This is a genomic window from Actinacidiphila sp. bgisy160, from assembly GCF_965342435.1.
In the GTDB taxonomy this organism is placed as follows: Bacteria; Actinomycetota; Actinomycetes; order Streptomycetales; family Streptomycetaceae; genus Actinacidiphila.
Genome location: NZ_CBDRCM010000017.1, coordinates 1 through 57,671, shown reverse-complemented (window position 1 = coordinate 57,671; position 57,671 = coordinate 1). Strand labels below are relative to the sequence as shown.

The window sequence follows — 57,671 nt, the reverse complement described above, 5'->3', positions numbered from 1 at the left end:
ATTGCCGCTCGGTGTCGGTCAGTGCGGGACCCCGTTGCGCCAGCCATTGCTCCGCCACCGCCAGCGGCTCGCCCTCCAGCAGTTGCCCGCGATCCACGTCGTGCCGCAAGTCCGCACGCCAGGCAAGGAACCTGCGGTCCTGCCGTACGCGCTCCTCGAGCCGCTTCCAGGCGCCGATCAGTGCTTCATGGGCGAGTTCGGCGCTGACCGGTTCCCCGCTGCCGCCGCGCAGGACGAGCAGCCGTCGCTGGGCGAGCGCGGTCGCGATCCTCCAGCGTTCCTCGCCCGCCTCCTCCTGTCGCAGGGCGTTGCGCATCGGGACGTCGCCGCCCGGCAGGAAGCGGACGAGATCGGTGAGCAGCCGCATGGCCTCGGCCTCGTCCGCCTCGCGGACGCAGCTGCGCCAGGCGGTCTCGGCGTACTTCCCCAGGGCGCCTCGCACGCCTCCCACTTCGCGGTAGGTGTCGAACCTGAGCCGGCCGCCGGCCTGTCCGTCCCACAGCTGTGCCATGACGAACCCCAGCAGCGGCAGCGCGCCGGGGCCGTCCCCCGCGTCGTCCAGCATGCGCTCCACGAGCCCGTCGTCGTAGGTGACGGACGGTGTCAGCTCGAGGGGGCCGAGGATCACCTGCGCCAGCTGGTCGCGGGACATGGGGGCGAGCGGATACACGCTGCCGCGGCCGAGTGCCGGGCCGAGGCGGGAATGGCTGAGGGCGGCGTCCATGAAGTCGGACCTGAGCGTGATCAGCACCCGCAGGCCGTCGGACCGGCGCTCGGGGAACAGCAGCCGGACGGCCTCCGCGACCGCTTCGTCCGGTTCCGCGAGGAGTTCCTCGCCCTGGTCGAGCACGACGAGCAGCCGTTGCTCCGCTTTCGCGCTGGTGGTGCGCAGGACGTCGATGAGTCCGCGGTCCGCGAGGAGGTCCTCCACCGCCCGGACCTCCCGTGCCCTCGCGGCGCCGATCAGGGCGGGATGGACGACGGTCACGAGTTCGGAGGCGATCGCCGCTCGCAGGGAGGTGTCCTCACCGGCGCGGACCACGACGACGGCGTGGCCCCGTTCCCGCATCCGCGGGACCACGCCCGCGCGTGCCAGGGAGGACTTTCCGCAGCCGGAGGGGCCGACGAGGGTGACACACGGGTCGGGCCCGGTGAGGAGCGCGGTGACCTTGGCGATGTCGCTCCGGCGGCCGAAGTGGACGTCCGAGTCGGCCTCCTGGAAGGTCGACAGGCCGCGGTAGGGGGAGGCGGGGCGCACCACGGGCGCCAGGTCGGGCAGCTCGCCGACGAGGGTGCGGGTGGGTATCAGGAAGCTCTGCTGGACCCCGCCGGGCTGGATCACGACGACCATTCCCGCGACGGCGCGCAGTTGCTCGTCCCAGACCGGGCTGCCGCTGAACCCTTCCTCGACGGGCACGCCGTGCGGATCGGCCTGCGAGAGCTGGAGCCAGCCTTCGGCGGTGGCGCCGCGCAGCCGCCCGTAGTGCCAGACGCCGCCCGGGGAGCGCCAGGGGAAGCCGGGCACGCGTACGTCGTGTCCCCAGACGCGTTCGGTGTCGGCCATGTGCACCGGGTGGGCGCCGGGTATCGGCGCGCGCAGCCGCAGGACCGCGATGTCGCCGGTCTGGTCGGGGCGTACGGGCACCCAGTGCTCGAGCTCGGCGGTGCCGACGCCCGATGCGAAGGGCAGGTCGACGTGGAGTCCGGTGCCGGGCGTCACGTCGTCCTCGCGGGGCCGGCGCAGAGCGTCGCTGACCACGTGCGCGCAGGTCAGCACGAGATCGGGTGCGACGAGGAAACCGCCGCCCACGGGTTCCCCGTCGGGGCCTTTGACGCGGACCACGGCGGCCGCGAGTGCCTCCTCGGGGCTGCGGGACGCGGCGCCCGTCGCCGTCACCTCGGCCGTCACCGCAACCTCCGGTCCCCCGTGACCCCCTTTGGGTCAACTCCGTTACGGAGTATGCCCGTTGACGTCTGGCCGGTCACCCCGGTTCCAGGTCAGGGTGACCGAGAAGTTGGCCGCCGTGGCGGTGCTGGCGATCACGACATCCGCCTCGGCGGACAGGGAGACGCCGAATTCGAGGGTCACCTCGTCCGGGGCGTGCGCCATCCCGCGGACGCGGCTCACGAAGCTCTCGGCCACGGGCCGCACGGTGTCGAGCATCTGCCCGAGGGACCGTTCGGCGCGCGCCACGGCGCGGCCGCCGCGACCGACCCGTACAGGACCGTCGTCCAGGTCGCGCACCTGGACCCGGATGACGTCGTCGCTGCCGTCGCCCAACGGCACTTCCACGATGCGCACAGGGCGTTCGGTCATGGCGGTCCTCTTTCGCTCCGGGGCGGCGTGCGGCGATCTTAACGACCTCAACCGGACTTGGGGCAGGGGGAGTTGAAGGTGCGCGGATACGTGCGGCGGCCGGGCCGGGACGGCCTGTGGACCTCGATGTCCCGCCGAGGAGGCACGGAGGAACTTTCTTCACGCCTTTCTTCACGCCTTTTTTCATGTCTTGACAGAACGCGAACAAGGCTGTTTCGATCTGCTCGCGTCCCGAGGAGGGAGAGGGGGCGGATCCGTCCGAGGGATCGGGACCATGTACGACCCGCGCATCCCACCAGAAAGGAAGGACACCGTGAGACGTTCCCTCATCGGGGCAGCCGCAGCTCTCACCTTGGTCGTTCTCGCCGGCACGGAGTCCGCGGCCCCGGCCGCCGTACCGCACCACCACGGCTCGTCGGTGGCGGGCACCTACTCCACAGGGGCCGGCCACGCGTGGCAGCCGGCGCCGGGCACGAGCCCGGACGCCCCCGCCGACACGACCGTCGTCGTCGACCCGAGCAGCCCGCGTCAGAAGTACTCGGGCATCGGGTTCTCCCTGGACGAGACGAGCGTGTCCAACCTCTGGAAGCTCACCCCCGCCAAGCGCGAGGAGGCCGTCCGGCTGCTCGTCGACCCGAAGACCGGGGCGGGCCTGAACCGCTTCCGTCTCACGATCGGCAGCCCCGACCTCATCGAGCACCTGCCGTTCTGGTCGGAGGACGACCTTCCGGCCGACGTGACCGACGACTTCCAGCTGAAGCACTTCTCCATCCAGCGCGACATCGACCTGCACATCGTCGACACCATCAAGCTGATCCAGCGCTACAACCCGAAGGCGACGTTCTTCGCGTCCGCGTGGAGCGCTCCGGCGTGGATGAAGACCAACAACCGGTTCACGGGCGAGGTCGCGCTCAAGCCCGGGAGCACGACGGACTACTACCAGGTCGGCAAGCTCCGGGACGACTGCATCGACGTCTTCGCCCGCTACTACGTCAAGTTCGTGCAGGCGTACGCCGGTCACGGCATCCGCGTCGACGCCCTGACCCTGCTGAACGAGCCCGGCATGGACGTGGTCTACCCGGCGATGGACATCGATGTCGCCCAGCAGCAGAAGCTCGCCCTCGCGATCAAGAGGGCCCTGCACAAGGCCGGCCTGAACACGCAGCTATACGTCCACGACTTCAACTTCTGGGACTGGCGCGACCCGAACAGCACCGCGACCAAGAACTACTACCGCATCTTCAACGACGCCCCGGACGGCTCCGTGACCGGCCGGCAGGTCCTGAACGCCACCGACGCCGTCGCCTTCCACCCCTACTGGGGCGACCCGAAGGTCATGCGCGACGCGTTCGAGCAGACCGGCAAGCCGGTCCACATGACCGAGACCAGTGACCTGTCCGCGGCGACCATCCTCAACTACTTCCGCCTCGACGCGAGCTCCTACGTCCTGTGGGCACAGGCCACCGACCAGGACGGCGGCACGCTCCACTGGACGCCCGCACGGGACAACAACGTCGACTGGGACGAGGTCGCCGCGACCACCAAGTGGCCCGATCGGCTGGTCAAGGTGAACACCACGACCAGGGACTTCACCGTCCGCGACGAGCTCTACGCGATGGGGCAGTTCGCCAAGTACCTCACGCCGGGCGACGTACGGTTGGAGTCGAGCGCCACGCAGGGCGGCGTGAGCAACGTCGTGTACCGGCACGGCGCCGACAGGTTCGTCGCGGTCCTCGGCAACGCCAACAGCGCGGACAGCACAGTGCGGGTCGTCCTCGGCGGCAAGTCGTTCGTGGTGAAGGTCCCGGCGAACTCCTACGCCACCTACCGTTGGCAGCAGCGCATACCCCGGCACCCGCACAACAGGGCCCCCGTGGTGGCCCCGGTACCCGACGTGGTGGCCGACCAGTACGGCACGGTGCAGGTCCCGCTCGAGGCGACCGACCGCGACGGTGACCGGCTCGCCTTCTACGCGACCGACCTCCCGGACGGCGTCACCGTCGACCCCACCACGGGAACGGTGACGCTCAAGCCGACGGCGGCCGGCCAGAGCGACGTGACGGTGACCGCCACCGACGGCACGGCGCACGCCCAGGTGACCCTGCACGTGACGGTGCAGCCGCACAGCGCACCGGTCGGGGTGAGGGTCGAAGCGGAGTCGTACTCCGCCCAGCACGGCTGGACGGCGGGCGGAGCCAACTTCATCGAGTCCAACCCCGCAGCGAGCGGAGGCGCGAACGTGGGCTGGACGGCGGCGGGCAACTGGCTCGACTACGCGGTCGACGTGCCGAAGGCCGGAACGTACGACCTGGAGCTCCGCGTCGCCACGGGCACGGGCGCGGCGGTCCCGGACGCACTCTCCTTCCGTGACGCGAGCGGCACGACACTGGCCACGGCCTCCGTCCCGGACACGGGCGGCTGGGCCTCCTACCAGTCCGTGCACGTACCCGTCAGCCTCGTCGCGGGAGACCAAGTGGTCAGGCTCTACTGCGAGACGGGCGGCTTCAACATCGACTACCTCCGCCTGTCGTAGCGCTCCCGGCGCTCTGCCGTCACTCCCCGGCGACGGGCGGGGAGTGACGGCAGGCCACCGCCGGACCGCGCAGCGCCGGTGGGGGCGTGGCTACACCTGACAGTTGAGGAAAGGCCCAGGTCGGGGATGGATTCCCGACCTGGGTCTTGTGCCGTCCAGAGCAGTGCAGCCGTCCGTCCGTATCCGTCCGCAGCGTCCTCGTCGTCCTTCGCGGTCAGCCGGTTACGGCGCTGGGGGCTGCTCGGCCTTCCCGTTCACCGCGTCTGGCGGTGCGGTGAACGGGCCGACCTGCCATGGCTGGTACTCGCCATCAGGCCATGCAGCGGGCGAACGCCTGCACAGTGCCTGAGGTCTTCGACTCGTTTTGGAATGTGATCTGCCACTGCGTGGCGCTCATCGGACGGTTGTCCGTCACGTCGATGCTGGCGGAGGACACCTTCCAGCCACCGCTGATGGCATTGGTGCCCGCAGGGCAGGTGACAGTGACGATCTTGCTTTGGTTGGCCTCGATCGACCCGACCGGACTGTTCACGGTGTCGGGGGACGACGCGGTCACTTCCACAGCCAGCGCAGGGGACGCCAGGCTAAGAGCCAGCGCGGGGGCGGCGGCCAGGGCGAGGAGCTTGGTGCGGGTCATGGTTCGACCTCCCTTGAGTGGCTCGCGCATTCGGACGAATCGAACGCACGAGCCCAGGCTGGGCGGGGCGGAAGGGAACCGCCATTCGATACCCCCCATTGGAGTGATGGAATGCGTAGCGTTGTTTATTGATCGTGGTCGAGTGAGACTGACGACCGCCGAAGGCCCTGCACATCGGCGCAGGCCGCGAAGCCCGCGGCTTCGACGACGACCCCGGGATGGGGATCGAAGTGGCCGTCCATGAGACCCGCGGTTCGACCTCCTGGCGTCCCTCGCGCCGTACGGCATCCATGCAGTGGGATGGAGCCGAGGCGCCGCGGTGTACAGCGCCGGACCCATGGGGCGAAGTACCCCAAGGTCGCCAGGGTGGCCGTTGGCTGTGTTCGCTGCGGTTCGCCCAGTTCGAAGTAGGAATACAGGCGGGCCCTGGATCACGCGCGGGACGACGTGTACGCAGGGGTTTGCTGCCCGCAATGTGGCTGGGAAGTGGGTGGCGAGATCCCGTGGTAGGCGAGTCTCACTGTCAGTCGCCCGTTGGTCACGTCCGGCGCCGAGCCGCTCCCCGATGACGAGGAATTCGCCGTCGTCCAGCCTCAGGGCGTCGGGGCAGTTGTTGGAGGCGGTCGACCCGCGCTCGGCGGGCGTCGATCCGATACGGCGCGGGGGACTCCTTGCAGTGACAGCATCGGTGCTATGGGCACCGAGACGGATTGGGTGTACCGGGTCTTCGAGCCGCACGGCTCGGAGGGATGGCGCCCTTATGGCAGGGATTCCGAGCGGTGGCGGGGCACGATCACCGCAGACGATTCGAGCGAGGGCCCCCGATACGCCGTCGCCCTCGTCGTCGCCGACCTGATGACCGAGTGGAAGGTGAGCGGCCTTTCCAGGGCGAGGCACGTGCGCGTCCTCCTTTGGCGTGACGAGGAGGGCGACCAGGCGGACGCGGACATCATCGTGGAGGTCCGGCCGGACATCCACGGTGAGTGACCGGCGGGTGTCCGATTCACCCGCAGCCGAGTCTGCGCCCGGTTCAGCGATCCCTGCCGGGTGGTGAGCTCCTTGCGGGGCGGGCGTCTGGTCGGCACGGCGGAGGTGCCGCACGGGTCGGTGATGACCTGGAGATTCACGCCGTGGCGGCGGTGCTTGCCGGAGTAGTCAGCGCGGCTGTCACCGGCCCGGTCGCACTCGGCGAAGGTGCCGTCCACCAGCACATACTCCGCATCGGCTGCGCGCGGGGCATGGGCTAGGCAGGGAGCACGGCGGGCAAGGAGACTGGTGACGGATCGGACGTAGGCGTGGGCGGTGCCGACGCCGATCCGGAACCCGGCAGCGATCTGCGCGAGGGTTTCGTGTTTGCGCAGGTACACCAGCACGACCAGGGCTCGCTGGGAGGGCCGGAGCTTGCAGCGAGGGCGGGCCGGGTGTCGCAGTCGAAGGTGATCGCGTGGAGCTTCCTGCAGAATTTACCCAAAACCTATTGACTCGCTACATACATTGTGCATCGTGGTTTATAGGCCATAACACCGAAAGAGTTGCAAAGTCGATGAGGACGTCTAGTCGGCGGAGTGACTTGGACAGGATGTGGTTCAGGCCCCCGGCAAGCCGGCGCGATACCGAGGCGACAGTGACGACTGAAGCTTCAGGACACGCGCAGATCTACCGGGGACTGTTTTGCCCTCGGAGCCTTCGCACGGGCCGAGCGCCAGTGCGAAGGCTCTGGCACGTCCGCTCTCCCGGCGGAATCGAAGAGCGGCAGACGTAGCCCTTTCCTGCAGGCGAAACCTGTGCATTGGACGTCTGCCTCCTCGATCAAGGCACTCCCGCCCCGCACAGCGCGGCGGCGGCGGCCCGACGCCTCGGGCCGCCGCTCCTCATGGGGACGTAAGCGGCGGGCATGGCCAGGCCCACGGTGAGCCGTATCCGCTCCTGAGGCACTGACCTCTTACGACAGAGCCGGGCCCGTGCGCCGGTCGTCCCCGGCATTCGCCGGGGGGACGCGTGGCCCGGCGGGGCCGGGGCCACGCTCCTCATGGGTGGGCTTCATTCGCTTCGACGGGCATCCGAGATCAGGGGTTGAGCCCCCGGAAGGATGTCAATCCCTCCAAATGCCACTGCGGCCTGACGAACCTGCTCACGGCGATCGCGTGGCCTGCCGGAAGCATGCCAAATTCGCTCCACACTCCGGCAACGTCCGCTGACGGTCTCTTGCGTCGTTGGCCTTGAGGGGGAGCCGGTAGCCCTGCGCGTCCAGCCAGCCGCAGCGGGCGGCCGAGGTCCGGGCGACCGCCTTCGGGAACGCGACCGGGACGTAGACATCCGGGGTGCCGTAGCGGGGGCCGCAGCCGGAGACGCTGACCTTCACCGGTGCCGAGGTCCGCTTCCTGCCCGGTTTCAGGGGTTCGTTCGCGAGGTCCCGGGCGAAGTCGTGGATGTGCGGGGAGGGGGTGTCCGCGCCGGCCTGGGTGGTGGAGCGCAGCGCCGGCCCGGTCCCGGCGGAGTCCAGGTGGATCCATTTCGCGACCGAGGGCACGCCGTTGGCGTCGGCGGTGAAGAGCATGTACCAGCCGGGCGGGGCGAGGTTGGGGTTGGTGGTGACGTTGAGGTCGATGGTGTCGGCGTTGACGGTCAGTGGCAGTTCGACGAGGCGCTGGTTGGGGTCGGAGGAGTGGGTGATGCGGGGCGGATCAGTTGCCCGGAGCAATCGTGCTTCCTCGTGGCACGGCTCTGCGACATGCTGTCGAACGCGCTGCGGGTCGCTGAGTCGCGCGGCATGCGTCTGACAACCGGAGACGCCGATGAGTAGGCGCGAAGCTCCGCTGATGACCCTGCGCGCATCGCGCAACGGCGGGCAGGCGTGGGGCCCCGCTTCCACAGCGGGGACAATCTTGAAGCCCTTTCAGTCTTCTGTGTGGCCACCGTGCGAGTGCCGCCGATGCATGCCGGGGCTGCGCCGCTCATGGCGATTTGCCCGGACGTAGTGGGGGCCCGTAGCGGCCTGCGGATTCCCCAATACAGCGAGCGGCTCGGACAGGGCTGCGGGGCCGGTCCGTCCCACATCGTCCACACGTCTAACCCGCCGCCACGCCCTCTGAAGGGGCGCCCGCCCGATCCCCGAATTTTTGCACGACGGACCTGCCCTCCGGCCGCGTAGAGCAAACGACGGATTCATGCACGGAGGGGACTGCACGATGACAGTGCGTGCGCTCATCGGAACACTGAGGGGTGCCAGGGGTACGGCGATCGCGGCGGCGGCGATTGCCGTGCTGACCGCGTCACAAGCGCCAAGGGCGGTCACGGCCCAAGCCGAAGAGCCCGCACGGAAGGCGGCACCCGCCGAGCACGGCCTCAGCGTTTCCGGCGACACCCCGTACCGCACCGAACTTCCACCGCTGCGGACGCGGAAGAAGGGCATGGCACAGGGAGTGACTGACGGCAATGTGCCTGCGAGTGTGTTCGCCGCGTACCGGCGTGCCGAGGAGGATCTGGCGCGTACCGCGCCGCGCTGCCACCTGCGCTGGCAGTTGTTGGCCGCGATTGGCCAGGTGGAGTCAGGGCAGGCACGGGGCGGCTGGGTGACTCGGGACGGTACCACCGTGACGCCCATCCTCGGCCCGCGGCTGACCGGCGGCGCCTTCGCTGTCGTGGCGGATACCGACGGCGGCGCGTACGACGGGGACGCGGTGTACGACCGCGCGGTCGGTCCGATGCAGTTCATCCCGTCCACCTGGGCCCGCTGGGGAGCGGACGGTAACGGCGACGGACGGACGGATCCGAACAATGTTTACGACGCGGCGCTCGCAGCCGGCCGCTACCTGTGCTCGGGCGACCGGGACCTGTCGAACCCGGCCGACCTGGACCGGGCGATACTGGGCTACAACCACTCGGACGCCTATCTGCGCGCCGTCAAGGCGTGGTACGTGTACTACCTGACCGGACACCGCGTGGTGCCGGACGCGTCCGCCGGATCCCGGCCGGTCCGGCCGAAGCCGTCCGGCCCGAAGAGGCAGAAGCTTGCGCCGCCGAAGCCGTCGGGCGACCGGAAGCCGAGCACTGGTCCTTCGCGCATGCCGTCGACGTCGCCCACCGCACCCTCTCCCAGGCCTTCCCTCGCGACCGGGGTCCCGAAGGCGTCCGCGACGCCGATGGTTCCCGTCCCCGAACTGACGCTCTCGCTGCCCGGGGGCGGCGTGCTGCCCGAGGTTGGCCGCTGACCACTGGCAAGGGCCGGAACGCCATGGGTGTCCGCCTCTCCACAACCGCCACTACTCGGCGGTAATCTCGCCACGTCGGAAGCATGTACCGGCGGGTGAGTGCGAAGGGGCGGGCCCTCATGGCGACGGATATGCCTGCGGACACAGCGGCCGCCGACGAGCGCTGGCAGCGCCTGTGGAGCCATCGTGAGCAGTTGCTCAAGGTGGCCCGGCGGCGATCGGTGAGCCGGGAGGACGCCGAGGACGCCGTTCATGAGGCGATGTTGCGAGCCGCGGAGCGCCCGGACCTCGACGACGAGCGGCTCGGCGCCTGGTTGACGACGGTGACGATGCGGCTGTGCGTTGACCGGCACCGGCAGGTCAACCGCGAGGCCGAGGTGGGCAGCCGTCCCGCACTCATGACACCGGGCCCGGTACCCGTCGAGGAGGCGGTGTGCGACCGGGCTGAGGCGAAGTGGCTGGCGGTGCGCAGCGGCGAATTGCCCGCCCGGCAGGCGGAGGCGCTTCGGCTGAGGTCCGAGGACCTGGACGTGAGCCAGGTCGCGGTGCGGATGGGGCTCAGCTACCGGACCGTCGAGTCGCTGCTGGCCCGGGCCCGGCGGACTTTGCGCGCCTCGTTGGCCGGAACGCTCGGGCTGGTGCTGTTCCTGGTCGGGCGCGGACGGTTGCGCGGGGGCGGCAATGCGCAGGCGGTCGCGTTCACCACGACGGCGGCAACCCTGGTGGTGGCGGGGTTCGTGCTGCCGTTCGCGCTCGACGCGGGCGGAAACGGGACTGGTCCGGCGCCGCGGCCGGCCGTGTCCGGCGACCCGCGGCTCCTGCACGGCGAGGTCACGGGCCGGGGGCACGCCCCCGCAACGCCCACCCCGTCGTCGTCGGCGCGCGGGTCTTGGGGCCGGACGCCCTCACCCACCGGGGGATCGTTTCTGCCGGTGCCGGTGCCGGTGCCATCCCTGGCGGACGTGTCCGCGTTTCCGCCCTCGGCGCCGCAGGTCCCTCAGGTGCCCGAGGTTCCGAAGGTGCCGGGGCTGCCGACGGCCGTGACGGGCCTGCCGACCGTCGTGCCGGGTCTGCCGACGGGGTTGGTCGCCTCGTCACTCCCGTCGCTCCCGTCGCTTCCCCCGACCTCGGTCGTACCTCCGCTGTCTGTCTCCAGCCCGGGGACGCCTTCGCTCACGTCGTCGCCGAAGCTGCCGTAGCGCCCCGCACACACGTCCGCGAAAAAATTCCTGGTTCGCCGCGACGGACGCACCTCTCTTCCCCGTAGAGCAGTTGTCGGGACTGCTCCACGGGCGAAGGATGGAACCGGATGGGTGTCGAGATCTGTGTGGAAGGGCTGACCAAGTCCTTCGGCCACCAGGTCATCTGGCAGGACGTCTCGCTGACGCTGCCTGCCGGGGAGGTCTCGGTGATGCTCGGCCCCTCGGGGACGGGCAAGTCGGTGTTCCTCAAGACGCTCGTGGGGCTGCTGAAGCCGGAGCGGGGATCGGTGAAGGTCGCGGGCCGGGACATCACCCGCCTGCGCGAGCGCGACCTGTACGAGGTGCGGAAGCTGTTCGGCGTGCTGTTCCAGGACGGCGCGCTGTTCGGCTCGATGAACCTCTACGACAACATCGCCTTTCCCCTACGCGAGCACACCCGCACGTCCGAGAGCGAGATCAAGCGGATCGTTCTCGAAAAGATGGACATGGTCGGGTTGATCGGCGCTGAGGGGAAGCTGCCCGGCGAGATCTCCGGCGGTATGCGCAAGCGGGCCGGGCTGGCCCGTGCCCTGGTCCTCGACCCGCAGATCATCCTGTTCGACGAACCGGACTCGGGCCTGGACCCGGTCCGCGTGGCCTACCTCAATCAGCTCATCGTCGACCTCAACGCACAGATCGACGCGACCTTCCTCATCGTCACCCACGACATCGCCTCGGCCCGTCAGGTGCCGGACAACATCGGGCTGCTGTTCCGGCGCGAGCTGGTGACGTTCGGGCCCCGCGAAGAGCTGCTGGCCAGTGACGAGCCCGTCGTACGGCAGTTCCTGAACGGCCGGATGCAGGGGCCGATCGGCATGGCGGAGGAGAAGGACGCGGCCCAGGTCGAGCAGGAGCTGGCCCAGATCGATGAGGGTGTTCGGGCCGATGTGCCGACCCCGCGCCTGCTGCCCAGCCCCGGCATCACCCGCCCGCCCCGCTGGGATGCGATCGCGAGGCGCGAGGCCGAGCTGCACGAGAGGGGGGTGAGGGACACATGAGACTCTCCCCGACGGGTGCGCTGCGGCACTCGGGCAGCCTCTTCGCGATGGCGCTGGACGTCGTCCGATCCCTGCCCCGACGGCCCTTCCAGGCGAGGGAGTTCATTCAGCAGGCTTGGTTCGTCGCGAGCGTCACGATCCTGCCGACGGCTTTGGTCTCGATTCCGTTCGGGGCGGTCATCGCGCTGCAGATCGGCAGTCTGACCCGTCAGTTGGGCGCGCAGTCCTTCTCTGGTGCTGCGTCCGTGCTCGCCGTGCTGCGGGAGGCATCGCCGATCGTCACCGCGCTGCTGATCGCGGGCGCGGGCGGCACGGCGATCTGCGCGGACCTCGGGGCGCGCAAGATCCGGGACGAGATCGACGCGATGCAGGTGCTCGGCATCGACCCGATCCACCGGCTCGTCGTACCGCGGGTGCTGGCGTCGATGGTGGTAGCCGTACTGCTCAACGGCCTCGTCTCGGTGGTCGGTGTTGCGGGCGGCTATTTCTTCAACGTCGTTCTCCAGCACGGCACGCCCGGCGCATACCTGGCGTCCTTCACCACCCTCGCTCAGCTGCCCGACCTGTGGGCGGCGGAGATCAAGGCGCTGGTGTTCGGGGCCATCGCCGCGATCGTCGCCTCGTACAAGGGGCTGACGGCGCAGGGCGGGCCGAAGGGCGTGGGCGATGCCGTCAACCAGTCCGTGGTGATCACTTTCATGTTGCTGTTCGTGACCAACTTCGTGATGACGGCCGTGTACTTCCAGGTCGTCCCGCAGAGGGGTTAGCCGATGAGACCGCGAAACCTCCTCGATCGCCCCCTGCGCTCACTCGAAGAGCTGGGTGCCCAGCTGTCCTTCTACGGGCGCTCCTTGGCTTGGACGGGCCGCACCCTGCGACGCTACAAGAAGGAGGTTTTGCGGCTCCTTGCCGAGGTGAGCTTCGGGCGCGGCGCGCTCGCCGTCGTCGGCGGCACGGTCGGTGTGATCGCGTTCCTTTCCTTCTTCACCGGCACCGAGGTCGGCCTTCAGGGCTATGCGGCCCTCAACCAGCTCGGCACTTCGAACTTCGTGGCGTTCTTGTCGGCGTACTTCAACACTCGGGAGATCGCCCCGCTGGTGGCCGGACTCGCCCTGTCCGCGACGGTCGGGGCGGGGTTCACCGCGCAGCTGGGTGCGATGCGGATCAGCGAGGAGACCGACGCGCTGGAGGTGATGGGCGTCCCGTCGCTGCCGTTCCTTGTGACGACGCGGATGATCGCCGGCTTCGTCGCGGTGATCCCGCTGTACGTGATCGGGCTGCTGTCCTCGTACCTGGCCGCCCGCACCATCACCACTGGCTACTACGGGCAGTCGACCGGCACGTATGACCACTACTTCCACCAGTACCTGCCGCCCGTCGATGTGTTCTGGTCCTTCGGCAAGGTGATCGTCTTCGCTCTGCTGATCATCCTGGTGCACTGCTACTACGGCTACCACGCGAGTGGCGGACCGGCCGGTGTCGGCGTCGCGGTGGGCCGTGCGGTGCGGACCTCGATCGTCGCCATCAACGTCCTGGACTTCTTCCTGAGCCTGGCGATCTGGGGCGCCAACACGACGGTACGGGTGGCGGGGTGAGAGCGGTGCGCATGCAGAGAATGCGGTTCAGGCTCTACGGAATTGCCTTCCTCGCCGTGCTCGCGCTGCTGCTGTCGCTCGCGGTGGCCGTCTACCAGCAGGCGTTCACCTCGGTGGTGCCCATCACCCTGGAGGCCGACACCCTCGGCAACCAGCTCGATGCACGCGCCGACGTCAAGCTGCGCGGGCTGCTGGTCGGCGAGGTGCGCGAGGTGCATGCCGACGGCACCAAGGCGACCCTGGACATCGCGCTGAACCCGCAGTACGTGTCGTACATCCCCTCGAACGTGCACGCGCGGCTGCTTCCCAAGACGCTGTTCGGCGAGAAGTACGTCGACCTGGTCGCTCCTGCCGGCGCTGCGCGCTCGTCGGCTCGGCCCATCCGTGCGGGTGACGTCATCACCCAGGACCGAACGAAGGTCGGCATCGAGGTGCAGCAGTTGATGAACGACCTGCTGCCGCTGCTGCGCACGGTCCGGCCGGGTGAGCTCAACGCCACGCTGTCGGCGTTCGCCACTGCGCTGGAGGGCCGCGGCGACCGGATCGGAGGCAATCTCACCCAGGTCGAGGGCTATCTGCGCCGCCTCAACCCGCACATGCCCTCCCTGAAGGAGGACATCACACGGTTCGCGGACGTCGCCGCGGTGTACGGCGACGCCGCGCCCGACCTGATGCGGATCCTGCGCAACACCGTCACCACCAGCCGGACGATCGTCGAGAAGAGGGAGCAGTTGGTGTTGGCTCTGCGCGCGACCGCCTCCGTGGCGGGCACAGCGAACGACTTCCTGTCCGAGAACGGCGACCGGCTGATCACCCTGGGCCGGGTCTCCCGCCCCGCACTGGAGCTGTTCGCCCGGTACTCCCCCGAGTACCCGTGCCTGTTCCAGGGCCTGGTCCGGCAGGAGAAGGCCTCCGAGGAGGCGTTCCGGGGCGGCGAGATGCGGATCACCCTTGAGGTCGTCCGGCCGCAGGAGGCGTACCGGCCCGGCGAGGAGCCGGCGTACGGCGCCCGGTCCGGCCCGAACTGCCGCGGTCTGCCGCATCCGCAGGTGCCCGGGCCGAAGCCCCATCTCGACGACGGCACGTCGGCCGGAGGTTCCGGCGGCGCACTCCCCGAAGGTGCCGAGGTGTCCGCCACCCGGGCCGAGCAGCGGGCCGTGGGCTCGCTCGTGGCGCCCGTCATGGGCGTCCCCGCGGACGAGGTGCCGCCCGTGGCGACCCTACTGTTCGGGCCGCTGGCGCGCGGAACGGCGGTGAGTGTCGCATGAGCGGATCCGGAGCGCGGCAGACCGCCGCCCCGCTGATCAAGTTCAGCCTCTTCGCGCTGGTCACGATCGCGGCGACGGCGCTCCTCGCGGCCACCATCGTCAACGTCTCCTTCACCCGCAAGGACACCTATCACGCCGTGTTCACCGACGTCACCGGGCTGGAGAACGGCGACGACATCCGGGTGGCCGGAGTACGGGTGGGAGAGGTCGAGGGCATCCGGATCAAGGACCGGACGCTGGCGGAGGTCACGTTCACCGTCAGCGCGGACCGGCCGCTGCTCGCCGGGACCCACGCGGTCGTCCGCTACCGCAACCTGGTCGGGCAGCGGTACGTCGCACTCACCGAGGGCACCGGCGACGGCACCGCCCGGCTGCGGCCGGGCGGCACCATCCCGCTGTCCCGGACCGAGCCGGCGCTGGACCTCAACGCCCTGCTGAACGGCTTCAAGCCGCTGTTCGCGGCGCTCAGCCCGAACGACGTCAACCAGCTGGCCACCGAGATCGTCCAGACCCTCCAGGGCGAGGGCGGCACGGTGAACAGTCTGCTCGCGCACACGGCCTCGCTCACCAGCACCCTCGCCGACCGCGACAAGCTGATCGGATCGGTGATCGACAACCTCAACACCGTCCTGGCGACCCTCGACGAGCGCGGCTCCCGCTTCTCCGGGCTGCTGACGCAGCTGCGCCGAGTGGTTTCGGGGCTTTCCGCCGACCGCAAGCCCATCGGGGAGTCGCTGGTGAGCATCGGCGACCTCACGGACGTCACGTCGGGGCTGCTCAAGGACGCGCGTCCACCGCTGAAGGACGACATCGCCCGGCTCGGCGATCTCACCGGGACGCTGAACAGGAACGAGCACACCGTCGAGGGCGTCCTGAAACGGCTGCCGAGCAAGCTCGAGAAGCTGACGGGGACGGCCTCGTACGGCTCGTGGTTCAACTTCTACCTCTGCGACTTCGACGGCCGGATCGTGCTGCCGAAGACCAAGCAGGTGATCACCCCGGAGCTGCACGTGGCACGGGCGAGGTGTGGCGGATGAGCCTCCGCATCAGGCGGCGCGATGGCCGCCGCCCCGAGCCGCTGGTGAGGTTCCCGGTCCTGCCACCGAAGCCGAAGCTGCCGAAGCTGCCCAGGCTGCTGCCGAAGCCCGAACCACGCCAGGGACCACTCGCGAAGGTGCGCGTGCTGCCGCCGAAGCTGCCCAGGATCCGGCTCACGCGCCCGCGCCTGAAACCCTTCCGCGAGCACAACCCGGTCGTCGTCGGCGCCGTAGGCCTCACCATCCTCGCGCTGCTCACCGTCGCCGCCTTCAACGCCGACAGCCTGCCGCTGATCGGCGGCGGCGACACCTATAGCGCGGCCTTCTCCGAGGCCGGCGGGCTCAAGCCGGACGACGAGGTACGGATCGCCGGGGTCAAGGTCGGCAAGGTCGAGGACGTCGACCTGGACGGCGACCACGTCAAGGTGACCTTCAAAGTGAAGGGCCGGCCGGCGTTCGGCACCGACACGGGGGCGTCGATCCGTGTCAAGACGATCCTCGGCGCGAAGTACCTTGCCCTCTACCCGAAGGGGCCCGGCCAGTTGAAGCCGGGCAGCGAGATCCCGCTTCGGCGGACCGTGTCGGCGTACGACGTCGTCCAGGCCTTCAGCGACCTGACGACCACCACCGAGGAGGTCGACACGGGCCGGCTCGCGAAGGCACTGGACACGATCGCCGACACCTTCCAGGACTCCCCCGAGGAAGTGCGGGCGTCGATCAAGGGATTGTCGCGGATATCCCGGACCGTCGCCGCCCGCGACAAGGCGCTGCGAGAGCTGCTCGACCACGCGAACGGCGTCACCAAGGTGCTGGCCGATCACACGAAGGACGTCTCCGCACTGGTGAAGAACGGCGACGCCCTGTTCAAAGAGATCGACAAGCGGCGCTGGGCGATCCACAAGCTGCTCAAGAGCTCCGCGCTGCTGGGCATCGAGCTGTCAGGCCTGGTCGACGACAACAGCAAGGGGATCGGGCCCGCACTGAAGAACCTCAACACCTTCCTGAGGATGCTCGAACGCAACCAGGCGAGCCTCGACCGCAGCGTCCGGCTGCTCGCCCCCTACGTCCGGCTCTTCACCAACACCCTCGGCAACGGCCGCTGGTTCGACTCCTACATCCAGAACATGGTCGCCGCCCCGGTCACGCCACGGACGGGAGGCACCCGATGACCCGCAGACTCCTGGCCCTGTTCACCGCGCTCGCGATCGTCGTCGGCCTCGCCGTCGTCCTCTGGCCGGGACCCGGCCCCGTCCGCGTCACGGCGTACTTCCCGCGGACCGTCGGCATCTACCCCGGCTCCGACGTCCGCGTCCTCGGTGTCCGCATCGGCGAGGTCAGGAAGATCACGCCGGAGGGCGGCCGGGTACGGGTCGAGCTGGAATACGACAGGGGCCGCAAGGTCCCCGCCGACGCACAGGCCGCCATCGTCAACTCCTCGGTGGTCAGCGACCGTTACGTGCAGCTGCTGCCGGTGTACCGCAAGGGCGCGGTGCTGCGGGACGGAGCCGTCATCCCCGAGTCCCGTACGGCTGTTCCCGTCGAGCTGGACCGGATCTTCGACAGCCTGCACACCACCGCCGAGGCGCTCGGCCCGAACGGTGCCAACAACAAGGGTTCGCTGTCCCGGCTGCTCGGGGTGAGCGCGGACAACCTCCAGGGGCAGGGCGCGAGCCTCAACCAGACGGTGCAGGACCTGTCCCAGGCGGTCACCACGCTGTCCGACGGGCGGCGCGACCTGTTCGGGACCGTGCGGAACCTTCAGGTGTTCACGGCCGCGCTGGCGGCGGACGACGCCAGCGTGCGGTCGTTCAACACCGACCTCGCCGACGTGGCCGGGCAGCTCGCCGCGGAGCGTGAGGATCTCGCGGCCGCGCTGAAGTACCTGGCTGCCGCACTCGGCGACGTGTCCGGCTTCGTGAAGGGAAACAAGAAGGCGCTGACCTCGGACGTGCGGGGCCTGGCCGAGGTCACCAAGGTCCTCGTCAGCCAACGAGACGCTCTGGAGGAGATTTTGACCGTCGCGCCCACGGGCCTGTCGAACCTGCAGAACGCCTACAACCCCTCCGCCGGCACCCTCGACACCCGCAACAACGCGCAAACCCCCCAGGACCCGTCGTCCCTTCTCTGCTCGATCCTGAAGACGACCGGCGACGACCATGACAACTGCGAGGGGCTGAAGAAGCTCTTCGCCTCCTTGCCCGAGGTTCCGCCGGTCCCGGCGTCGACGGGCTCGGTCGACAAGACCCTCGGCGGCATTCTGGGGGCACCGGCATGAGCGTGCGGCGCAAGGGGCGGGTGGCCGCCTGGACGGCGGTCTGCTCGCTGCTGCTGACCGGCTGCGAGTTCAACGGCTGGTATGACGTCCCGCTGCCCGGCGGCGCGGCCTCGGACGGTCACGCCTACCACGTCACCGTCGAGTTCCGGGACGTCCTGGACCTCGTGCCGCAGTCGTCGGTCAAGGTCAACAACGTCACCGTCGGCGCGGTCGAGAAGGTGGAACTGGACGGCTGGCACGCCCGCGTACGGCTCAGGATCGCCGACTCGGTGAAGCTGCCCGGCAACGCGGTCGCCGATCTGAGGCAGACCAGCATGCTCGGCGAGAAGTACGTCGCCCTGTCCGCACCGGCCGGCACACGCCCCGTCGGACGTCTCCGCGACGGCGACCGCATCCCGCTGTCCCGCAGCGGCCGCAACCCGGAGGTCGAGGAGGTGCTGTCGGCGCTGTCCGCGCTGCTCAACGGCGGCGGGGTGGCGCAGCTCAAGACGATCACCATCGAGTTGAACCAAGCCCTCAGCGGCCGCGAGGACCGGGTCCGGTCCCTGCTGAAGCAGCTCGACATCTTCCTCTCCGGCCTCGACGGCCAGCGGGCGGACATCGTGCGCGCGCTGAATGGCGTCGACCGGCTCGCGCAGCGGCTGAAGAAGGAGAAGAAAATGATCGCCTTGGCCGTCGACACCATGCCGCCCGCCCTAAAGGCCCTCGCAGACCAGCGCGAGGACCTGACGAAGATGCTCACCGCCTTGTCCAGGCTCGGCAAGACCGGCACCAGGGTGGTGAACGCCTCCCACGACGACACCGTCGCCAACCTGAAGAAGCTCCAGCCCATTCTGCAGGAGCTGAACAAAGCAGGCGACGACCTGCCCAACTCCCTAGAGCTCCTCACCACGTACCCGTTCCCGCGCAACGCGACGGACGCCGTCAAGGGCGATTACGTCAACCTGAAGATCACCGCCGACCTCGACCTGGCGGACCTCTACGGCAACGTCACCGGTAAGCCGGGCAAGGGCGGGAAGTCCCCGGCCCCCGGGACACCGCATCTTCCCGGCCACCCCACTCCCATCCCTCTCCCGTCCGTCCCTTCCCTGCCGGGCATCCCGTCCGTACCCCCTGTGCCCCCTGTGCCCTCCGCGCCCGCCGTGCCCTCGACGCCCTCCCACGGCAGCACCCTGCTCTGTCCGCCGGTGTGCACCTCCGCCTACGGCAGCGGGGACGACGCGCGTCGCTTCCCGCCCGGGGTCGATCCCGCGCTCGCCGAGCTGATGCTGAAGGGGATACTGCCGTGATCACACGTACGGTCAAGGCCCAGCTGCTGGCCTTCGCGACCATCACCGCCCTGGGGGCGGCGTACGTCGGCGCCCAGTACACGGGCCTGGTGGACGACATCTTGCACCGCGGGTACACCGTTCGCGCCGACTTCGCCGAGTCAGGGGGCGTCTTCCCGGGTGCCGAGGTCACCTACCGGGGGGTGCCGGTGGGCCGCGTGGGCGATCTGCAGCTGACCGGATCCGGGGTCTCGGTGGCGCTGAGGATCGAGGACGGCGCCCCGAGGATCCCGGCCGACACGCTCGCGGTGGTCGCCGCCCGATCGGCGGTGGGTGAGCAGTACGTCGACCTCCAGCCGCGGCGGTCGGGCGGCCCGTACCTCAGGGACGGCAGCCCGATCCCGCGCAGCCGCACCCGGACCCCACTGCCGGTCACCGACCTGGTCCTCAGCCTCGACCGGCTGGTCAACTCGGTCGGCAAGGACGATCTGCGGGTCACCGTCGACGAGCTGGGCAAGGCGTTCTCCGGCACAGGACCGAACCTGAGCCGGCTGGTGGACTCCGGTGACGCGCTGGTTGAGGCGGCATCGCAGTCGCTCCCCCAGACGGTCTCGCTGATCGAGGACTCGCGGAAGGTACTCAGGACACAGGCCGACCAAGGCTCGGCCATCACGTCGTTCTCCCGCGATCTCGCCACGCTCACGGAGCAGTTGAAGTCGAGCGACGGCGACCTTCGCCGGCTGATCGGCAGCACCGCGCCCGCCGCGCGGCAGGTCGATTCGCTGCTGAAGTCCACGCGGCCGCACGTGCCGATCCTGCTGGCCAACCTCATCAGCGGCGGCCAGATCACCGTGGCCCGGTTGCCCGGCGTCGAACAGACCCTGGTCACGCTCCCGCTCACTGTCGCGGGCAGCTACACGGTCATCCCCGGCGACGGCACCACCCACTTCGGGCTGACCGTGAACGCCGATGACCCTCCCGCTTGCACCCGGGGCTACAACACCCAGCGGCGCGACCCAGCCGACACCGGCACGCGCCATGCGAACACCGACGCGCGCTGCACGCTACCGCGCGGCAGCAAGTCCTCGGTGCGCGGAGCGCAGAACGCGCCCGGCGCCACGACCGGCCCGCACAGCGGTGACCAGGCCGCGTTCGTGGCCCCGTACGACCCGGAGACCGGCACCGTGACCGGCCCGGACGGAACGCTCCTCGAGATCGGCTCGACGGGCGGGGAACAGGCCGTGTTCGGAAAGGAGTCGTGGCAATGGCTGCTCGTGGGACCGATGGTGTGAGAGGCGGCATGAGGCTGCTGTCTGCGGGGCTCGTCGCTGCGACCGTGCTCACGACCGTGCTGTGTGCCTGGCTGGGCTGGAAGCTGTCCGACCAGCGCGCGGCGGAACAGCGCCGTCAGGACATCTTGGCTGCGGCCCGCCAGTCGGCGCTGAGCTTCACCTCGCTCGACTACCGGCACTACGACCGGGACAGCGCCAATGTGCTGGCTAACGCCACCGGCGAGTTCAAGAAGGAGTTCGCCTCGCAGACCGAACAACTGACGAGGCTGGTTGCACAGAACAAGTCGGTGTCCGACGGACAGGTCCTGGAAGCGGGCATCGTGCGGTACGACGGGCGCTCGGCCCGGGTCCTGGTCGTGGCCGACAGCAAGGTGACCAACACCGCCGCGCCCGAGGGCCAGGCGCGCACCTACCGGCTCCAGCTCGACCTCGCGTATGTAGCAGGTCGCTGGTTGACCTCCGACGTCGTGTTCGTGGGCTGACCCGGCCGTCAGGCCATCAAAGAGGAGAGACACCGTGGCGAACCCGACCTTCCGCAGCACCCGCGGCACCGGCTCACCGGCCCGCCGCACCATGACCGCGGCCACCCGCGCCGCGGCCAAGCGCGCCGGGCGGCCTGCGCCTCGCGAGTGCGGTGCCCACCAGGAAGAGCAGACCCGCTCCGGGCGCACCCTGCTCATCGATCCGCCGCCGAACGGCTGGGAGGACCCGCCGGAGCCCGAGTCACCCCAGTCGTTCGAGGGGAAGACGGAGGGCGGTGCGTCCCCGCGCAACGCCGGGCGGGGCGTGCTCACCGCGGTGCTGGGCATCGTCCTCGTGGCGGCCCTGGTCGCGGCCGCCGTACTCGGGTGGGAGTACCAGCAGGGGCGGCAGGCGGAGCAGGCCCGCGACGAGGCCCTCGCGGCCGCGCGGAATGCGGCGCCGGTCGTGCTGTCGTACGACTACCGGCACCTGGACCGGGACTTCTCCCGTGCCCGCATCCTGCTGACCGGGCGCTTCCGCGACCAGTACGGCAAGACCACGAAGACGGTGGTCGCGCCGACCGCGACGAAGTACCACGGTGTGGTGAAGGCGACCGTGGCCACACCACCCGACGGCGGCGCCCCCGCCGTGTCCGTCGTGTCGGCCACACCCGACCGGGCCGTCGTCCTGCTCTTCGTCAACCAGGTCACCCGAAGCACTCGGCTCCCGGAGCCGCGGCTGGACCTGAACAGGGTGCGCATGACGCTCACCCGCACCACCGACGGCTGGAAGGTGAGCGGCGTCGACGCCCTCTGACCAGGCCTCCGTAAGTGCCCTCGCGCGGTCGCGCGGGGGCACCGCTTCGTGGGGAACGGGGCGTCGGCCGGGCCGGGACGGCGGGCTTCACCGCGGTCGAGCGGTGGTGGCCCGGGGCGACTCCTCGCCCCGGGCCGATGTGGCCTCACCGACTCCGGCTGCCCCCTTCGTCCGGCCTTTTCGAAAAAGGTTCGTTGCTCGCGACGGACGCCGCCTGCCTCCCCGTAGAGCAGTCGAAGGCCTCACCCGTACCGCCACACACCACCCCCCTTCGTCCACTCGCGAACCCACGAGGTACCTGTGGCTCTCCTCTCCGCACGTCGTCCTCACCACCACCCGCGGTCGCGGGGGCGTCTCGCCGCCGGGTTGCTGGCGCTCGTCGCCGGAACCCTGCCGAGTGCGTCGGCCGGCGCCGCCACCCCGCCCACCGGATCGATCAGCGACACCGCACCCACAACCACGTGGAGCGCCGGGCCCTTCGCCGTCCCGAACGTCTCCGGCACTGCCGGGACGGTGAGCTGCGGGAATGTGCAACCCTGCGACGACTACGCCCTGAGGGTGTCGGTGCCCGCGGGCTACGACGCCGGTCACAGCCTGCGCATCGACGTCAGATGGCCGGGCTCCGCCGCCGACTTCGACCTTTACGTCCTCGATGCGGACGGCCGGGAGGTGGCCGCCTCGGCCTCTTCCGGCGACCCCGAGACCGTGCTGCTTCCGGCGGTGTCGGCGTCGTACCCCGTGCGCGTGGTGCCGTACGCGCCGCTCGGCGACGGCTTCACCGGCACCGCGAGCCTGATCGCCGCTCCGGCCGATCCACCGCCGAGTACGGCCACGCCGCCGACGTACGCCAACTCCTAGGCACCCGACGGCATCGCGGATGCGCACAACGCCGGTGAACCCTCGATCGGCGTCGACCATGCGAGCGGCGCCGCGATGTACCAGGCGTACACGTCGACACTCAAGGTCACCTACGACAGTGCCGGTGCCGCCACGTGGCAGGACAAGAGCGCGAGCGCGGCCAACGGCTGCCCCCAGGGCAGCACCACCAGCCTCGACCCGATCCTGTTCACCGACCCGGTCACCCACCGCACCTTCGAGTCGCAGCTCGCCGGCAAGACCGCCCTGACCTGCTACACCGACGACGACGGTGAGAGGTGGACGCCGACGGGCGGCTCGGGCGTCAACTCCGGTGTGGACCACCAGACCATAGGTGGCGGCCCCTTCGCCGCGGGCGGTCCGGGCGCCGTCACGTCGTACCCGAACGCCGTCTACTACTGTTCCCAGGACATCGCCGACGCCTCGTGCGCGGTCAGTCGGGACGGCTGTCTGACGTACGGGCCCGCCGTTCCGATGTACTCGCTGCTGGACTGCGGCGGCCTGCACGGGCATGTGAAGGTCGCCCCCGGACGCCACGGTGTACGTGCCCAACAAGGGCTGCGGTGGCAATCAGGCCGTGGCCGTCTCCGAGGACAACGGGCTGACGTGGACCGTCCGCAAGAACCCGTCCAGCACCCCCGGTGACTCGGACCCGAGCGTGGGAGTCGGGGCCGGCGGGACCGTCTACATGGGCTACCAGAACAGCGACGGCACGCCGCGCATCGCCGTCAGCCACGACAAGGGCAAGACGTGGCTGTACGACCAGAACGTCGGCGCGGCCCTCGGCGTCAAGAACGTCGTCTTTCCGGCCGTGACCGCGGGCGACGACAACCGCGCCGCGTTCGCCTTCCTGGGCACCACCACTGGCGGCAACTACCAGGACGCGGCCGGCTTCACGGGCGTCTGGCACCTGTACGTGGCCACCACCTACGACGGCGGCCGGTCCTGGGTCACCGTCGACGCCACCCCCACCGACCCGGTTCAGAAGGGGTCGATCTGCACGGGCGGCACCACGTGTGGCAACGACCGCAATCTCCTGGACTTCATCGACGTCACCACCGACGCCCAGGGCCGCGTGCTCGCCGCCTACGCCGACGGCTGCACCGGCACGTGCGCGACCGGAGGTGCGCAGAACTACGACGCGCTGGCGTCCATCGCCCGCCAGTCCTCCGGCGACACGCTGTACGGGGCGTACGACGCCATGATCCTCGGCACGCGCAAGAAGCCCTGAGGAGCCACCGGATGAAGCCATCGCCCCCGGCTGCCGTACTGGCAGGAGCCGTCCTCAGCCTGGCCGCGGTCACCGGATGCTCAGCGGCGAACAAGCACGCCGAGCCACCGCGGGCGACACCGTACGCGGCGAAGCATGCGACCGATCCGCCGGCCGGGAATGCGGTCGGCGTCGCGCCCGGCGGCTGCCCCACTGCCGCGTCACTGCCGCTCCCCAAGGAATTCCCGGAGAACCTGCCCGTGCCCGACGGCGCGGTCGTGACCTCGGTGGAGCATCGCACCGGCGGCCGGCTCGTCGTCGCCACCGTCGTCCGGGGCGGGTTCGACAGCACCCTGGCGTTCCTGCACAAGCGGCTCCCAAAGGCCGGCTACATCCCCAAGGAGGGCGAAGTGGAGGAGGACAACGCCGAGTCGAACTTCTCCTCCACGAGCGTCCGGGGCCGCTGGACCCTGCGGAAGATGTCCGACTGCGAGGGAGGGGTGTACCTGACGTACCTGACGTCTGCTGTCTCCTGAAGCCCGCCCTGGCCAAGCCCTCTCCTGACCGGTGAAACTGCAAGGGGCCACCTTTCGCGGCGAGCGGTACCACGTGCGCCGTTGCCCGAGGGGTGGCCTCCCGGACTGAAAAACCCCCTGGTGAACGCATGCACCGCGAGTCTGATCGGCCGCCCTGAAGCAGCAGTCGGCCGGGGCCGTATACGGGGGCGGGTTGTCGCTGGTGCGGTGGAGAATGGGTCTTCGCAGGTCGTCGTGTCCGACTGCAGGCTGGGAGCGGAAGCCCTGACCAGGAACTCGGGACCCGGCCCTGCCTTGTTCCTCCCGGTGTCCACCTCGCGTGTCCGCCCCCGTGGCCCTGGGACCGGGGGCGTTCCCAACCGAGGAGATCGGGAGCACTTCTCCTCGTCCATCGGTCCCGACCGGTGGCGACGGATCGCGGGTGCGGTGGGTCCCGGGGGCAGCCGGATCAGGACCGAGGGAGGTCCAGGGAGTCGAAGCGGCGCATGAGGGCGGGCTTGGCCAGGTGGGCGGCCCGCAGTTCCCCGGCCCGCCGGTCGAAGTCGGCGGTGCCACCGGTGCGGGCCTCCAGGGCGCGCAGGTCCGCCAGAAGTGCGACGGCGGCGTCGTAGGCGCTGGCGTTCTTCTGGGCAATCAGGTCGTCGACCTCACGCCACGCCTGTTCGGTTCTCTGGGCGAGCTTGGCCAAGCGCGCTTCCTGTGCTTCGGCGGTGGCGCGTGCGCGGGCCTGCTCGGCAGCGGCCCGGGCGTCCTGCTCTCGCTGCCTGCTGTCGGTACGACGGCGGTAGGCCCTGTCGAGGAGTTGGGCCGCGGTGCGCCGGCCGATTACGTCACGAGGGCCCGGGATGGTGGTCGCTGCCCGATAGCGGGCCAGGAGTCGGGGCCCTGGGGACACGGTGGTCAGCGCGGCCTCGACGAGCAGGGCGTCCTTGTCGGCGGCGGGAAGACCGGCGACGAAGGCAGCCGGGGCCGTCCGATCCAGGACGTCCGCGGTGGCGGGCCGGCTGTCCTCGGCGGCGACCGCCAGCAGGTCCGCGTCAACGCCAAGGAAGTCCGCCAGGGCCTGCTGCGGGCCGGTGAGCGAGGCCAGCCCCGGGGGGACGGGCGGCTCGACCTCGCGGGCGTAGTTCTCCTCGTCGTCCTCCGCGAGCTCCCAGGCGGTGAGCCCGGCAAGCCACGCCACGTACAGCGGCCGCAGGTCTCCCGCCGCGAGTTCAGCGCGCAGCCCCACGAATGCGGAGAGCGTGTAGGACGTCTCGAATTCCCACTCGCAGCCGTCCTCCGAGGACACGGAGAAGTCCAGCAGCGTGTGTCCGGACCGGGTCCAGACGCCGAGCGCATCCTCCATCGCGTACGCGGTGGCCTCTTTGGCCGGGAGCGACCCGGCGGGCAGACGCAGGACGAGGCGACGGCTGCCCCAGTTCGCGTAGTAGAGATGAGCGTCGTAAAACTGCTCGACCAGCTTCGTCGTATCGCCGCGGAAGTCGCCCCAGTGGTATTCGTTGACGAAGCGGGTCAGGGTGATGTCGGCGCGGGTGGACAGCGCGCGTACCTGCCTGACCTGGTTTTCGTCCAACGGGCGGTCAAGCGCGAGGAACTCGTAGTACTGGTACTCGCTCACGACTTGGCAGCCTACCGGCCTTACACACATGGGGGGTCAGCCGCGGAGCCATCCGAACAGCCCATTGCCGCGCCGCTCGCGCTCCCACTCCGCCTCCGCTTCAGCTCGCTCGGCCGCGACGCGCTCCCGCTGCGTACGACAGCGAGGACAATCATCGCCGCGGGCCAAGTCAGGGGCATCGTCAGGGTCGACATCGCCGCCGCAGGTCGGGCAGGGCCACAGCGAGGCCTCCCATTGCCGGTACTCGTCCTCCCGCCGACGTGCTTCCTCCTCCTCAGCGGCCCGCTGGGCGACGCTACGTTGTTCCTCTCGACGGCCGTAGGCATGCACGTCGTCGGGGTTCCGCAGGGCATCGGTGAGTGTCTGGGCTGAGTCATGTCCGAAGCGCCACCAGATCGCCCCGCACGGGCCGTGCTGCTGCAGCCGGTCCAGTGCGGTGGCCAGGACGGGCACCGTGCCGTCGTAGTCCCGGTACCCGTCCCGCTCTCCGGTGTTCCCTATCGGGCGGCCGGGACGCCACGTGCCCTGCCAGTGCTCCTCGGATAAGCGTGTGACCTCATCTATCCGTGCTTGCCGGGCCTTGAGACCGACCTGCTTGGTGAACACGAACGCCACTGGTGGGAAACCGTCGCGACCGGAAGCCTGCCAGAGGGTCGACCACAGGGGGACGTGCTGCCCGTCCTGGTCCTTCACGGTGCGCTGGAAAGAACCGGCGGTAGCGAACGATCTTGTCGGCCACCTTGGCGGGTGGTTCAGTGCCGTTGTCCACCTCCACGAACAGCACCGGCAGCCCGGCTTCCGGCGCGCTCAGGACCCCGTCGGCGCGCAGGCTGCCTCTACCCGGCGCGGTGAACGTGCCGGTGACGGGGAGGGCGACCTCGGTGTGCCACCCGTGAAGTGTGCCAAGCCCCGGGGGCCTGGCAGGCAGCGGCTACATCGGCCCGGCGGCGGGCGGTGTGCCGCGGCGGGCAACCGGCTTGGTCGGCTCCGGCGGTGATTGCAGGAACGCGTCGATGGTCTCGGTCACCTTCACCGCGTGTGGCGCGCCGGCCCTGGCCGCCTCCCGAGCGGTACCGCCCATCTCACCGAGCGGCCGGTCCAGCTCGGTCGCGGCCACCGCCAATCCGGCCGTGGTGAGATTCCACAACTGCTTGCTGACCGGCCGCCCCGACGGGTTCGTGCCGGTCACCTTGCCGACCGATTCCAACAGCCCAGCGTCGCGCAGGTCCTTGCACGCGTTGCGGACGGTCTGTACGTCCGCGGTGCCCGGCAGGACCAACTGCCGCAGTTGCGCGACAGTAGCGACCTTCACCCCGCCGAGCGCCAGCAGCACCAGACTCCGCGTCCGCGCCGTGGACCCGAACCGCCACCGCGTCATGCCCGTCGTCACGCTCGCCCTCCCCACCGCTCCCGGCACCGCACCAACCCACCGGCGGACCCGCCGTCCGCGCCGCCACGGCGGCAGCCGGTGATCCGGGGCTGGGGCGGGCACCCGGGGCCCCACCTCGCGACCCCTGCACGACTACTCCACCACCCCCCACTGACACACAACACCAGGAACAGCAGGAGCAAAGGGGTTGTCGAGGCACCGAACACCGGCCAATGTGTGCGCTGACCTGCGGCAACACTGCACACAACGCGAAAGGTCACCGTAGGGCAAGGGTGTAGGGAGGACTGTAGGGAACGCTGTTGGGGCGCTTGTACCCACCGACCGCAAGTGCGGGTCACGAGCCGGAGAGGCCCACAGGCCGTGCACCGCGTCCTAGCCGCCCCACCACTCACCGTCCGACTTCCCCCGACAGCCCGCGCGCCACGAAACGCACTCCGGCCATCGGGCTTGCTTGAAGCACGACGGAGAGTGGCCAGCCCGAGTGGAAACTCACCGACTACTGCGGCCGCACTCACCGACCAGGGCTGACGCGGCGGTCGGTGAGTGGTGTCGGGCTAACACACCGAGCGCCCCGCTGGTTCGCGACGCTCGGCGACGAGCAGGCGCGCGAACTTGGCCTCAGCCGACCGTCAGACATCGTGAGGACGCGGGCTACTCGAAAACCGAGCCGGCGCAAGCAGTCCGTCTCTTCCCGCTGTCCCGTCCAAGTGCACGGATCGACGCCGACAGCCTTCCGCTCGTGCCCCGTTACCTCGTTCACCACGAGTGCGCCCAGGAAGCACGGCGGCAGCGCAACCGGCGAAGGGCACTGATACTCGCCACGATGGGGCAGGACTACGTGCCGGAGCGCACGGCATGACTGACGCCATGGCGGGGCTCCGCCTGCTGCCGTGGGATGGTCCCAACGGGAAGCCCGCGTACACCCCCGACGACAATCCCAAGGGAATGATCGCGCGACTCGCCGACCGCATGGAACGCGAACAACTCACCGCAGCGTCAGACCTGCTTGAGATTGCCCGCCAGATGCTCGCCGTTGCTGAGCCGCTGACCCCGGACCAATCGCGCTTCGTAGTGGCACGTCTCTGCGACGCGCTGTCGAACACGCTGCGGGTCGCCGAGTCGCGCGGCATGCGCCTGACGACCGCAGGCGCCGATGAGTAGGCCCGAAGCTCCGCTGATGACCATGCGAATATCGCGCGACGGCGGGCAGACGTGGGGGCGCCCCCTTCGCTTCCACAGAAGCGACAACCTGAAGCCCCTTCAGTCTGCCCTGTGGCCACCGTGCGAGTGCCGCCGATGTATGCCGGGGCTGCACCGCAAATAGCGGCCCGCCCGGACGCAGCCACCAACTCGGCAAGCTGGCAGACGCCCTGCCGGTTCCACCCCGGCAGGGCGATCTGGCTATCACTCATCGGCACCAATGCTCGGGTGGTCGGCATCTTCAGCGTCGCCTGTGCCGAGGGCCAGGTCAGTCGCCTGGCCCGACCCTCCTCCCCTCCTTGCTGGTGTTTTATTCCAAGCGGCGCGGTCGCCGGTCAGCTGACGTGGACGGTCCAAGTCGGGGAGGACGACGCGACCAGAGTGGCCGTGGCGGGGCGGTAGGCACGCAGCATGTAGGTGCCGGCGTGGGCAAAGGTAACCTTGCCGGTCGCAGTACCGTTCGTGGCGAGCTTGGCGGTGGTCAGGGTTGACCAGGTGCCGTTGCTCTTGCGGATCTGGTACCGGATCCACGTTCCGGCCGCGTACGGCGCGGAGCTCGCGGTGTAGGCGACTGACCTGCCGTGGCGGGTCTTGGTGACCGGGTTCTTCACGGACAGGGTGGCCTTGACGTGGCCGGTGACCGTGCTGCTGGTCGAGGAAGCCCAGGCCAGGTTCTTGGCCGAAGTTACCGCGCGCCAGGCACCGTTGCGCTTCGCGGTGGTGGTGAAGTGCGCTGTGCCCTTGCTGTCTGCGGTCACCTTCGCGATGGTCGTCCAGGTGCTACTGCCCGCGGGGCGGAACTGCAGGGAGACCTGGGCTCCGGCGGCCGGCTTGGATCCGGTCTGGGTGACGGTGGCGGTGAGGGCCTGCTTGCTGCCGTACGTGGTCAGTGCGGGGCCGCTCAGCTTCGTGGTTGTCGCGGCCAGGACACGCAGCGGCTGGGTGGTGACGGAGGAGTCCCCGAACTGCGACACCATCGTCAGGGAGGCCTCGTGCAGCCCTGGGGTTCCCGCGGTCCACGTTCCCGACGGCTGCGCAGGGTAGGTGCCGGTGCCGATCGTCTTGCCGTCGACGGTCAGCGTCCAGGTCTGGGCGCGGCTGACGCCGTCGGCAGCGTGCGTGGTGGCGGCCACCTTCCAGGTCTTGCCAGCCACGGGGAAGGCGTCGAAGCCGGCGGTCCAGGTCGGGTCGATGCCGGAGACGACGGTGATCGGGACGTCTGTCGTGCCGTGCGCGCCGCGGTTGTCGGTGACGTCGAAGGTCAGGGTGTGCTTGCCGTACGGGAGCGGCTTGTCACCGAGCCGGGCGTAAAAGTAATCCGCGTACCCGACCAGGACGAAGTCGGATACGGGCGTTGTGTCCAGGAGCGCGCCGTCCAGCAAGACCCTGGTGCTGACCGGGTACGCGTAGTTGAGGTTGCGGGGCCACGGCTGCGTGAGACTGGCGGGGTACTTGTAGGTCAAGAAGACCGTGGACGGTGTGTTCCGGGTCACTGCCTTGACTGCGGGTGTGACGATGAAGCCGTGGTCGACGAGCGTGGTGGCCCGCACGGGACTGCCGGCACGGCCCTGGTTGTCGAACGCGACGACGTACGCGTAGGACCAGAGCGCCGACTGGACCTTGCTGGTGTCGACGGTTCCGGTCCACGTCCCGTCGCCGTCCGCGTCGGCCAGGTCGGATGCTGCCGGCCAGACCGGGTTGTCGGAGAAGTACTCCAGGCGGGAGACGCCGTCACCGGTGTCCGTGGCGACGGCCCGCAGGTCCAGGCGCTGATCTGCGGTGAGACCGACCGGCTTGAAGTTGGTCCACGCGTCGTCGCCAGGGAGGTCCGGGAGCGTCACGACGGGCCGGTCGTTGTCGACGCGCACGTCCGCGGTGGCGGCCGTGATCGTGGGTCGGGCGGTAAAGACCTCGACGCGGATCTCGTTGTCGCCGTCCTCGACGAGCGGCGCAGCGATCGTGTCGGTGCCGCCGAACGTCTTGGTCGCGGCCGTGTCCACAGCGGCGTGGAGGGTGCACGACGGCAGGCAGTCGCCGGCTGCCAGATCGATCCTCTGGCTGACCTGCCCGGTCCCCTGCGTGTTGGTGTGCCCGGCGATGCTCACCACGGCGGCGTAGGGCTCGAAGTCCGGATCGGCGTGCACGGTGAAGGTGACGCCGGCGGTGCCGGTGACGGTCTGGCCCGGGGTGACCGTGCCGGAGGAGTCGTGGTCCGAGGTGAGACTGTCGATGCTGACCTCGGTGCCACTGCCGGCGGTGTCCGCGGCAGCTGGCGAGACCAGGGCGACCGCTGCCAGGCAGGCGGAGCCGGCGAGAGCGGTGAGGGAGCGTATGGGCCGGGGCACGGTGTGGTGATCCTTAGACTCGATCGCGGCAAACTCGCAGGTCGCGGGATTGCGGGCAGCCGAACGGATGCTCGGGAGCTGGAGCGTATATCACTCTGTTCCAGCTTCCGAGACCAGGCGACTGGATCGACGTGATCGCTACGTGGGCGGGTTCACCCGGCCCTGTAGGGGACCCGGCTGACGCTTTCCGTCACTGGGATTCCTTACCGAGATAATTAGGTGACCCCGGACAGATAACGATCTTGCGGTTCCACAGGTTGGTCAATGAGGTCGCCCGCAGCCCCTGTTCTCCCGCGCGCGACGGGCCTGCTGCTCGGCGAGGACTGTGAAGCGATGAACGACTACATAAGACAGGAACCCAACCAATCTGGCCCGAGTTCTCGCTTCTATAACCTGCGCCGCCCGCCAGGCGCAGTGCCATCTGCCCATCGAGTGTCCTGGCGGTCGCCGCGGGACGTCGCACAGACGTGCCCTGCCGCCACATGTCCAGGCGTCGTTCCAGGTGACCGTCGGGCCTCAGCAGAGCGCGCGTCGCCTACTGCAGAGAAGCGCGGGTTGGTGCTGGCTCGTGGCCGAGCATGACGGGGGCTAACTCAAGCGGTGTCGAGGTCTGCCATCGGGCCAGCCTAAGCCTCGCGCATCCGCACCGAGCCGTCATCCGTGACCTCAAAGACACTGATCCGCAGCAGGCTCCGCACCGGGAGCGGCACCCGCAAGGCGTGGAACATGGAGGAGGACGGGACGACGAGGGCGTAGCGGGTGTCCGAGGACTGGTCTGTCATCCGGCGCAGTAGCTGTCCGTACGCGATGTCGGCATCGGTGCCGGGTTCCTTTGTACGTCCCTTTGCCTCGCCAATCAGTCGTTGATTGCCTCGTACGGCCTCGATGTCGGTGTAGGGGTCGGTGGGTGCGACGGGGGTCCACCCTTCCGCCACCAGCCAACGTCGGAAGGCGTCGACGACCCGGTCTTCGTCGCTCGTCCAGCTGGCTCGTGACGTGGATTCGGTAACCGCACTCGGTGCAGCGGCGAGAAGGCCGCGAACTGAATCCAGGTCGGCAACGCGGTTCCTCCGGTGCAATCGGCCCCGGCTGTTGGCGTCCAGGTCTGCTGGCCGGATCACCAGCAGGCACAGGCCGTGAGCGGGGATCTCCGCGTCGCGTCGCGCGTCGTACAGTGCCCGCTGCTCACCTCGATCGACTCCGCTCACCGTGGGATGCCCGGGTTTGTCGAAGAACGGCATGGCCTTATCGTGCTGCAACTCGCGGTACTCCACGACGAGCCGCTGTTCTGGCCAGTAGCTGTCGACTGGCAGCCGGGTCTTCCGGCCTGCGGACCCGGCGTCGCCGAGCAGCCACTCAAACCGGTGCTGACGAAGGCCCTGCTCACCGAGGACCTCGTCACACAAATCGAGCACGTACGCCTCGTCGCTGCTCTCTCTCCCACCCATGCATCGAGATGCTGCCACAGGCCACCGACAAAGGCCGCCGCACGATCAACTCGTCGGTCGTGAATGCATTCGATCAAGATCTAATGACCACCTGCCGTCGTTTCCCGCCCCCGGCCGCGGCCGGCAGGCTTGTCGCGGCCGGGGTGGTGCGCGTCGGGGCCCATATGTTCGGAACCACCGACCGAGTGCTGTGGGGCGGGCTCATTCTCCGTACTCCCTCAGCAGCTTGTTCAGATGCCGGATCTTGTCGACGTCCGACTTCGGCAGGGGATCACTGCTGTTGAAGTGCATGACGTTGTTGCGGATCCGGCGAATCTCCTCCAGCCGGGCTATGAACACCTTGCGGTCGAGCGGCCATCCGAGCTGTTCCCACAGTCCCGGGTTCTCCAGCACCCGCTGGTAGTCGCCGACGGTCATGTCACCGAAAGAGGAGATGCGTTCACACGCCGGGTCGCACAGGCTGGTGACCTCAGGCAGGGTGAAGGCCCCCGCAATGACCTGTCGCAGCCGACGGTCCATTTCGCCGATCAGTAGGAAATGCCCGGCAAGTTGGCCGTAAGCCTGGGCGACATCGGCGGCGGTGACGATCCCGGCAATCGCGTTGTGTTGGTCCCTGATGAGTACGAAGTCGTTCTCGGCCAGCGTGGGGAGGACGTCGATCAGGTCGTGGTCGTAGCGGACGTCGCGTGCGTCCACGATCGCTTGGGAGAGGTGGGCGCCGGGGTCGGCGTGGCGGGCGCGCGCTATGGACTTCCACGAGACGGATCCCCGCAGGTTGTGTGGACCGGCGAGGACGGGCAACTGGGAGAAGTCGTGGAGGACCATCAGCGTGATGGCCTCCTCGAACGTGGCCGTTGGCTTGACACTGACGATGCCGGCGAGGGCGGACGGCAGGGTTCCGACGGTCAAGCCCGTCTCACGCGAACCCAGCTCTTCGGACACTCCGGCCAGCGCCGCGGCTGTCACTGGCAGTCCGGCGAGGGGCATGTCCTCTGCCTGCTCTTCCGCAGCCTTGACCAGCTGGACTGTTGCGGTCAGGGACACCTTGTCGAATTCGGGCGAGGTGATCAGGCTGTGGTTAGCGAGATCGGCCTGGATCTGATCGTTGACGACACCACGGCCCGTCACGCCCCACCAGGCAAGCAGCTCCAGCACAGAGAGGGACAGCGGACGACCTGCCTCTGCCGATTCACGTGCTTCCTTCAGCCGTGCGTGCCGGTCCCTAGGGGACAAGGATGTCTGCGGTTGCTCCTTCTCCGGTGCTGTGGGATCGGCCTCCTCAGCTGCTCGGTCGAGCAATTCCTGACGCAACTGTGTGAGGTATCTGCCGTCCTCGACCTGCCACGCCTCCCAGCCGTCGAACGTTCCGTTCCCGACGGCGACCATGGCGGCCTTGGAAGGGGAGCGGAACTCCTCTCCATCCGAAAGCCGGATCCATCCCCGGGATGTGACCGCGGCCTCGTGCGACTCGCCGACGCGGGGTCGGACAAACCGTAGCCGCTCTTCTTCCTGGAGTAGCCCGCTGCCGAGCAAGTCAGCGATGGTCACCCGCCGCCCGTCGAGCAGGAAGCGGGCGCGGGACTGAGCCTCTGCGGGACTGGTGGTGGAATCGGTCATGTCACCTGTGCCTTGCCGCTCGAAGGGGAAGGGGGGAGCTGAGACTGCCGACCTTAGAGATGCCGACAGATGCGGGTGATTCGGATGGCTCTTTGCGACCTGCTCGCTGGTTCTGTATCTCCGCGGCTCAGGTGTCCTTTACGGATGCCGGTTGGCGCGCGGTCCCTCATGGCCATTCCCATCCAAATGCCGCGGAGTCCCAGTGGCCCATGGCGGTCAAGTCTCCGTTGCTTACCGGTGGGTATCGTCCAGGGTGAGGCGGATCCGCGCCAGGGCCTCGGGGATCTCAACGGTGTCCGTGTTGTCGGGGCATAGGACACGCGTGTCGTCGTGGAGCGGTGCGAGCGTCCGCTGGGCCTCGACGAGTCGTCTCTCGCATAGCCAGGTGAGTCTGCATCGTGTACCCAGCGGCCATCACTTACGTGGCGTCGGGATGGGGTTCGTCGTCCCGGTCGGTCGCCAGTGCGGCTGGCAGCGGCAGCCCATACTTGTCGCACAGGAATCGGGTCTGGCAGTACCGCTGGGCTTCGGCGGCCACCCTGCCGAGGACCGCGGCGTTCATGCCGGCACCGATGAGGACTCCCACGAACGGCACGACCTTGGCGACATTTTTGACCGGCACCCTGGATCCGGTCGGGCCGAGCTGCTTCATCAACTTCTCGAGGGCGGCCACGAGGCGGTGGTCGTTGCGGAGCTTCTGCGACCAGTTCACGCGTCCCTTGAGCGCGTCCGCCGCCCGTGCGGCGTCACGCAACGGCTTGGCTTTGGCCGCCTGCGCCATGAAGGACTGCTGTACCAGGCGTTGGATGAAGTTCTGCTCCTTGGGGTCTTTGGCGTCGTAGCCGTAGGAGTACGCGATGCGTGCTGCTATCGATGTGGTCAGGACCTGGACGACCAGGATGTCCGCTGTCATCGCGGCAGGGATACCGGCGACGGGGACCATGGCCAGCAGGCCCATGGCGCCGCCTTCGAACGCACCGGTGGTCCGCCACTTGAGGGTGTTGCGGGTCAGCAGTCGGTCGCAGACCTGAAGGTCCTGCTGTCGTAGTTCGGTAAAACTGTCAATTTCGAAGCCTTGCTTGAGGGCGATCTTCTCGACGCTCTTCGGGTCGTTGAGATCCATGGCCCAGTCGTTGACGAGCTCGAGCAGGGCTGCCGCGCCTGCGAGCGCCGGTCGCATGGCCGCGTCGGCGACGGCGTCGCCTGCGCGACGGATCGGTTCGGCGACCGCCTCCGGCACAGCGTCCTTCACTCGTTTCGCGGCGTTTCCCGCGACCTCACCGGTGCGACCGAGCGCGGTGCTTGCCCAGTTCGGCAGACCACGGCGGTTGTTGCGGCGCTGCCAGTGCTCGTTGAGGGTGTCCCATACCTGCGCCTCGTACGCGCTCATCGGGGGTGCACCGTCGACCAGCGGGTCGGCGTAATTGCTCATTAAGGCTCTCCATTTCAAGTTTCATCGCGGGGTCCACGCTGCTCTACCAGCCGACACGTGCGTGAAGCCGCAGTGCGGGGGCGATGTCCGAAGTCGACTGCACCGGCTAACTGCGGGGTACTAATCAAGGAACTGTGCCGCTGACAGTCAGGAGTTGGCGCACACCGCCCGTCGGACCAGACGTCCCTGAGGGTCGCAGAGGCAACGGCGCTTGCTCCGCGTCTCGGAGTGGGGGACCCTAACCGCCGAATGAAAGCCGGCGGTTAGGGAGCGATTACTGCCCGGGTGGGGGGCGTCGGGGGCTGCCAGACCCTCGTATGGGGCCCGGTTCTTCATCCGTAGTCGGAGGGGGACTTGCCGAGTCGCCAGTCGCTGGGCTTGTGGCTGCGCATCGATTCCTCGGCAGCTGCGTCAGCGAGGGCCTCCTGATTGCCGCGCTTGTCATCAGCCTGCTGGCGGATACGTCGCTGATCGGCTTTGCTCGTTCGCATGTAGAAGCAGGCCAGATGGAAGAAGCGACCTCCTTCGCACTTAAGGCTCTCACCGGTCGAGAACGCCTTGTCTCGCTTGGCGCACCTGCTTGCAGTCGTCGCGGGCCGCGCCGTCTTGGGCTCGTGCCTGAGAACACCGGCCAACTGGGCGGTGTTTTGCGCGCCCCTCTTCCGCCTCGTCTGCTCACTGCTCCCCCACATCGCAGAGTGAATCGGTCCCCGGCAGCATCATCGCCACCGGACCCACAAACCGCTAGGCCTCGACCTATGTCGGCCGTCAAGCGGCACAAGCGGTGCGGTTCGTTGGCGGGAACAGGCAGTCAGGACATCAATATCTCGACCAGTTCGCCGACCTCCGCCCGCCAGGTGCGAACCTGGTCATAGGTGGGGCCGATCTCGTACTGGTGGTAATGGCACCCCAAGCACAGGTGTGACCAGACGGCGTTGGCGCGGCGAGCGGTATTCGTCACGGTGTAGCAGCGCAGGCACAGCATCTTGGCTCGCGTGGTGGTAAGGGCGAGCCCCGGCACCGCGGCTTCGAGCGTGCGGTCGACGGCGATCTCCAGGGCGGTACGCAGGGCCAGAGAGGCCCCGCGGTGGCGGCCGGCCTGTGTGGCGCGCAGACGGTGACCGGCGATCAGCCGGTCGGCCGTCAGAAGCAGGTCTTCGACGGAGGTGGCGGGGACATTCATCACGCGGTCACCTCCGGCTTGCGCACCTTCTGCGCGATGGCCTCGATCTCGTCGACGAAGCGGTGAGGGTCGCCGATCGCGGTCCCGACGGCGTGGGCTCCGTTCTGGCATCGCTTGATGAAGCTCACCGCATGGGGGCCGCAGAGGACGCGCAGCCTCTGATAGACGTCACCGGTCCGTCCGACGTCGCCGAACAGGGCCAGGGCGGCGACCTTCATCAGCTTGTCGGCGTCGGTGACGGCGGCCTGCAGCGTGTGCTCGGGCCCGCCGGAGCGGTGGTGCTGGATCCAGGCGGCCTCGATGAAGGCGTTCTCCAGGGCGATCCGGCACAGGCTGGGCAGGACGTGGGTCCGTGCCGCCGCGGGCAGGTCAGTGGTGCTGGCGAGGGCCCGCGCGTCGTCGAGCGCCTGCCGTACCGGGTCGGTCACGGCCCTGACCCTCACCTTGGACGACTCGCCCCGCTCGACCTCGAACACGGTCACCGGCAGCTCCTGGCTCGTGAACGCACGCTGGAGCCGGGTGTCGTGGGTGAACACGACCACCTGCCGGTGCTCGCCGAGCTCGTGCAGGACCTGGGCGAGTCCGCCCACCTTGGCGGGGTCCATGGACTGCACGGGGTCGTCGATGACGATGAAGCCGAACGGGCTGTCGGCGGTCGCCGCCCGCGGGAGGAAGAGGGACAGGGCGAGGGAGTGCTGCTCTCCCTGGCTCATGACGCTGAGCGCCGAGGCCTCCTCGCCGTCGACGGAGACGTCCATGACGAGCTTGCGGACGACGGCCTTCTCGCTTCCCCGGAGGGTCACCATCTTCAGGTCGATGTTGCTCTCCTGACGGAGCCGCTCCCAGATCCGCTGCGAGTGGTCGGCGAACCCCTCCATGCGCTGCTCCCGCAGCTCGGTGGAGAGTGCCTTGATCCAGGCGCGGGCCTTCTTGATATGGCTGAGGCGGGGCTTGCCCTCTTCCGCGGCACGGGCGCTCTCCGTCCAGCTCGCCAGGCGGGTGACGAGCTGGCGCCACCGCTCGTCCCGCCTCTCCAGCTCCCCGATGGCGTACTCCTTGACCGCCGCGCAGGCATCAGCCAGCGTCGCTGCGGTCTCGTCGGCGCGCCGTACGAGCTCGCCGGGGTCGGTGATCGTCCGGCAGGCCATCCAGGCATTCCACGGGTCGGCCAGTGCGGCCGGGATGCGCTGGGGCGTCTGAATGAGGTTCTGCACCGCCCGCGAGGCCGACCGCAGCTCGCTGCGCGCGTCCTCGGCGGTCTTCGCCTCGCCGCGAAGGACGGCGATCTGCGCGGCGGCGCTCGCCGCCCACGCCGCGTCCAGGGCGCGGTCCGTGCCGCACACGGGGCACGACTCCTCGTCGGGGTGCCTATTGCTGTGATCCAGCGCCTTCTCGAGAAGGTCGGCGCGCTGCAGCGCCTCTTCGGCACCGGTCAGGCGTACGTCCTCGACGCCGGCGAGCGCCTCGCGCAGCCGGGCCACCGCGAGACCGACCTGTTCCATGTCAGGTCCCTGGACGTCGATCGAGGCGCGCAGTTCGGCGAGGAGGCCGTCGTCGGCAGCGGGCAGCCCCGCAACCAGTGCCTCGAGGGCCTCGAAGTCCGGGCGTCCCGTGGTGTCCATGGCCACGAGCGCCTGCACTGCCCGGTCGTCGTCCTCCAGCGCGTATAGCGCTTCCTTGATTTCCGGTACCTCGTCCTTCGCGGCCTTGACCGCGTCGCCCAGCTCCTTCTCCTGCCGCTGAAGGCGTCCGTCGGCGGCGCTGAGGTGGCCCAGGCCGAGGATCGTGACGATGGCGTCGTACATCTGGGCGGGCTTGCCGCTGATCATGCGATCCAGGTCGACGTACGACAGGAAGGGCCGATAGTCGGTGAGGGCCTGGCTCCAGTCCACCTGGTCGAGGGGGACGCGGCCGTGCCCGGGCCGCTTGAGCTCGCCCTCGGTGTCCGCGAAGTCCTGCCCCTTCCAGGTGCGGGTGAGGGTGCTCCGGCTGGCGTCGCCCTCGATGGCGAGCTTGACCTCGATCTCAGGCTTGGCGCCGTCGTGGAGGTTGCGCCAGTTGCTGCTGCGCGTCGCGTCCTGGCCCTGCCTGCGCATGTTCGTGCCGGTGAAGGCCGTCTCGATGCCCTCGGCGATACTGGACTTGCCGGAGCCGTTGCGGCCCACGACGAGGGTTACGCCGGGGCGGGGGCTGAGGTTGAGCCAGGCGCGCGGGCCGATGCCGCGGAATCCGGCGACGGACACGGAGGCGAGATAGATCCGGCCAACGGTGGACCGTCCTTGGGCCGCACCGTCGCCGAGCGCTTCCTGCAGGAGCTCTTTCACCGGCTCGCCGAGCGCTGCCTGGGCCAGGCGGACCTCCACCAGCTTGGTGATGGACTCGGGCCGAAGAACGGTGTCCGGCGGGGCAGCGGCGAGTGAGGGGTGGGCGAGTTGCTCGTGCGGTTCCGTCGAGGTCATGAGGTGTCTCCAGGTTCCGGTTCTGGTGCGGAGAAGGGTTGGGACACCGGCGCTCGGCGGGGGGCGCGTGGCTCCTGCGGCCGATATACCGACGAGACGAAACCGTAGGAACAGCGAGTCCATGTCGACCTAATGCAGACTGGTAACCCCGGTTATCAAGCTGCCGTCCCAATGGGAATTTCGCAGCGTGGCATTGTGTCGACACCGTTAAGCGGCAAGGTCGGAGGAGCCGTCTCGGTGGGCGACCCGCGTGGCTATCGTGTGTTTGGCACCGCTGGGGGGTAAGGCACGGCAGGGGTGGGGGCAATGAGCGGACCTAAGGCATTCGACGGTGAAGGCTCGGACGTATCGAGCGGGGTGCCCGTGGATGACGACATGATGCGGCTGCGGTACAGCCCATGGGGGGACATGGACGGTGCCCGCGGGTTGGTGGGTGACGTACCGGAGGTTCTCTACGACGTCCAGGGGGCTGCGGACCGGCTTGGCCTGCCGCACATGCGCCAGATTCCGACGGTCGCGCTCGCGGAGGCCCGCACCCTGCCGTCCGGGGTGTACGTGTTCCAGTCGAGGCGGCGGCCGTCTGGTGTCGTATCGGCTGCGCTCGTGCTGAGCAGTGGTGGCGACTCGGTTCCGTCCGACTACAAGCGGCTTCGGGACGTTGACGACGACCACATGCTGCACCGCGCCCTGATGTTCTATCGGGAGTGGAGGGAGAGCGCGCGCAGCGGTGCGTCGGCTGCTCCTGCGGCCCACGCGGTGGGAGACGTCGTACGCGTGGCCGCTCGGGACGGAGTTTTCACAGTCACCGGTGTGCGTGCGGTGCGCGGTGCCGGCCATCAGTACACGCTGCGTGGCCTCGACCGGAGGCCGATCAAGGTCTTCGAGGACGCCCTGGAGGCCGTCGACGACACGTCCGACGAGCCGGAGGACTGGATTCGCGACGCTCCTGTGTCGGCCACGGATACGGCGTTGAGACTGACGCTGGCCAAGCTGAGCACGCCGCTCACCGATACGGTGTACTCGTTCCAGTCGAGCCGTACGGTTTTCCGGCCGTACCAGTTCCGCCCGGTACTCAAGCTGATGAACTCCGACCGCCAGAGGCTGCTGATCGCCGATGAGGTGGGTCTGGGCAAGACCATCGAGGCGGGGCTGATATGGAACGAGCTGGAGCAGCGTACACATTTGGCACGCACGGCAGGGCGGCGCGCTGCCCTTCACTTTCGTGGGCTGGTGGTCTGCCCGGCGGCGCTGGTGCACAAGTGGCGCGACGAGATGAGTCAGCGCTTCGATCGGCAATTGCGCGTCCTCGACAACGAGGGCATGGAGGAGCTGCTGTCGTTGTTGCGCCGGGGCGAGGACGAGCAGCCCTTCGCGGGGGTGGTTTCGCTGGAGCGGTTGCGGCGTGCGGGCCAGCTCACCGAACTCGCCAAGCTCGAACCCCGCTTCGACCTGGTGATCGTCGACGAAGCCCATTATGTGCGGAATCCGGCCAGCAGGAGTCATGCTGCGGTGAGTCAGCTGGCGGACTGGGCCGACGCCTTGATCTTCCTCTCGGCGACCCCACTGAACCTCGGCAATCAGGACCTGTACACCCTTGTCCACCTACTCGACCCGAGCGCGTTCCCCGATTCTCGCGTCTTCGAGAGCCAACTGGAGCCCAATGGCCATCTGAACGGTGTCGCCGCCCGTCTCGCGCAGGGCGCGGGGAACACCCCAGGTGGAGGGAAGGCGCTTCTGCCGACCCTGAAGCGTGTCAATGGGTCGCGGTTCGGGCAACTGGTCACCAGACGACCTGAGTTCAAGCGCCTTCAGCGGATTCTTGATACTTCGGACGCGTTGACGGTGCGGCAGCTGTCCGAGGCCAGGAGGTGCATCGCGGATCTCAATGCCTTGGCTGGCATTGTGACCCGCACCCGGAAGGCGGACACCCCCGATGCGAAGGCGGTGCGACAGCCCGAGGACGTAGAGGTCCAGTGGAGCGTGCAAGAGCGCGAGTTCTATGAGCGGCTGCACGACTGGTGCCTTCAGCGGGCCGCCCGCAGCGGTACGGCTGCGGGGTTCGCCGCGCAGATGTGGCTTCGGCAGGCCGCAAGCTGCATCCCTGCCATGCAGAAGCGGCTGCGGGAACGCTTCCAGGAGGAAGCCGCCGACCACGGGATCGAAGAGGAGCTGCTGCTGGAGGACCACACGGAGAGCGAGATCGCTGCGGATGATGTCGCCCGGGCGGCCGACAACGAGGCCGAGCAGTTGGCACGTCGCCTGCCCGAGCTTCTCAAGCCGCTGCCCGACACGAAGTACGACGCCTTCGTCGCCATGCTCAGGAACGCCCGGACCAAGGGACTTCGGCAGGCCATGGTCTTCTCCTTCTTCACCCGCACCCTGGAGTATCTGGCTGGCAGGCTCCACGATGAGTTTCGTGTGCGGGTCATGCACGGCGGCGTGCCGCAGGAGGAGCGCACCCGCATCATGGCGGACTTCCGGGCTGGGCGCTTCGATCTGCTCCTGGTGAGCGAGGTCGGCAGTGAGGGTCTGGACTTCGAGTTCTGCAACGTGCTGGTCAACTACGACCTGCCGTGGAATCCGATGCGGGTGGAGCAGCGCATCGGCCGTCTGGACCGGTTCGGGCAGAAGCACGAGAAGATCTTCATCTTCAATATGCAGGTGCCGGGCACCATCGAGACCGACATCTTCCAGCGCCTGTACCAACGCATCGGCGTCTTCCGGTCCTCCATCGGAGAGCTCGAGCCGATCCTGCGCGGCAGCCTCCGCAACCTTCAGCGCGTCGTGCTGGATCCGAGTCTCAGCCCGCAGGAGCGCCGCCGTCAGATCGAGCGGATCGAGGTCGCCCGGGTGGACCGTGAGAAGGACATCCGGACCCTGGAAAAGGCCAGGGAGGTCCTCACCGGTCTGGACGATCTCCTCGTGGAGGGCTTCGACGAGGAGAGCCCAGGCCGCGGCCGCTACCTCGGTCCCAAGGAACTGCGGGGGCTGGTGGAGGCGTTCCTCGAGGAAACCGGATACGGCAAGGTGCGGCAGGTTGCGGATGCCGAGGACTTGGTCGACATCACCGGCAGCGCAGAGCTGCGCAAGACCATGTACGACGCCAGCAGCGCGGGAGCCTTCCCGTTCCCCAGGGGCAGCGACCTGATGGCGCGGGTAGGGGGCGGCGCGCAGCAGGCGCTGCGTGCCTGCTTCACCTCCCGTACCAGCACGGAGACGGGTGCACCGCTGCTGAGCGTGCGGCATCCCCTGGTGCGTACCGCGCACTGGTGGTTCGCGGAGCACGAGGGGAGGCTAGGCCGCTACGGCCGGGTACGGGTACCCGGACTGCCGCCGGGGTCCCGCTACCTGGTGCAGGTCACGCTTGCCCGAGTGGACGGTGCCCGTCCCCGCCGCGAGCTGTGGACCACCACCCTCGACACCACTACGGGCAGGGAGGTGCCAGAGGTGGGGACCGCGCTGCTGACCGCCCTTGCCGCCGGCCACCTCGCAGACGTGCCGCAGGCCCTGTCGGCTCGGGTGTCGGCGTCCCTGCCGGGGATCCTCGATGCCGTGCAAGGTCTGGCGGCGGAGAAGGAGTACCAGGCCAAGGACAGCTACGAGGCGGAGAACGACGCCGTGGCGGCGGGTCGGCGCGCGACGGTGGTCGACACCTTCCGCCACAAGATCGAGCAGGCCCGCCGACTCGCCGACGAGGTGGACAATTCATCCATCAGGCGCCTTCACGCCAGCCGAGTCGGTCACCTGGAGACCCAGCGTGAGGCCCGCCTCGCTCAGATGGACCGAGACTCCCGCTTCAGCCTCTCCACCGAGGCGGTGGCGCTGGTGCTGGTCGAGGGCTGACGATCACTGGTGGGGGTGGGAGTAGAAGTCGGTAAATTTGAACGCGTCAGCACCCTGCTGCCCCGGGACCTTGTTCATGGTGCTCAGCTTCACGGAGGTGCGTTCGCCCCCGCGCAGGATCGGCCACCGGTCCACGCGGAAGCGTGACTCGCGGTAGGCGCAGTCCCTTACGTAGATCTCGCCGGAGACCTTCAGCGAGAACGTGAACTCTGTGTACCGCCGCAACGAGACCGGAAGGTGAGGCGTGGGACGGCCGTCAACCAGGAAGTCCAGCGGGTCGCCGTCGACCGACAGGGCGCGCAGCGCCGCGGTGCCGTCCCGGGTCAGGCCGCGGACCTGCGTCTCGTACCGGTAGGCGAGGTCCCTCTCGCGGCGGAAGACCTGTTCCATGGTGTAGAGCGGCTCGAAGGCCGGGTAGAGCGTCTCACGGTGGACATTGCCGTACTCGTCCTGCCACTCCAGCACCAGGTCGAAGCCCGGCCGGGGAAGCGATAGACGGTGGTAGCGGTCGGAGCGCACTACCAGACCGGTCGCGACGGATTCCTCCGGCGCGTCCAGCGACTGGTCGTACTCCACTTGGGCGTGAGGGAAGATGCGTACGAACTCCTCGCGCACGAGGGGGATCTGCGACATGCCGCCGGCCAGGAGGACGTACTGGACGTCGCGGGCCAGTTCCTCCAGGGGCGTCCGGGCGAGTGAGTCCAGGTCCGGTAGCGTCCGGCGGCGCAAACGCCGATCGCACAGGGCGGCTCTAACCTGATGCATTGCCCTGTCCAACTGCGGACGGAAGGCGCGCTCCAGGCGCTCCCGCGTGTACTCCAGCATCGGCAGGGACGTGTAACCGCCGCCGATCGGCACGCTCTGGGTACCGAAGCGCGTATCGGAGAGCAGGACTTTGAGGCGGCGGGCGGCCAGCAGGAGCAGCGACCGCACGGTCTGCGGTTCGGGCAGACGATCGACCGGGAAGCCTGCTGCCCCCAGGTCCCGTTCCAGATCCTCCGCGATCCGGCGGTCCAGGTCGTCGCCGGCCTCCGCGACACCCCGGGCCGACAGGACGGTCAGTTCCGGCTCGGCGTCGTCGAGGTCCTCACCCACCGACATGAGCGCGATGTCGAGCGTGCCACCGCCGTAGTCGAAGACCAGGACGGTGCCTTCAGGGGCGTAACCGTCGCGGTCGTGGAGCCCCTCGGACCAGGCCAGTCCGGCTGCGATCGGCTCGTCAACGATGTTGGCGACGGCCATCGGGATCCCGGCCTCGGTGGCGAGGTACGCCAGCCGCTTGCGGCGGGACCCGTCCCAAATCGCCGGGCAGGCGAGGCGGAAGTCCGCGTCGTCGACCTCGGCCCCGTTGGCTTTCGCCAGCAGCATCACATGCCGCAGCAGGCCCACGATGAGCTGGTCTGGAGTGAACGCCGCCGCGTTGGTGGCGTCCGTTCTGAGCAGCAGCGGCTCGTTCCGTTCGCCGGTGATGTGCTGCTTGACGGAACGTATGGCCCCGGCGCCTCCGGTGGCCTCCGCAGCCTCCCCGAACACCAGCTCACCGCGCGGTGAGGCGGCGACGACACTGGGTATCCAGGCCGTACTGGCGCCGATCGGCACGGTCTCGGCGTAGCTGTGCGGCATTCGCTGGGCCACCAGCGTCGTTGCCGTACCGAAATCTATGCCTACCAGCGGTCTGTCATCGCTCACGCGTGTCCTCCTGAGGGCCGGCCGTCCGACGAACCGGATGGTGCGAACGGCCCCTGTGATCCGTGTCTGACTACGGTTCTGCTCGCCGGACCAGGGCTGGCAGCAGTACGACTTCTTCCTGAGAACCTGCGGCCCGCCAGGCGAATCCCGGCCGCTCGACGACGACCTGCTCCGCCGCGCCGGTCGGTGCCTGATGGCGTGAGGGATCGAATTCGGTCTCCTCGCCGCTGGTGCCGATGTCCACGAGACCGGCCGTCGCCGCCTGGGCCAGGACCCTCCGGTACAAGGCACGGGACGGATCCGACTCGTCCGTCGCGTGCGCCGCCTGGTCGGCAACCTCCGCCAGCACAGTCGCGAGCACTCGGAGCCCGTCGATTCGCGCCTGCCGCAACTGCGCCTGCGAGGCGGCTCGTCCCGTCTGACGCGACTGCCGCAGCTCCTGCTCCCGCCGCTGTGCCTGCAGGGTCAACGCCTCTCCGCGCCGAGTGGCAGCCGCCAGCTCCGCCGTCACGGCATCGAGTCGGGTGCGCAGCTCGGCGAATTCCTCACCCGCACGGTCGTACCGGCGCTCACTGGCCGCAAGATCCTGCTTGAGCTGGTCCCGCTCACTGCGCAGCGCATGAGCCACAGCGCGTTCGCGACTCAGAGCGACGTCGTGGCGGCTGCGCTCCTCGGGAGTGGGTTCCGGTGCACGAGACGGAGCCTCCGCGGTGACCGCGGGTGTTTCAGCTGCCATCTCCGGATCCTGCGCTGGGGCCTCGGCCTCGGCAGGGGCGGCCCTTGTCACGGGCTCGGGCTCCGGCTCCTGTGGTTTCGACTCTTCGCTCAACGCCTCCGGGGTCGGAGCGGCGTCGTCAGTGGCGTTGCCGTCGCCGTCGGCCTCCGGCTCCTGCGCCGGGGCGTCCGTATCGGCAGGGGCGGCCGTTGTCGCGGGTTCGCTCTGTGGCTCCTGCGTCTTCTGCTCTTCCGGTGAGGCATCCGCAGCCGAGGCGGAACCGCTTTCGGCGGAGGAGGAGGCGGTGGGCTTCGCGGCTTCCGACGCGGGAGCGGCGGGCGATTCAGGTTGCTCGGGGTCGTCCGGCACGCTGGCGAGCGATGCCAGGACACGTTTCGCCCTCTCGCGGCCTCCGTCCGGGCGATCCGGAAGTGCCTCCAGCGCCGCCGCCAGATCCTCGGCGCTGGTCGCGGCAATACCGCGCCGAAGTGTGTGCTCGGGCACCGCGGCCAGGACCAAGTCGACCCACTGGCACTCGGGGTCGGACGGGAGCCGCTGCCCGGCGGATCGCAGGAGGAGACCCAGCGCCCGCACAAGGAGTTCCTCCGCAAAGGCTTCGCGTCGCGCGGCGGGTGCCAGGGGGCTTTCGGCGATCGCCCATGGGAGCAGTACGGCGCCGCGACGCAGCAGGTGGTCGGCGCCCGCCTCCTCGGCCTCGAAGCGGGCCATGACCGCCATGACACACGCCTGCGCCATGAGCCCACGCGGTAGTTTCGCCGCCTCGTCGGCTGCGGCGCTGCCCTCCGGGGTCGTCACCAAGCCCACCAGAAGGGGCGTGACTGCCGCAACCGGCGGGGCGCCCGCCTTACCCAGCTTCGGCGACGGCTGGGCCGTCGCGCTCTGGGCGTGGCGCTGGCCCTTCGTCACGTCGGCTAGGAATTCCACGGCCATGGCCAGCACTTTTTGGGAGACGCCCTGGGGGGTGTATTCGTTCATTTCCGTCGGCCATGGGCGCAGAGCCGCCTTAAGCGCGTGAGCCGCGACGCGCTCGTACGTGGCCAGTTCCGACTGTCCGGCGCAGACCGCTTCCCGCAGTGCCTGTTCGAGTCCTCTTTCGCGCTTGGTTGCCGGCGTCGCCAGGAATTCCAAGGCCTCCCGTGCCGGCAGACTCCGCTCTTTCTCGAACGGATCGACCGGCTCATCGATGATCTTCAAAGGACCGTTCGGCTTGCTCTCGGTGACCCGAGGATGTGCAAGCAGGCGTTGACGGATGCGGTTCCACCAAGTGCGGTCGTGTTCACCGGCCAGCCCGAGCCTACGTGTCTCATCCTGCAGTTGTCTGACGGTCACCTCTCCGCCAACCTCTTCGAGGAGTGCCACCAGGACGGGCACGGGCGACTTCGAGAACTCCTTCTCCAGCCGTTGGGAGTCTCTCAGCGCTTGGTACCGCACCGATCCGACCGGTATGACCGTGATGTTGGAGGTCGGCGGCAGCGGGATCCGCTCTCGTCGGCCTCCCGGCCACTCGATGACGGCACTGTCGTCCTCGACCAGGCGGACCGTTCCTACGTACTTTTCGCCTCTAATGCCGTCCTGACGGCGCATCACCAGATATCCGCTTTCCACGAGCTCACACTATCGGTCCGCCGACGGACCGGGCAGGGCGAACCAAGGGACGTTGGCCGTAGTTCTTGACCACGGTTTCGCCGCTACGGTCGGCCTACTCCTGGCCCGCGTCGATGGCGACGTGCTGGACCGATCGGCAGGTGGTGGCCTCCGTCGTGCCCGGCAGTCAGTCGGCGCTGTTGCGCCTGTCGATCTCAGCCTCGGTCATGACCTCCAGGCCAACGACAGTGCAGGACCGGTGAACCGTCTCGATGGCCTGGGAGGCGATCTTGGCCGCCAGTTCGACGGCATCCTCGGCGGTGCCGGCTTCCGTGCACAGGCGCACCGACGCGTTGCCGTTCGGGGCGCAACCAACCGAGGGAGAGTGACCGGCCTCGTGCAGCAGTCCATGCAAGCGGTCCCACACCTCGTCGGGGAGGGCGGGGCCGTCGGCGGCGAACTCGACGTATGCGTACCAGACGGGCATCGACGGGTTCCTTTCTCATGAAGGAGCTCAGGCAACCAGGGGGAACTGCTGGGAGAGGCCGACGGCGAGCAGGCACCGCGTGTGCTGTCCGGAGCCGGCTTGATCGCCGAACTGCTGCCGGACTCGGGCATCAGGCGGCCGCCGGGAGGGGGCGGTCCAGGGAGCCGAGTGAGCGCAGGATCCGCGCTTCCTCCTTGCGGGCCGCGGAGGGCGACATACGCCCGGTGGCGCGGCGGAGGGCGAGGCCGGCGAGGACGTCGGCGGTTTCGTTGAGGTCATGTCCGATGTGCCCCTTGAGCCAGCGGACCTGCACGCGGTCGCGGTGGCGCAGCAGGCGGTCCATGAGGTGCCTGCCCTCCGGGAAGAGGAGCGTGCGGTGGGCCGCTGCCGGGTCTGCGCTGTCCAGGGCCGCGTTCGTCGCCTCGACTGCCTCGATGCTGTCGCACAGGAGGACTATGGGCGCTTCCTCGTGGCGGTCGAGGAGGCTGAGGGCGGCCGTACAGATGCCGATGACTTCGGCTTCGCCGCTGCTTGAGGCCATGGACTCGCCGTGTCCGGTTGTCCCGTCCTCGGCAGCCCAGCCGTAGCCGCACAGCGCGGAGTCGTCACCGACCGCGGCGTCGGCAACGGCCACGACGGCGGTGCCGGGAAGGTCGGTGAGCAGGGCGTAACGGTCCCTGTCAGCCAGGGACGTTGCCGTGGAACGTCCGCCGTCGCCGTCCTCGCGCATGTCGGCGGGAGTGCCGTCGATGAGGATGGTGGCGAGCGCGCGGTGGCACTGCGGGCAGGCGTCGGCCCGTTCAGCGCAGTGTGCCTGGTGCCGGGCGGTCAGCTCACACAGCGCATGCCACAACTCGGGCTCGCCGGCGGCGAAGCGTTCCAGAGCTGCGGCGCGGCACTGTGCGACGAGCTCCGTGAAAGCTCCCGTGGCCACGCATGCCCGCATCCGGTCATGGAGATCTGCGACCCGGAGTCTGGCCTCGCGGGCGCGGGCAGCGAGAACCGCGGCGTCCTGGTAGGCGTCCTCCAGGGCGTCAAGCCGCGCGCGCCGTGCAGGGAGAGGGCAGGCGAGTGCGTCCCGTTCGGCCTGGCCGATGGCGTAGCGACCCCAGGCCAGCGCGGAACGGGCCTGCCGGCTCCACCGTTCGACCACCGCGTCGTGCGGGAGGTACGGGTTCTCATCCTCCCTCGCGTCGCGCAGCAGGGCCTGGACGAAGGCGTCGTCGTGGCAGTCCCGCAGTGCGCGCACCGGTGCCGGCAGTTCGCCGCCTGCCGATTCCTGCTCCCACGCCCACCGGGCGAGGTCGCTTTCGGGCGCCTGCGATGTCGCCTCCGGCAGCCCCCTGTCACGGAGTTCCTTCCGCAGGGCCTCGCCGTAGGCCTCCGGGTACGCGGAACGCGCCACCCGCAGCTCCAGCATGTCCACCGGCCGGGAGAGTCCGGCAAGGCGGCGGGCACGCTGCTCCTTGCACACAGCGTCCGCCTGCGACCGGGCCCGGCGCACCTTGCGCGCGTGCTCCCGCAGCCGCCGCAGCCGCTCGGCGGGCTGGGCCGAGAGCTCCGCTCGCCGGACGTCCCCGCGAGCGAGGACGTCAGCGTGGGCGAGAGCGATGGCGATGGGGCCGACGAGCGAAGCGTGTTCCAGGGCCGCGGAGATCTCCGCGGCGCAGATCCCGTTCATTCGTGCGAGGACAGCCTCCTGCAGGGCGGTGAAGTCCTCGGCAAAGCGACGGACCAGATCCGTGTGCTCGGTGATCGTCACAATGGCCTTCCGGGTCGCGAGTGGTGGTGAGTGGGGCCGTGCGCATGGTGTGACCGGCGTGGGTACGGGCGACCCATGGGCGCTACCTCGGGGTGCGCCTGGTGCGGCGAAGGCGTGAGGCCCCCGGCCGTGCGGGGATGCTGAGGACGCCCGGAAGGGCCCCACCGAAGGACGGTGGCTACCGCACCTGACCCGTGAAGATCGCCGTGCGGTACCAACCCGAGCCAGAGGTGTCCATCGGCATGATCTCGATCTGGACGCTCTTGGCCGTCTTCGCGAACACGCACGCCTCCTTCCAGGTCTGCGACTTGCCCGGCAGCAGGTGCGCGTCCGGCGTGCCGCCGAAACCCGCATCCGTGTCGAAGATCTCGTCGGCACCGTCGGGGCAGGACAAGCTGACCATGCTCAGGTCGAGCGGGGACTTGGAGCCGTTCTGCACAGTGACCGAGAAAGCCAGGTACGCCTTGCCGGACGGAGAGGCGTACTCGCCGGAGGTGCCCCGGCTGAAGCCGCTCAGGTGCGCCTGGACACCGTTGTTCCACGTGGCGATCTTGTCCAGCGCGACGGTGATGGTGTCACCGTCGGAGTCGTCCTGGGTGTCCTCGGTGTCCTGGGCGCTCTGGCCGTCCTGCGAGGCGCTGACGGTGGCCGTCGGCGTCGCGGTGTCGGTCTCGGTGCCGCCGATGGTGGAGCAGGCGCTCAGGGAGCAGCCCACGGCCACCGCGGTCACGGCGAGGACGATCTTGCGCGGGTGGGTCATGGGCGCCGCGATCCGCGCGACGAGCGCTGAAACACCGTGGGTGAGCCACGCTCCGCCCCGCGACGGCTTCTTCCCGGCCAGCGGCTGCGCGTAGGCAGGGGGCATCTGCGACACGGCACCGCAGCCGGCGGCCCGGCCGGATCCGTCGGGCTGCTGGGGAGTGGACGGCGTGGAAGGCGTACTGGTCATGGCAGGGAACCTCCAGGTCTTCGTGCAATGCGCACGCTGGCGTGTGGCGATGCAGGCAAAGGTGCCCCGCATTGACCGTGGAGGTCATGAAAGAGTCCGATAACCGGGGTTATCAATCATGCGGTAAGCGTGAGTTGGCGAGTAATGGCAATCCACGATGTGCCGGAGCGACCGCAGACGACTTCGTCCTCGCCACCACCAGCCTCTGGCAACTCGACCCCGCAAGGGCTGGCAGGTGGACGCCGCCTGAGCGCACTCCACCGTGCGCCCCTGCGCGCGTCTTGACAGACGGCGCAGCTCACGTCGTTCACGGGGACGAAGCGAATGCTGATGGAGACGGAGTGGAGGAACCGCAGGACGGATTTCTAGCCATCATCCTTGTGGCAGGAATCGTGATCCTTGAGTTGCCTGAGCTGCTTCCGGACGACGCCGAAGACATCTCGTCGCTTCTACGGGAGGCGTTGCTCGTCGCACGCAGGCTGGGTTACGGCGACGATTGGGAGGAGGCCGCCGACCGGCTCTGGGAGCTCATGGTCGCTGAACCTGGCCTGCGCAAGCGCGTCGACGTCCTGGTCCCCGCCCTGGTGGAGGATCGCGGCGGTCCGCCCAACCAGGGGGGCGGCTTCCTGCCGGGCGATCCCATCCCGTTGCCCTACAGCCGGCATGCCTGTACCGAGTGCACCTGGGTATGGCCGGTGTTGGACGTCGGCGACCCCGAGCTCCCATGTCCCCGGCAGGATCTGCCCGACGTGGTCATTAGCCTCGCCATGGGTTTCGTCCAACTCGGAGTGGCAGGAGTCGTCGCAAGCCAATGGGCGGTCGGTGGACTCGCCAACTCCCTGATCACCGCCCAGTTCTACCTGGAGTGGCAGTTGTCGGGTCTCTCTCCTGCCGAGTCCCTGTGCACCGCGCAGCGATGGGTTCGGGAAACCATCAACCAGGAGAAGATCGAGTGGCTGTGGCCCGCGCACGGCGATCCGGAGCTGCCTACAGCGACGACCCGCCTGTTATGGCGGGAGTTGGTGCGACGCCCCTCCGAGGGCGTGGACTTCGCCCATCCGGCGGACTCGGCGGCCTACTCCCACATGGCCGCGTGGCTGCCGGGACCGCCTCGGGGGTACGGGCACATGCCGGCATTCGGTTGATCGCGCTTGCTTTCGCCTCGTCCGGACTGAAGCCAGAGGCCACCAAGAAGGCGCCTGCTTGGCCCCAGTCCGGACAGGTGCGCCGGTGAGGCGTCTACTGCGCGTGGGCGGTCAAGCCCGTCGCCGACTCCGCTATTGCCCCGGACGCGGTCAGGGATTCGATGTCCTCGAGCAGGACGGTGCGGATGTCCGGGCCGACACGGCTCCAGCCGAAGAAGCGGGCGGACTCCTTCACGAGTTCCTCGACAGTGATGCCGGGAATCTCCGTGACGAGACCGGTCAGGGCCGTGTGCCGCTCGGCGATGGGAACGTGCTCGACCTTGCGGGGCTTTTCAATCCCGGGACGTCGGGCCAGAACCTGCTTCCGGCGTGCCAGGTCGATGAACTGACCGTCGCTGACCGCCTGCCTCTTGCGTACCAAGGTAGTGACCGCGCTGGAGATCCGGTCCTGGATCACCTTGCCGGAACGGCCCTTCTGCCAGGCGTCGCGCACCCGGGAGTACAGCACCTCTATGTGGATAGGGCCCTCAGCGTTGAGAATCCTGTGCACAAGCTCGACGAGGGCAGTCGTGGCGCCAGGGTCGGTCAGATCCAGGCCCCTGCTGCGGTGCTGGGTGGCCAGGGTCTTTTGGAGCTGGATCAGCTCGGACTCGCTCAGCCTCCGGTAGTTCGTGCTCCAACTCGACTCGGGGGCATCGTCGGCCTCGACGGTCACGAACTCCGTGACCGGCTGAGCGGTGACCGGACGTGTGTCGCTGGCGGTCGCCACGGATTCAGATCGTGCGATCTCAGGCGTGCCTGCTGCCACGGTGTGATCGGGAATCCGCACCGTGCGGTCGGAAACCGGGCCTGCCGCGATGGCCTGTTCGACGCCCTGCCTGAGCCGTGCCTCGGCCTCGGCGCGGTTGCGGTACCAGTCCGTGCCCCAGATCCGGTGCAGGCGCCACCCGAGACCGCGCAGTACCGACTCGCGCAGCCGGTCCCGGTCCCGCGCCGCACGTGACGAGTGGTACATCGCCCCGTCGCACTCGACGCCGAGGGCGTAGACGCCGGGACGTCCGGGATCACGGACGCCGAGGTCGATTCGGTAGCCGGCCACCCCTACCTGGGGCTGAACTTCGTAGCCCCAGCTTGTGAGGACCCGGTACACCTCCTCCTCGAAGGGACTCTCGGTCTCTGCAGTGGGATCAGCGTTCGCGACTTCCAGCACCGCAGGTCCGGACTGTGCGTACAGAAGAAAGCGCTTCAGGTGCTGCACGCTCGGATTGCTCTGATCCGGCAGCTGCCCGCCGTCGAAGGAGGCCACCACCTCCATGCGCCTGCGTGCCCGGGTGGCGGCGACGTTGAGCCGACGCCATCCGCCGTCCTTGTTGATGGGGCCGAAGTTGCCATGGGGCCTTGCCCCCGGTGCGCTGGGGCCGTAGCCGATAGAAAGGATCATCACGTCGCGCTCGTCGCCCTGGACGGTCTCGAGGTTCTTCACGAAGAAGCCGTCCAGGCGGTCCTCGTTGAAGTAGCGGTCCAGATCGGGGCGGCCCGCGCGGGCGTTCTGCACGGCCTCCTCGATCGCCTGAGCCTGGGCCTGGGACAGGGCCACCACGCCGAGACTGAGTCCGGGACGGGTGGCGAAATGGTGGATGACACGTTGGGCCACCGCATCGGCTTCGATGCGGTTGTCGCGACGCCCACCGCGGTCGTAGACGCCGTCGACCTTGAAGAAGGCGACGCCGATGTCGTTCCCCTCCTCCAGGGCACCGGGGAAGGTGACCATGGAGTTCTCGTAGAACGACCGATTGCTGAAGGTGATCAGGTCCTCGTGCATGGAGCGGTAGTGCCACCGCAGAGGAATGCTGCGGATCACGCCACTCGCCTTGCCGACGTCCAGAATGGACTCGAAGGTTCCGCTGTCGTTGGTCCAGTCGTCATCGTCCTCGTCTTCGTCCGAGGCGCTGAAGAAGGAGGTCGGCGGCAGCTGCTTCTGGTCGCCGGCGACGATGAGGGCGTCACCCCGGTACACGCAGTTGATCGCATCCTGTGGCCGCACCTGGGACGCTTCGTCGAAGATCACTACGTCGAACCGGAAGTCGGCGGGCAGGAACTGGCTGACCGTAAGCGGGCTCATCATGAAGCACGGCTTGATCAACTTGACGACGTCGCGGGTCCGGCCCAGCAGTTCACGAACCGGCATGTGCCTCTGCTTGAGCTGCGACTGCCGCAGGATCTCCCCCGCCTGCCCCCCGGACGACAGACGGCGCGGGCGGCGGGCGTTGCAGGCCTCGATGACCGTCGCGTGAGCGGTCTCCACCAGCTGCCGGTCGAGGGCCTGGAAGCGTTCGACGAGCTGATCGCGGTCGGAGGCATTGACGGGACGCAACCGGGGGTCCTGGGCCAGCTGCTCCTCGATCCAGCTCTGGAGGACGGCCCTTTCGACGGTGTCGGGGAACTGCTCGCCGTCGATGCCTCGGTCTGCGCACTCGCGGACCAGTGCTCCAAGATCGAAGCCGCGCAGATGCTCGAGGTGTGTGCAGTGGTCGCGCCACTCGTCGGGGCCCTTGGTGTCGTCATTCAGAGCGCGCAGTGCCAGTTTCGCCGAATCGAATGATTCTTCCAGGCGGGCCCGGAGCGCACGTCCGGTCTCACGCGAGAAGTACTCGACCAACTGGGCGCTGAGGCGTTCCCAGTCCGAGAACTTCCGAGCCACCCCAGGGTCGGGGTCAGCCTCGCACAGCAGGTGAGCGGCCTCTGCCCGCAGTGGTGCCGATTGGCGGCCGTCCGCTGCCCGTCGTGCCCGATGCGCCCAGTCGAGCGCCGTGTGCAATGCGGCGGAGTCGGTGTCGGCTCCCTGATAGAGCCCGCCGAGCAGCTCGCGGTCGGCCTCCTCGTTCTTCGCAAGGGTGGACTCGGCACGGCGTGCGGCCACTACAGCGGCGATCACGTCGCGGCACTGCGCGAGGCTGATGTCCGAATCGTGTCTGCCACCGTCGGCGAGCACCCGGCGTACGGATCGGACCAGGGAGGCCGCATCCTCAAGGGGTGCCAGGTGGGCCTGGAACCAGTCGGCCGCATCGGCGACCGGGCGAGTCGACAGCTCCGCGCACGTGCCGGCCAGGGTGTCGCGCTCGGCCCAGCGTCGCCACGCGGACAGGTGGGTGCGGAGCTTCTCGGACTGCCGCAGCAGCTCCGGAGACGTCACGCGGCCGTCGGCCAGCTGCGCCGTCAGCAACACCCGCCGCGTGACGTCCGCCAAAGTTTCCGGCGCCAGAGCGTGGAGCCGGTCGGCAGTGTCCAGCGCCGAAGCGAGGGCGCCCAGGTCGAGCGGCACGAGGTCGCCGTACCGCCCCAGCACGCGGTGGCCTTCGGACACGCTTTCGGAAACTTCGGGTGCCTGGATGCAGTCGACAGCGTGGAGCAGCAGTCGATCCATCGGAATCTGTGTGTCCAGGCCGTTCCGGAGCTGGTCGAGAGTGCTCTCGAATCCGTTGTAGTGGCTGCCGAGAAGCCCTCGGTGGGCCTGCTCTTCCGATTCGAAGGCTGCTGTTGCCGCGCGTGCCTCACGGACGGTCTCCACTGCCTCACGAGCCTGCGCCACCGTGAGCCGCGGCACCGAGTCGGTCTCCTGACCGGTGCCGCGGACGCCCTCCACTACCTCGAGAAGGGCGATCGCCTGATCCAGCGGACCGGTGTGGGCTCGCAACCACTGCGCCAGCCCGTCGCAGCTGTGGTCCGTCAGCGCCGTACTGTCGAGCTGCAGATACGGCAGGTCGAAGCCGGTTGCCCAGCCGGCGAGGGTCTTGCGCAGACGCTGTCCGAGCTCATCCAGCTCCGCGTCCGCCGGAGCGCCGTCGGCCAGGTGGGCGGCAAGCCGTGAACGTGCTGCCGGATCCGCGACGGTGTCCGGGGCGAGGCGGTGTATCTCGATCGCCGCGTCGACGGCCGAGCGCAGCACGTCCGGTGTGCTCATCACCGTGTCCGCGTACCGGCCGAGCAGCTCGCGGTACTCCTCGATGCGTTCCAGCAGCCGGTGGTGTTTCTCCCGCCAGTCCAAGGCCCGGTCGAGCCGGTCCGTCAGTTCTCCGTTCCAGGTTTCCCGGACGGTCATCGCAGCCGCGCGCCGGCGGTCGGCGCGCCGCTGCCCGGAGAACAGGGTGCCCAGCGGATTGCGCTGCGCGGCGAGACGCTGCGCGAGCTCGGGGAAGTCCTCGGCGTCCAGTACGGCCGTGGTGAAGTCCTGCTCCGCGACGTTGCGTGCGGCGCCCAACTCGCCGACGAGGGTGGCTATGTCGTCCGCGGCGTCGCGGAGCGAGAGGAGGGTCTGCGGATCGAGCCACTCGGCGAGCGGACGGTGGGGTGTGCGGGTCAGGTCGATGAGAGCGCACAGTTCATCGGCCGCATGGGTGCTGGACGGCACCGTGACTCCGAGGCTCCGTGCCGCCCGATCGGCGTCCTGCTGCGCCGAGGCAAGCGCGCTGGCACGGTCGCCGAACAGCGCGCGCACATGGACCGCCTGGTCACGAGTGAAGGCCGAGAGATCCAGCCCGGCGGGCTGGAGCCTGTCGAGTGCCCGCTCGCTTGCAGGTGCTTCGGGACGAACGGCGTCCGGCAGTTTGTCCCAGGACATGCCGAGCCGCGACACCGCGGCCTCCCGGGCCTGCCGGGTGCGGGCACCCGCCGCGGCGAAGCCAGCCAACGCCGTGGTGGCCAACCGGTCGGCTGCGGCGTGTGCCTGGTTTAGCACCCGAGGGTCGAACCACTCAGCCGGAGGCCGGTGTCCGGCCCGGGCGAGTTCGACGACCGTACAGACGTCCAGCGCCTCGGCGTGGTTCTGCGGGTAGGACAGGCCGGTCGACGAGGTGATCGCGCGGAGCTCCCGGTCCGCCTCGGCCATCTCGTTGGCGATCAGGCTGAAATCGTCGAAGGCTCGGAGGATGGGGTCCTCGGTCCAGTTCAGGATCGGGAATCCGGCGGGGCGCAGCGCGGCCAGTTCCTGTTCTTCCTGACCGGGTGCGGGGTTGAGTCGGGGGGAGATCTCCTGCCAGAGCGGACCGCCCAGCCGCTCGGCGAGCCGCTGGGTGCGCTGGGCCTCCCGCAGGCGCGGCCGGAAGGCGTCGATCCCGGCTTCGATCGTGTAGGCGTCCTTGACTGTCAGCCAGTGCTCAGGAATGTTCGGCCGGGAGGGCAGGGTGGCCAGCAGGTCGATCAGCCGCCTGGTCTCAGCGTGGTCCGTGATGGGCGCGCCGGTGGTGCTGAGCGCCTGGTAGTCGGCGACGGCCTGGACGAGGTCTGCGAGCGCCGCGGTGACCTGCTCGAGCATCGGCCGCGGGTGCGGTCGCTCGGCGCGGAGCCCGCGCCAGGCGAAGTGGGGGTCGGCCGCGGCGCGCCAGGTGTCGGCGATGCCGCGCGCCGTCCGCAGGATGTCCGCGAGCCGTTCGCCGTCGAGTCGCCCGGCCTGGAATCCGCTCCGCGCCGTTCCGGAGGCGCCGGCAGGCGTGAGGTAGGCGACGGGCGCGTCGGCGAGCTGGGCGACCCGGCCGATCACGTCATGGAGGCTGCGCTCCAGGGGATGCCTCGACTCGTTCATGGCTGCGGCGTAGTCGGACAGCGATTCACGAACCTTCTTGGTGTCGCTCAGCACGTATGCGGGCAGCTTCGGAGCCTTGGGTTCCTCGGTGAGGGCCTTGCCGAGCTCTTGTGCCACCGCCTTGCGGCTGGTGCTGTGGCTGTGGAGGGCGAAGGCGTACGAATCGAGGCCTACGGCTTTGAGACGGCTGTGGACGACGTCGAGCGCAGCAGCCTTCTCACTCACGAAAAGGACGCTGCGGCCTGCGTGCATGAGGCCGGCGATCATGTTGGTGATCGTCTGGCTCTTGCCGGTGCCCGGCGGGCCGTCCAGGACAAACGACCGGCCTTCGACGGCCGCGGCGATCGCCTGCCGCTGCGAGGCATCCGCGTCGAGCACCAGCGGGCTGTTCTCCGGCGGGCACAGCTGGTCGATGCGCTGGAGGTCCGCCTCTTCGAAGTCGAAGCGCTCGGGCGCGAACCCGGCCGACGGCCCCAGAGCCACCGCGCGGACGAGGTCGCTGCCAAGGAGGGCGGCCTCGTTGTCGACGAGATCCTGGTACATCGCCTCCTTGTGCGAGGCGAACAGCGCGACGACACCACGCCCCTGCACGTCCCAGCCGGCGTGGGACGAGGTAACGGACCGGGCAGTG

40 protein-coding genes and 2 pseudogenes (1 of these 42 running past the window's edge) are annotated in these 57,671 nt (G+C 69.1%); 22 read left to right on the top strand and 20 right to left on the bottom strand.

The genetic code is table 11. The features are described 5' to 3' along the window. Both ACRWNP_RS16325 and ACRWNP_RS16320 read right to left on the bottom strand, forming a co-directional pair. A protein-coding gene (locus tag ACRWNP_RS16325) for a trypsin-like peptidase domain-containing protein (protein WP_431961955.1) crosses the window boundary here: on the bottom strand, positions 1-1,909 show its 5' end (the start). Its footprint begins 2,378 nt before the window's first position; 1,909 of the gene's 4,287 nt are visible here — the first part of the coding sequence; it begins with the start codon at positions 1,907-1,909; its stop codon lies beyond the left edge, outside the window. A 42-nt stretch (positions 1,910-1,951) separates the two neighbouring features. After that, entirely contained in the window at positions 1,952-2,317 is a 366-nt protein-coding gene (locus ACRWNP_RS16320) for a CU044_2847 family protein (protein WP_431961954.1), read from the bottom strand. 313 nt (positions 2,318-2,630) lie between these two features. On the opposite strand from ACRWNP_RS16320, the gene ACRWNP_RS16315 reads away from it, so the two are divergent. After that, on the top strand, positions 2,631-4,850 hold the full coding sequence (locus ACRWNP_RS16315) for a carbohydrate-binding protein (RefSeq protein WP_431961953.1): 2,220 nt from the start codon (positions 2,631-2,633) through the stop codon (positions 4,848-4,850). Positions 4,851-5,160: 310 nt separating this feature from the next. On the opposite strand, the gene ACRWNP_RS16310 is transcribed toward ACRWNP_RS16315, so the two are convergent. Further along, on the bottom strand, positions 5,161-5,487 hold the full coding sequence (locus ACRWNP_RS16310; protein ID WP_431961952.1) for a hypothetical protein: 327 nt from the start codon (positions 5,485-5,487) through the stop codon (positions 5,161-5,163). 693 nt (positions 5,488-6,180) lie between these two features. On the opposite strand from ACRWNP_RS16310, the gene ACRWNP_RS16305 reads away from it, so the two are divergent. Then, positions 6,181-6,474: a hypothetical protein gene (locus ACRWNP_RS16305; protein WP_431961951.1), complete on the top strand. Its 294-nt coding sequence runs from the start codon at positions 6,181-6,183 to the stop codon at positions 6,472-6,474. Positions 6,475-6,581: 107 nt separating this feature from the next. On the opposite strand, the pseudogene ACRWNP_RS16300 reads toward ACRWNP_RS16305, so the two are convergent. Together ACRWNP_RS16300 and ACRWNP_RS16295 are read right to left on the bottom strand one after the other, a co-directional pair. After that, positions 6,582-6,896, bottom strand: a pseudogene (locus ACRWNP_RS16300) (transposase family protein); the annotation flags it as partial. 722 nt (positions 6,897-7,618) lie between these two features. Then, positions 7,619-8,188, bottom strand: coding sequence for a galactose oxidase early set domain-containing protein (locus ACRWNP_RS16295; RefSeq protein WP_431961950.1), 570 nt, complete (start codon positions 8,186-8,188; stop codon positions 7,619-7,621). A gap of 493 nt (positions 8,189-8,681) precedes the next feature. Here ACRWNP_RS16295 and ACRWNP_RS16290 point away from each other — a divergent pair, with 493 nt between their 5' ends. The 17 genes from ACRWNP_RS16290 to ACRWNP_RS16210 all read left to right on the top strand — a co-directional run bounded on the left by ACRWNP_RS16290 (position 8,682) and on the right by ACRWNP_RS16210 (position 24,572). Then, entirely contained in the window at positions 8,682-9,698 is a 1,017-nt protein-coding gene (locus ACRWNP_RS16290; RefSeq protein WP_431961949.1) for a lytic murein transglycosylase, read from the top strand. Positions 9,699-9,829: 131 nt separating this feature from the next. Continuing rightward, positions 9,830-10,897, top strand: coding sequence for a sigma-70 family RNA polymerase sigma factor (locus ACRWNP_RS16285; RefSeq protein ID WP_431961948.1), 1,068 nt, complete (start codon positions 9,830-9,832; stop codon positions 10,895-10,897). Between the two features lie 110 nt (positions 10,898-11,007). Continuing rightward, positions 11,008-11,937, top strand: coding sequence for an ABC transporter ATP-binding protein (locus tag ACRWNP_RS16280; protein WP_431961947.1), 930 nt, complete (start codon positions 11,008-11,010; stop codon positions 11,935-11,937). Beyond that, entirely contained in the window at positions 11,934-12,704 is a 771-nt protein-coding gene (locus tag ACRWNP_RS16275; RefSeq protein ID WP_386993462.1) for an MlaE family ABC transporter permease, read from the top strand. Before ACRWNP_RS16280 ends, ACRWNP_RS16275 begins: the two co-directional genes overlap by 4 nt. A gap of 3 nt (positions 12,705-12,707) precedes the next feature. Continuing rightward, positions 12,708-13,532, top strand: a complete 825-nt coding sequence (locus ACRWNP_RS16270) for an MlaE family ABC transporter permease (protein WP_431961946.1) — start codon at positions 12,708-12,710, stop codon at positions 13,530-13,532. Between the two features lie 11 nt (positions 13,533-13,543). Continuing rightward, positions 13,544-14,800: an MCE family protein gene (locus ACRWNP_RS16265; protein ID WP_431962013.1), complete on the top strand. Its 1,257-nt coding sequence runs from the start codon at positions 13,544-13,546 to the stop codon at positions 14,798-14,800. After that, positions 14,797-15,837 carry an MCE family protein gene (locus tag ACRWNP_RS16260; protein WP_431961945.1) on the top strand — a complete coding sequence of 347 codons (1,041 nt, stop codon included), beginning with the start codon at positions 14,797-14,799 and terminating at the stop codon, positions 15,835-15,837. Before ACRWNP_RS16265 ends, ACRWNP_RS16260 begins: the two co-directional genes overlap by 4 nt. Beyond that, entirely contained in the window at positions 15,834-17,006 is a 1,173-nt protein-coding gene (locus tag ACRWNP_RS16255) for an MCE family protein (protein ID WP_431961944.1), read from the top strand. The genes ACRWNP_RS16260 and ACRWNP_RS16255 overlap by 4 nt, the downstream gene beginning before the upstream one ends. After that, positions 17,003-18,112 (top strand): MCE family protein, encoded by a 1,110-nt coding sequence (locus tag ACRWNP_RS16250; protein ID WP_431961943.1) that lies wholly within the window; start codon positions 17,003-17,005, stop codon positions 18,110-18,112. Before ACRWNP_RS16255 ends, ACRWNP_RS16250 begins: the two co-directional genes overlap by 4 nt. Next, complete coding sequence (locus tag ACRWNP_RS16245; protein WP_431961942.1) at positions 18,109-19,401, top strand: MCE family protein; 1,293 nt, start codon at positions 18,109-18,111, stop codon at positions 19,399-19,401. Before ACRWNP_RS16250 ends, ACRWNP_RS16245 begins: the two co-directional genes overlap by 4 nt. Then, a complete protein-coding gene (locus ACRWNP_RS16240; RefSeq protein WP_431961941.1) occupies positions 19,398-20,672 on the top strand; it encodes an MCE family protein in 1,275 nt (424 codons plus the stop codon). The genes ACRWNP_RS16245 and ACRWNP_RS16240 overlap by 4 nt, the downstream gene beginning before the upstream one ends. 8 nt (positions 20,673-20,680) lie before the next feature. Continuing rightward, entirely contained in the window at positions 20,681-21,154 is a 474-nt protein-coding gene (locus ACRWNP_RS16235) for a hypothetical protein (protein ID WP_431961940.1), read from the top strand. A 34-nt stretch (positions 21,155-21,188) separates the two neighbouring features. Beyond that, positions 21,189-21,950, top strand: a complete 762-nt coding sequence (locus ACRWNP_RS16230; protein ID WP_431961939.1) for a hypothetical protein — start codon at positions 21,189-21,191, stop codon at positions 21,948-21,950. Between the two features lie 300 nt (positions 21,951-22,250). Then, entirely contained in the window at positions 22,251-22,808 is a 558-nt protein-coding gene (locus tag ACRWNP_RS16225) for a hypothetical protein (RefSeq protein ID WP_431961938.1), read from the top strand. 75 nt (positions 22,809-22,883) lie between these two features. Continuing rightward, the gene (locus tag ACRWNP_RS16220; RefSeq protein ID WP_431961937.1) at positions 22,884-23,471 is read left to right on the top strand and encodes a hypothetical protein; all 588 of its coding nucleotides are present in this window, start codon (positions 22,884-22,886) and stop codon (positions 23,469-23,471) included. Next, entirely contained in the window at positions 23,404-24,057 is a 654-nt protein-coding gene (locus tag ACRWNP_RS16215) for a sialidase family protein (RefSeq protein WP_431961936.1), read from the top strand. The genes ACRWNP_RS16220 and ACRWNP_RS16215 overlap by 68 nt, the downstream gene beginning before the upstream one ends. Positions 24,058-24,068: 11 nt before the next feature. Beyond that, the gene (locus tag ACRWNP_RS16210; protein WP_431961935.1) at positions 24,069-24,572 is read left to right on the top strand and encodes a hypothetical protein; all 504 of its coding nucleotides are present in this window, start codon (positions 24,069-24,071) and stop codon (positions 24,570-24,572) included. A 448-nt stretch (positions 24,573-25,020) separates the two neighbouring features. Here the strand turns inward: ACRWNP_RS16210 and ACRWNP_RS16205 are convergent, their stop codons facing one another. The 3 genes and pseudogenes from ACRWNP_RS16205 to ACRWNP_RS16195 form a co-directional block, all read right to left on the bottom strand. Further along, positions 25,021-26,193 (bottom strand): hypothetical protein, encoded by a 1,173-nt coding sequence (locus tag ACRWNP_RS16205; RefSeq protein WP_431961934.1) that lies wholly within the window; start codon positions 26,191-26,193, stop codon positions 25,021-25,023. Between the two features lie 36 nt (positions 26,194-26,229). Continuing rightward, positions 26,230-26,886, bottom strand: coding sequence for a hypothetical protein (locus tag ACRWNP_RS16200; protein ID WP_431962017.1), 657 nt, complete (start codon positions 26,884-26,886; stop codon positions 26,230-26,232). A gap of 49 nt (positions 26,887-26,935) precedes the next feature. Beyond that, positions 26,936-27,505, bottom strand: a pseudogene (locus ACRWNP_RS16195) (replication-relaxation family protein); the annotation flags it as partial. Between the two features lie 933 nt (positions 27,506-28,438). On the opposite strand from ACRWNP_RS16195, the gene ACRWNP_RS16190 reads away from it, so the two are divergent. Further along, the gene (locus ACRWNP_RS16190) at positions 28,439-28,744 is read left to right on the top strand and encodes a hypothetical protein (protein WP_431961933.1); all 306 of its coding nucleotides are present in this window, start codon (positions 28,439-28,441) and stop codon (positions 28,742-28,744) included. A gap of 374 nt (positions 28,745-29,118) precedes the next feature. Here the strand turns inward: ACRWNP_RS16190 and ACRWNP_RS16185 are convergent, their stop codons facing one another. The 6 genes from ACRWNP_RS16185 to ACRWNP_RS16160 all read right to left on the bottom strand — a co-directional run bounded on the left by ACRWNP_RS16185 (position 29,119) and on the right by ACRWNP_RS16160 (position 39,267). Next, positions 29,119-31,128 carry a hypothetical protein gene (locus ACRWNP_RS16185; protein WP_431961932.1) on the bottom strand — a complete coding sequence of 670 codons (2,010 nt, stop codon included), beginning with the start codon at positions 31,126-31,128 and terminating at the stop codon, positions 29,119-29,121. A 626-nt stretch (positions 31,129-31,754) separates the two neighbouring features. Further along, on the bottom strand, positions 31,755-32,576 hold the full coding sequence (locus ACRWNP_RS16180) for a hypothetical protein (RefSeq protein ID WP_431961931.1): 822 nt from the start codon (positions 32,574-32,576) through the stop codon (positions 31,755-31,757). A gap of 201 nt (positions 32,577-32,777) precedes the next feature. Further along, entirely contained in the window at positions 32,778-34,193 is a 1,416-nt protein-coding gene (locus ACRWNP_RS16175) for a CBS domain-containing protein (protein ID WP_431961930.1), read from the bottom strand. Positions 34,194-34,611: 418 nt separating this feature from the next. After that, positions 34,612-35,625, bottom strand: coding sequence for an EcsC family protein (locus tag ACRWNP_RS16170; RefSeq protein ID WP_431961929.1), 1,014 nt, complete (start codon positions 35,623-35,625; stop codon positions 34,612-34,614). Between the two features lie 811 nt (positions 35,626-36,436). Continuing rightward, positions 36,437-36,808, bottom strand: a complete 372-nt coding sequence (locus ACRWNP_RS16165; RefSeq protein ID WP_431961928.1) for a hypothetical protein — start codon at positions 36,806-36,808, stop codon at positions 36,437-36,439. After that, positions 36,808-39,267, bottom strand: a complete 2,460-nt coding sequence (locus tag ACRWNP_RS16160; RefSeq protein WP_431961927.1) for an AAA family ATPase — start codon at positions 39,265-39,267, stop codon at positions 36,808-36,810. Before ACRWNP_RS16160 ends, ACRWNP_RS16165 begins: the two co-directional genes overlap by 1 nt. Positions 39,268-39,630: 363 nt before the next feature. Between ACRWNP_RS16160 and ACRWNP_RS16155 the strand changes: the two genes are divergently transcribed. Next, entirely contained in the window at positions 39,631-43,110 is a 3,480-nt protein-coding gene (locus ACRWNP_RS16155; RefSeq protein ID WP_431961926.1) for a DEAD/DEAH box helicase, read from the top strand. 3 nt (positions 43,111-43,113) lie between these two features. Here ACRWNP_RS16155 and ACRWNP_RS16150 read toward each other — a convergent pair whose 3' ends face one another. The 5 genes from ACRWNP_RS16150 to ACRWNP_RS16130 all read right to left on the bottom strand — a co-directional run bounded on the left by ACRWNP_RS16150 (position 43,114) and on the right by ACRWNP_RS16130 (position 50,317). Continuing rightward, positions 43,114-44,799 (bottom strand): Hsp70 family protein, encoded by a 1,686-nt coding sequence (locus tag ACRWNP_RS16150; protein WP_431961925.1) that lies wholly within the window; start codon positions 44,797-44,799, stop codon positions 43,114-43,116. 70 nt (positions 44,800-44,869) lie between these two features. Then, complete coding sequence (locus tag ACRWNP_RS16145; protein ID WP_431961924.1) at positions 44,870-47,140, bottom strand: hypothetical protein; 2,271 nt, start codon at positions 47,138-47,140, stop codon at positions 44,870-44,872. 166 nt (positions 47,141-47,306) lie between these two features. Next, on the bottom strand, positions 47,307-47,606 hold the full coding sequence (locus tag ACRWNP_RS16140) for a hypothetical protein (RefSeq protein WP_431961923.1): 300 nt from the start codon (positions 47,604-47,606) through the stop codon (positions 47,307-47,309). A 130-nt stretch (positions 47,607-47,736) separates the two neighbouring features. Then, the gene (locus ACRWNP_RS16135) at positions 47,737-49,368 is read right to left on the bottom strand and encodes a hypothetical protein (protein WP_431961922.1); all 1,632 of its coding nucleotides are present in this window, start codon (positions 49,366-49,368) and stop codon (positions 47,737-47,739) included. Between the two features lie 178 nt (positions 49,369-49,546). Further along, positions 49,547-50,317 (bottom strand): hypothetical protein, encoded by a 771-nt coding sequence (locus tag ACRWNP_RS16130; RefSeq protein ID WP_431961921.1) that lies wholly within the window; start codon positions 50,315-50,317, stop codon positions 49,547-49,549. Positions 50,318-50,658: 341 nt separating this feature from the next. Between ACRWNP_RS16130 and ACRWNP_RS16125 the strand changes: the two genes are divergently transcribed. Further along, on the top strand, positions 50,659-51,462 hold the full coding sequence (locus ACRWNP_RS16125) for a CHAT domain-containing protein (RefSeq protein ID WP_431961920.1): 804 nt from the start codon (positions 50,659-50,661) through the stop codon (positions 51,460-51,462). A gap of 94 nt (positions 51,463-51,556) precedes the next feature. Here ACRWNP_RS16125 and ACRWNP_RS16120 read toward each other — a convergent pair. Next, positions 51,557-57,671: DUF3320 domain-containing protein (locus ACRWNP_RS16120; RefSeq protein WP_431961919.1), on the bottom strand; the 6,115-nt coding region annotated here is incomplete at its 5' end.

Bases quoted from the DNA above. Each gene is read 5' to 3' on its own strand.
- ACRWNP_RS16320 (WP_431961954.1), bottom strand. From the start codon at position 2,317: ATGACCGAACGCCCTGTGCGCATCGTGGAAGTGCCGTTGGGCGACGGC.
- ACRWNP_RS16310 (WP_431961952.1), bottom strand. From the start codon at position 5,487: ATGACCCGCACCAAGCTCCTCGCCCTGGCCGCCGCCCCCGCGCTGGCT.
- ACRWNP_RS16305 (WP_431961951.1), top strand. From the start codon at position 6,181: ATGGGCACCGAGACGGATTGGGTGTACCGGGTCTTCGAGCCGCACGGC.
- ACRWNP_RS16285 (WP_431961948.1), top strand. From the start codon at position 9,830: ATGCCTGCGGACACAGCGGCCGCCGACGAGCGCTGGCAGCGCCTGTGG.
- ACRWNP_RS16280 (WP_431961947.1), top strand. From the start codon at position 11,008: ATGGGTGTCGAGATCTGTGTGGAAGGGCTGACCAAGTCCTTCGGCCAC.
- ACRWNP_RS16275 (WP_386993462.1), top strand. From the start codon at position 11,934: ATGAGACTCTCCCCGACGGGTGCGCTGCGGCACTCGGGCAGCCTCTTC.
- ACRWNP_RS16270 (WP_431961946.1), top strand. From the start codon at position 12,708: ATGAGACCGCGAAACCTCCTCGATCGCCCCCTGCGCTCACTCGAAGAG.
- ACRWNP_RS16265 (WP_431962013.1), top strand. From the start codon at position 13,544: ATGCAGAGAATGCGGTTCAGGCTCTACGGAATTGCCTTCCTCGCCGTG.
- ACRWNP_RS16260 (WP_431961945.1), top strand. From the start codon at position 14,797: ATGAGCGGATCCGGAGCGCGGCAGACCGCCGCCCCGCTGATCAAGTTC.
- ACRWNP_RS16255 (WP_431961944.1), top strand. From the start codon at position 15,834: ATGAGCCTCCGCATCAGGCGGCGCGATGGCCGCCGCCCCGAGCCGCTG.
- ACRWNP_RS16250 (WP_431961943.1), top strand. From the start codon at position 17,003: ATGACCCGCAGACTCCTGGCCCTGTTCACCGCGCTCGCGATCGTCGTC.
- ACRWNP_RS16245 (WP_431961942.1), top strand. From the start codon at position 18,109: ATGAGCGTGCGGCGCAAGGGGCGGGTGGCCGCCTGGACGGCGGTCTGC.
- ACRWNP_RS16235 (WP_431961940.1), top strand. From the start codon at position 20,681: ATGAGGCTGCTGTCTGCGGGGCTCGTCGCTGCGACCGTGCTCACGACC.
- ACRWNP_RS16220 (WP_431961937.1), top strand. From the start codon at position 22,884: ATGTACCAGGCGTACACGTCGACACTCAAGGTCACCTACGACAGTGCC.
- ACRWNP_RS16210 (WP_431961935.1), top strand. From the start codon at position 24,069: ATGAAGCCATCGCCCCCGGCTGCCGTACTGGCAGGAGCCGTCCTCAGC.
- ACRWNP_RS16190 (WP_431961933.1), top strand. From the start codon at position 28,439: ATGACTGACGCCATGGCGGGGCTCCGCCTGCTGCCGTGGGATGGTCCC.
- ACRWNP_RS16180 (WP_431961931.1), bottom strand. From the start codon at position 32,576: ATGGGTGGGAGAGAGAGCAGCGACGAGGCGTACGTGCTCGATTTGTGT.
- ACRWNP_RS16175 (WP_431961930.1), bottom strand. From the start codon at position 34,193: ATGACCGATTCCACCACCAGTCCCGCAGAGGCTCAGTCCCGCGCCCGC.
- ACRWNP_RS16170 (WP_431961929.1), bottom strand. From the start codon at position 35,625: ATGAGCAATTACGCCGACCCGCTGGTCGACGGTGCACCCCCGATGAGC.
- ACRWNP_RS16165 (WP_431961928.1), bottom strand. From the start codon at position 36,808: ATGAATGTCCCCGCCACCTCCGTCGAAGACCTGCTTCTGACGGCCGAC.
- ACRWNP_RS16160 (WP_431961927.1), bottom strand. From the start codon at position 39,267: ATGACCTCGACGGAACCGCACGAGCAACTCGCCCACCCCTCACTCGCC.
- ACRWNP_RS16140 (WP_431961923.1), bottom strand. From the start codon at position 47,606: ATGCCCGTCTGGTACGCATACGTCGAGTTCGCCGCCGACGGCCCCGCC.
- ACRWNP_RS16130 (WP_431961921.1), bottom strand. From the start codon at position 50,317: ATGACCAGTACGCCTTCCACGCCGTCCACTCCCCAGCAGCCCGACGGA.